49 protein-coding genes, 2 tRNA genes and 1 pseudogene (1 of these 52 only partly in view) are annotated in these 57117 nt (G+C 63.3%); 29 read left to right on the forward strand and 23 right to left on the reverse strand.

Features of this window, described 5'->3' with window-relative positions; genetic code table 11:
- The 3 genes from ABC383_RS11320 to ABC383_RS11330 all read left to right on the forward strand — a co-directional run.
- Positions 1-490: the 3' portion of a multidrug effflux MFS transporter gene (locus tag ABC383_RS11320; protein ID WP_413014009.1), read on the forward strand. It extends 761 nt beyond the left edge of the window; only the last 490 of its 1251 coding nucleotides appear in the window; its start codon lies off the left edge, out of view; its stop codon occupies positions 488-490.
- Positions 491-647: 157 nt separating this feature from the next.
- On the forward strand, positions 648-1640 hold the full coding sequence (locus ABC383_RS11325; protein WP_413016311.1) for an SDR family oxidoreductase: 993 nt from the start codon (positions 648-650) through the stop codon (positions 1638-1640).
- Between the two features lie 32 nt (positions 1641-1672).
- Entirely contained in the window at positions 1673-1924 is a 252-nt protein-coding gene (locus ABC383_RS11330) for a DUF6582 domain-containing protein (RefSeq protein WP_413014010.1), read from the forward strand.
- Positions 1925-1930: 6 nt separating this feature from the next.
- Here the strand turns inward: ABC383_RS11330 and ABC383_RS11335 are convergent, their stop codons facing one another.
- Positions 1931-2791 carry a ThiF family adenylyltransferase gene (locus tag ABC383_RS11335; protein ID WP_413014012.1) on the reverse strand — a complete coding sequence of 287 codons (861 nt, stop codon included), beginning with the start codon at positions 2789-2791 and terminating at the stop codon, positions 1931-1933.
- Positions 2792-3032: 241 nt separating this feature from the next.
- On the opposite strand from ABC383_RS11335, the gene ABC383_RS11340 reads away from it, so the two are divergent.
- Positions 3033-3707, forward strand: coding sequence for a class I SAM-dependent methyltransferase (locus ABC383_RS11340; RefSeq protein WP_413014014.1), 675 nt, complete (start codon positions 3033-3035; stop codon positions 3705-3707).
- Between the two features lie 39 nt (positions 3708-3746).
- Here the strand turns inward: ABC383_RS11340 and ABC383_RS11345 are convergent, their stop codons facing one another.
- Positions 3747-4511 carry an N-acyl amino acid synthase FeeM domain-containing protein gene (locus tag ABC383_RS11345; protein ID WP_413014016.1) on the reverse strand — a complete coding sequence of 255 codons (765 nt, stop codon included), beginning with the start codon at positions 4509-4511 and terminating at the stop codon, positions 3747-3749.
- Positions 4512-4555: 44 nt separating this feature from the next.
- Positions 4556-5434 carry a GNAT family N-acetyltransferase gene (locus ABC383_RS11350; protein WP_413014018.1) on the reverse strand — a complete coding sequence of 293 codons (879 nt, stop codon included), beginning with the start codon at positions 5432-5434 and terminating at the stop codon, positions 4556-4558.
- A 1065-nt stretch (positions 5435-6499) separates the two neighbouring features.
- Between ABC383_RS11350 and pepA the strand changes: the two genes are divergently transcribed.
- The 3 genes from pepA (at position 6500) to trmB (ending at position 8547) form a co-directional block, all read left to right on the forward strand.
- On the forward strand, positions 6500-7327 hold the full coding sequence (pepA, locus tag ABC383_RS11355) for a flocculation-associated PEP-CTERM protein PepA (protein WP_413014019.1): 828 nt from the start codon (positions 6500-6502) through the stop codon (positions 7325-7327).
- 152 nt (positions 7328-7479) lie between these two features.
- Positions 7480-7553: transfer RNA gene (locus ABC383_RS11360), tRNA-Gly, on the forward strand.
- Positions 7554-7824: 271 nt separating this feature from the next.
- On the forward strand, positions 7825-8547 hold the full coding sequence (gene trmB / locus ABC383_RS11365; RefSeq protein ID WP_413014021.1) for a tRNA (guanosine(46)-N7)-methyltransferase TrmB: 723 nt from the start codon (positions 7825-7827) through the stop codon (positions 8545-8547).
- Between the two features lie 22 nt (positions 8548-8569).
- Here the strand turns inward: trmB and pncB are convergent, their stop codons facing one another.
- A complete protein-coding gene (pncB, locus tag ABC383_RS11370) occupies positions 8570-9760 on the reverse strand; it encodes a nicotinate phosphoribosyltransferase (RefSeq protein ID WP_413014023.1) in 1191 nt (396 codons plus the stop codon).
- A gap of 327 nt (positions 9761-10087) precedes the next feature.
- Between pncB and ABC383_RS11375 the strand changes: the two genes are divergently transcribed.
- A complete protein-coding gene (locus ABC383_RS11375; protein ID WP_413014025.1) occupies positions 10088-10426 on the forward strand; it encodes a hypothetical protein in 339 nt (112 codons plus the stop codon).
- 195 nt (positions 10427-10621) lie between these two features.
- A complete protein-coding gene (gene rpoD / locus ABC383_RS11380; protein WP_413014027.1) occupies positions 10622-13075 on the forward strand; it encodes an RNA polymerase sigma factor RpoD in 2454 nt (817 codons plus the stop codon).
- 159 nt (positions 13076-13234) lie between these two features.
- On the opposite strand, the gene ABC383_RS11385 is transcribed toward rpoD, so the two are convergent.
- The 4 genes from ABC383_RS11385 to ABC383_RS11400 all read right to left on the reverse strand — a co-directional run bounded on the left by ABC383_RS11385 (position 13235) and on the right by ABC383_RS11400 (position 16070).
- Positions 13235-14041 (reverse strand): type II secretion system F family protein, encoded by an 807-nt coding sequence (locus tag ABC383_RS11385; RefSeq protein WP_413014029.1) that lies wholly within the window; start codon positions 14039-14041, stop codon positions 13235-13237.
- Entirely contained in the window at positions 14038-14220 is a 183-nt protein-coding gene (locus tag ABC383_RS11390; RefSeq protein ID WP_413014030.1) for a P-loop NTPase family protein, read from the reverse strand. The genes ABC383_RS11385 and ABC383_RS11390 overlap by 4 nt, the downstream gene beginning before the upstream one ends.
- Positions 14221-14614: 394 nt before the next feature.
- Complete coding sequence (locus tag ABC383_RS11395) at positions 14615-15166, reverse strand: AAA family ATPase (protein WP_413014031.1); 552 nt, start codon at positions 15164-15166, stop codon at positions 14615-14617.
- A 13-nt stretch (positions 15167-15179) separates the two neighbouring features.
- Positions 15180-16070 carry an aminoglycoside phosphotransferase family protein gene (locus ABC383_RS11400; RefSeq protein ID WP_413014033.1) on the reverse strand — a complete coding sequence of 297 codons (891 nt, stop codon included), beginning with the start codon at positions 16068-16070 and terminating at the stop codon, positions 15180-15182.
- A gap of 255 nt (positions 16071-16325) precedes the next feature.
- Here ABC383_RS11400 and ABC383_RS11405 point away from each other — a divergent pair.
- Positions 16326-16430, forward strand: a pseudogene (locus ABC383_RS11405) (hypothetical protein); the annotation flags it as partial.
- Between the two features lie 474 nt (positions 16431-16904).
- Positions 16905-17738 carry an ATP-binding cassette domain-containing protein gene (locus ABC383_RS11410; protein ID WP_413016313.1) on the forward strand — a complete coding sequence of 278 codons (834 nt, stop codon included), beginning with the start codon at positions 16905-16907 and terminating at the stop codon, positions 17736-17738.
- 37 nt (positions 17739-17775) lie between these two features.
- On the opposite strand, the gene dnaE is transcribed toward ABC383_RS11410, so the two are convergent.
- Entirely contained in the window at positions 17776-21234 is a 3459-nt protein-coding gene (gene dnaE / locus ABC383_RS11415) for a DNA polymerase III subunit alpha (RefSeq protein ID WP_413014035.1), read from the reverse strand.
- 105 nt (positions 21235-21339) lie between these two features.
- Between dnaE and ABC383_RS11420 the strand changes: the two genes are divergently transcribed.
- A complete protein-coding gene (locus tag ABC383_RS11420) occupies positions 21340-22224 on the forward strand; it encodes a sulfurtransferase (protein WP_413014036.1) in 885 nt (294 codons plus the stop codon).
- A 64-nt stretch (positions 22225-22288) separates the two neighbouring features.
- On the opposite strand, the gene ABC383_RS11425 is transcribed toward ABC383_RS11420, so the two are convergent.
- From ABC383_RS11425 to ABC383_RS11435, 3 genes are read right to left on the reverse strand one after another with little or no spacing between them, the layout of a single operon-like run.
- On the reverse strand, positions 22289-24835 hold the full coding sequence (locus tag ABC383_RS11425; RefSeq protein ID WP_413014038.1) for a branched-chain amino acid ABC transporter ATP-binding protein/permease: 2547 nt from the start codon (positions 24833-24835) through the stop codon (positions 22289-22291).
- On the reverse strand, positions 24832-25707 hold the full coding sequence (locus ABC383_RS11430) for a branched-chain amino acid ABC transporter permease (protein ID WP_413014040.1): 876 nt from the start codon (positions 25705-25707) through the stop codon (positions 24832-24834). The genes ABC383_RS11425 and ABC383_RS11430 overlap by 4 nt, the downstream gene beginning before the upstream one ends.
- A 50-nt stretch (positions 25708-25757) precedes the next feature.
- A complete protein-coding gene (locus tag ABC383_RS11435) occupies positions 25758-26942 on the reverse strand; it encodes an ABC transporter substrate-binding protein (protein ID WP_413014042.1) in 1185 nt (394 codons plus the stop codon).
- Between the two features lie 194 nt (positions 26943-27136).
- On the opposite strand from ABC383_RS11435, the gene ABC383_RS11440 reads away from it, so the two are divergent.
- Genes ABC383_RS11440 through ABC383_RS11455 form a run of 4 tightly spaced genes read left to right on the forward strand, consistent with a single transcriptional unit; the run spans position 27137 to position 30490 of the window.
- Positions 27137-27574 (forward strand): nuclear transport factor 2-like protein, encoded by a 438-nt coding sequence (locus ABC383_RS11440; protein ID WP_413014044.1) that lies wholly within the window; start codon positions 27137-27139, stop codon positions 27572-27574.
- A 14-nt stretch (positions 27575-27588) separates the two neighbouring features.
- A complete protein-coding gene (locus tag ABC383_RS11445) occupies positions 27589-28536 on the forward strand; it encodes a polysaccharide deacetylase family protein (RefSeq protein WP_413014046.1) in 948 nt (315 codons plus the stop codon).
- A gap of 17 nt (positions 28537-28553) precedes the next feature.
- Positions 28554-29762, forward strand: a complete 1209-nt coding sequence (locus ABC383_RS11450; protein ID WP_413014047.1) for an amidase — start codon at positions 28554-28556, stop codon at positions 29760-29762.
- On the forward strand, positions 29759-30490 hold the full coding sequence (locus ABC383_RS11455) for a GntR family transcriptional regulator (RefSeq protein WP_413014049.1): 732 nt from the start codon (positions 29759-29761) through the stop codon (positions 30488-30490). The genes ABC383_RS11450 and ABC383_RS11455 overlap by 4 nt, the downstream gene beginning before the upstream one ends.
- A 143-nt stretch (positions 30491-30633) precedes the next feature.
- On the opposite strand, the gene ABC383_RS11460 is transcribed toward ABC383_RS11455, so the two are convergent.
- From ABC383_RS11460 to ABC383_RS11485, 6 genes are all read right to left on the reverse strand, one after another.
- Positions 30634-30870, reverse strand: coding sequence for a hypothetical protein (locus ABC383_RS11460; protein WP_413014051.1), 237 nt, complete (start codon positions 30868-30870; stop codon positions 30634-30636).
- 392 nt (positions 30871-31262) lie between these two features.
- Entirely contained in the window at positions 31263-32411 is a 1149-nt protein-coding gene (locus tag ABC383_RS11465; RefSeq protein ID WP_413012297.1) for an IS481 family transposase, read from the reverse strand.
- A gap of 380 nt (positions 32412-32791) precedes the next feature.
- Complete coding sequence (locus ABC383_RS11470) at positions 32792-33235, reverse strand: gamma-butyrobetaine hydroxylase family protein (RefSeq protein ID WP_413014052.1); 444 nt, start codon at positions 33233-33235, stop codon at positions 32792-32794.
- A gap of 16 nt (positions 33236-33251) precedes the next feature.
- The gene (locus ABC383_RS11475) at positions 33252-33677 is read right to left on the reverse strand and encodes an HIT family protein (RefSeq protein ID WP_413014054.1); all 426 of its coding nucleotides are present in this window, start codon (positions 33675-33677) and stop codon (positions 33252-33254) included.
- Entirely contained in the window at positions 33674-37675 is a 4002-nt protein-coding gene (locus tag ABC383_RS11480; RefSeq protein ID WP_413014056.1) for a DUF3683 domain-containing protein, read from the reverse strand. Before ABC383_RS11480 ends, ABC383_RS11475 begins: the two co-directional genes overlap by 4 nt.
- A 135-nt stretch (positions 37676-37810) precedes the next feature.
- On the reverse strand, positions 37811-38299 hold the full coding sequence (locus tag ABC383_RS11485) for a YqaA family protein (protein ID WP_194711461.1): 489 nt from the start codon (positions 38297-38299) through the stop codon (positions 37811-37813).
- Positions 38300-38483: 184 nt separating this feature from the next.
- Here ABC383_RS11485 and ilvA point away from each other — a divergent pair, with 184 nt between their 5' ends.
- From ilvA to ABC383_RS11515, 6 genes are all read left to right on the forward strand, one after another.
- Positions 38484-40022, forward strand: a complete 1539-nt coding sequence (gene ilvA, locus ABC383_RS11490; RefSeq protein ID WP_413016315.1) for a threonine ammonia-lyase, biosynthetic — start codon at positions 38484-38486, stop codon at positions 40020-40022.
- Positions 40023-40086: 64 nt separating this feature from the next.
- On the forward strand, positions 40087-40929 hold the full coding sequence (queF, locus tag ABC383_RS11495) for an NADPH-dependent 7-cyano-7-deazaguanine reductase QueF (RefSeq protein WP_413014059.1): 843 nt from the start codon (positions 40087-40089) through the stop codon (positions 40927-40929).
- A 210-nt stretch (positions 40930-41139) separates the two neighbouring features.
- Positions 41140-41613: a PTS sugar transporter subunit IIA gene (locus ABC383_RS11500; protein ID WP_194711458.1), complete on the forward strand. Its 474-nt coding sequence runs from the start codon at positions 41140-41142 to the stop codon at positions 41611-41613.
- Positions 41614-41662: 49 nt separating this feature from the next.
- Positions 41663-42604, forward strand: coding sequence for an HPr(Ser) kinase/phosphatase (gene hprK / locus ABC383_RS11505; protein ID WP_194711457.1), 942 nt, complete (start codon positions 41663-41665; stop codon positions 42602-42604).
- Between the two features lie 62 nt (positions 42605-42666).
- The gene (gene rapZ, locus ABC383_RS11510) at positions 42667-43539 is read left to right on the forward strand and encodes an RNase adapter RapZ (protein ID WP_413014061.1); all 873 of its coding nucleotides are present in this window, start codon (positions 42667-42669) and stop codon (positions 43537-43539) included.
- 25 nt (positions 43540-43564) lie between these two features.
- The gene (locus ABC383_RS11515; protein ID WP_413014063.1) at positions 43565-44203 is read left to right on the forward strand and encodes an LON peptidase substrate-binding domain-containing protein; all 639 of its coding nucleotides are present in this window, start codon (positions 43565-43567) and stop codon (positions 44201-44203) included.
- A gap of 88 nt (positions 44204-44291) precedes the next feature.
- Here the strand turns inward: ABC383_RS11515 and ABC383_RS11520 are convergent, their stop codons facing one another.
- From ABC383_RS11520 to mutM, 4 genes are all read right to left on the reverse strand, one after another.
- The gene (locus ABC383_RS11520) at positions 44292-44894 is read right to left on the reverse strand and encodes a hypothetical protein (protein ID WP_413014065.1); all 603 of its coding nucleotides are present in this window, start codon (positions 44892-44894) and stop codon (positions 44292-44294) included.
- A gap of 116 nt (positions 44895-45010) precedes the next feature.
- Positions 45011-46108: an A/G-specific adenine glycosylase gene (mutY, locus tag ABC383_RS11525; protein WP_413014067.1), complete on the reverse strand. Its 1098-nt coding sequence runs from the start codon at positions 46106-46108 to the stop codon at positions 45011-45013.
- The gene (locus ABC383_RS11530; protein ID WP_413014068.1) at positions 46105-48051 is read right to left on the reverse strand and encodes a dynamin family protein; all 1947 of its coding nucleotides are present in this window, start codon (positions 48049-48051) and stop codon (positions 46105-46107) included. Before ABC383_RS11530 ends, mutY begins: the two co-directional genes overlap by 4 nt.
- 48 nt (positions 48052-48099) lie before the next feature.
- Positions 48100-48921: a bifunctional DNA-formamidopyrimidine glycosylase/DNA-(apurinic or apyrimidinic site) lyase gene (mutM, locus tag ABC383_RS11535; protein WP_413014070.1), complete on the reverse strand. Its 822-nt coding sequence runs from the start codon at positions 48919-48921 to the stop codon at positions 48100-48102.
- Between the two features lie 204 nt (positions 48922-49125).
- On the opposite strand from mutM, the gene ABC383_RS11540 reads away from it, so the two are divergent.
- The 7 genes from ABC383_RS11540 to pth all read left to right on the forward strand — a co-directional run bounded on the left by ABC383_RS11540 (position 49126) and on the right by pth (position 55149).
- Complete coding sequence (locus tag ABC383_RS11540; RefSeq protein WP_413014071.1) at positions 49126-50946, forward strand: tetratricopeptide repeat protein; 1821 nt, start codon at positions 49126-49128, stop codon at positions 50944-50946.
- Positions 50947-51011: 65 nt separating this feature from the next.
- Positions 51012-51620: a lipoprotein insertase outer membrane protein LolB gene (locus ABC383_RS11545; RefSeq protein ID WP_413014072.1), complete on the forward strand. Its 609-nt coding sequence runs from the start codon at positions 51012-51014 to the stop codon at positions 51618-51620.
- Between the two features lie 8 nt (positions 51621-51628).
- On the forward strand, positions 51629-52489 hold the full coding sequence (gene ispE / locus ABC383_RS11550; protein WP_413014074.1) for a 4-(cytidine 5'-diphospho)-2-C-methyl-D-erythritol kinase: 861 nt from the start codon (positions 51629-51631) through the stop codon (positions 52487-52489).
- A 71-nt stretch (positions 52490-52560) separates the two neighbouring features.
- A tRNA-Gln gene (locus ABC383_RS11555) sits at positions 52561-52637 on the forward strand.
- A 98-nt stretch (positions 52638-52735) separates the two neighbouring features.
- A complete protein-coding gene (locus ABC383_RS11560) occupies positions 52736-53686 on the forward strand; it encodes a ribose-phosphate pyrophosphokinase (RefSeq protein WP_413014075.1) in 951 nt (316 codons plus the stop codon).
- A gap of 116 nt (positions 53687-53802) precedes the next feature.
- Positions 53803-54414 (forward strand): 50S ribosomal protein L25/general stress protein Ctc, encoded by a 612-nt coding sequence (locus ABC383_RS11565; RefSeq protein WP_413014077.1) that lies wholly within the window; start codon positions 53803-53805, stop codon positions 54412-54414.
- A gap of 150 nt (positions 54415-54564) precedes the next feature.
- The gene (pth, locus tag ABC383_RS11570) at positions 54565-55149 is read left to right on the forward strand and encodes an aminoacyl-tRNA hydrolase (RefSeq protein WP_413014078.1); all 585 of its coding nucleotides are present in this window, start codon (positions 54565-54567) and stop codon (positions 55147-55149) included.
- A 55-nt stretch (positions 55150-55204) separates the two neighbouring features.
- Here pth and ABC383_RS11575 read toward each other — a convergent pair whose 3' ends face one another.
- A complete protein-coding gene (locus ABC383_RS11575; protein WP_413014080.1) occupies positions 55205-56911 on the reverse strand; it encodes a methyl-accepting chemotaxis protein in 1707 nt (568 codons plus the stop codon).
- Positions 56912-57117: the final 206 nt, after the last annotated feature.

The following is a 57117-nucleotide window of genomic DNA, read 5'->3' on the forward strand; positions in this document are numbered from 1 at the left end:
GGTATTCATTACCCAGCATCTGAAGCTGGGCGCGGACCAGTTCGCCTGGCAGTTCGTGCCGTCGGTGGCCGGCATCTTCTTCGGGGCGCTGGCGGTCAACCGCCTGGCCGGGCGCTACTCGATCCAGCGTCAGGCGCGCATCGGCTTCACGCTGCTGCTGGGCGCGGCCGGCGCCAACCTGCTCTATCACCTGCTGCTGCCGCCGGCGCTGCCATGGTCGGTGCTGCCGCTGTTCTTCTACACCTTCGGCATGTCGATGGTGGCGCCCGGCGCCACCCTGCTGGTGCTCGACCTGTTCCCCAATATCCGCGGCATCGTCGCTTCCTGCCAGTCCTGCGCGATGACGGTGCTTGCATCGGCGGTGTCGGGCCTGGTGGCGCCGCTGCTGTGGGACTCGGTGCCCAAGCTGGCCGCCGGCCAGCTGGCGCTGACCGGGATTGCGCTGGCATTGTGGCTGCGCGCCGGACGGGTGCGGCAGCGCATCGCATAAGCGGCTTTCCGATCTTTCCTTGGCGCCAGGCAGGAAGCGGCGCAGGCATTGCGCCGCGCTGCCGTTTTTGATGGCACGCAACCGGCCGCGGCGGCTCGCCGGTCATGCCTGCCGCTCCTGCCTACACTGTCTGTTTTGACATGCACCGGAGCAGATGATGGCCAAAGGCAAGGACAGCGACGTTGAACGGGTAGCGGCGCAGCAGCGCAAGATCCAGCAGGAAACCGACCGGCGCGATGCCAGCAAGCCAGCCGAGCCGGAGCAGGAAGGCGCGGTGCAGGCGGGCGACCGCAAGCAGCCCGAGCCGCCGCTGCCGCAGCAGCATCTGGTCAAGCCCGGCCTGGAATCGGACCTGAAGCCCCGGCCTCAGTTCGAGGCGCCCGGCTACAAGGGCAGCGGCAAGCTCGCCGACATGGCCGCCATCATCACCGGCGGCGATTCCGGCATCGGCCGCGCAGTGGCCGTGCTGTTCGCGCGGGAAGGCGCGGACGTGGCCATCGTCTACCTGAATGAGCACAGCGATGCCGAGGAAACCCGCCGGCATATTGAAAAGGAGGGCCGTCGCTGCCTGCTGATCCCGGGCGACGTGAAGGATGCGGCCTTCTGCCGCGACGCGGTGGAACGCACGGTGCGTGAATTCGGCAAGCTCGACGTGCTGGTCAACAACGCCGCCTTCCAGGAACATGCGGACGGCCTGGCCGACCTGACCGAGGAGCATTTCGACCAGACCCTGCGCACCAACGTCTATGGCTACTTCCACATGGCCAAGGCGGCCCTGCCGCATCTGAACAATGGCGCATCCATCATCAACACCGGTTCCGAGACCGGCCTGTTCGGCAGCGCCAAGCTGCTCGACTATTCCGCGACTAAGGGCGCGATCCATGCCTTCACCAAGGCGCTGGCGAGCAATCTGGTGTCGCGCGGCATCCGGGTCAATGCGGTCGCCCCGGGGCCGGTATGGACGCCGCTGAATCCGGCCGACCGTCCGGCTGATGAAGTAGCCCAGTTCGGCGCCAGCACCGACATGAAACGTCCGGCGCAGCCCGAGGAGATATCGCCGGCCTATGTGTTCCTTGCTTCGCCCGTCTGCTCGAGCTTTATCACCGGCGTGGTGCTGCCCGTGATGGGCGGCGTGACCGGCGGACAATAGGCAATAGCCAACACGGAAAGGAAAAGCCCGTCATGAGCAAACTGGACCAGGAAGACCGCGATGACCTGCCGAAGCGGGAATTCGCCTTTGCCAAACAGCGCAAGGAGCCGCTGGAAGATGCGGCCCACGTGCGCAATGCGATTGCCCGCTTCAACCAGGTAAAGGATGTCAGCGACGACGAGCGCGACGAGGCATGGCAACGCATTACTGCCGCGGCCCGCAAGTTCGGCGTCGAGGTCGCCGAAGGCAGCTGGCGCGAACTCAAGGGCGGCAACGGCAAGTAAGCCCGGTCAATCCTTGAACTGGGCGCGGATGATCTTCAGCAGCAGCTTCTGCATCGGGTTGGCATTGCCGCCCGGCCGCCAGGTAAAGCGCAGCTTCTGCTCGTAGGCGTCGAACTGCATGCTCCATGGCGCGGGCCTGACCTTGCCGCGGCCAAGCAATATCTTCAGCACCTGGGTGCCGGTAAACCCCGCGCACAGCTCGCATGACATGATGGTGGACGGCCCGCGCTCCTCGGCGAAATGCACTGCCTCGGGCGCCACCAGGTAGTGCCGGTGCAGCGCCTTGGGCGCAAGGCCCGCCATGAAGCGCAGCAACTGCTCGCGGCGGGTCTGGCCTTCCAGCAGGAAGTAATCCTCGAAGCTCATCCTGCCCGGCTTGAAGTACAGGAATCCCACGCCCATGCCGAGCGGCGCCGCGGTCACCGCCGGGATATTGCGCTTGTAGCATTCGGCAAACAGCAGGCGGCGCGACTCCACCGAGAAATAATCGATGCTGTCGATGTAGATGTCGACGTCCTTCAGGAAGGCGTCCACGTTCTCCGGAGTGACGCCCTCATTGAAGACCCGGATGTCGGCCGTGGGATTGATATCCCTTGCCATGCGCGCCAGCGTGTCCGACTTGGGCTGGCCCACCGTGGACATCATCGCGCCTGCCTGGCGATTGAAGTTGTGCACCTCGAAATGGTCGAAGTCGGCGATCGTGAAGTTGCCCACGCCCAGCCGGGCCAGCGTGAGCAGATGCCCGCCGCCTACGCCGCCCAGCCCTGCGATGGCGGCACGCGCGTTGCGCAGCCGGTTCTGCTCATCGACAGTGACCCAACCGATATTGCGTGAGAAGGCCTGCGAATAATTGAATTCAGTTTGCATGATGAACGACAGCGGAACTGGGAAACGATGAATGGTCTGAACGACCTTTCCGCATGCGTCGAAAACGTGAAAGGAGGAAACTGTACCAGAAAAAAAGCGTCTATCAGTCGAGGCTTTGACTTAGTCCCACACTGACCCGGCGGTTCTCGGCGAAGATTCTTGATAGTTGTCAACTGTCGTCTTATAGTCGGACACCCAGTCCCGGCATCCAACCCTGCAACAGCAAGAACAGGAAGGCTTAATGAGCACAGGCAAAACCCGCGACGAAATCGCAGAAGCATATTCATCCGAGCCATGGTGGTACGACCTGCGCGGCTTCTTCATTCTGACATTCGCCTATAACAGCACCATCAATACCCAGCTGCGCTTCTTTGGTCCGCATTTCGGGCCGAATCATCTGGAAGTCGCCTGCGGCACTGGTACGCTGCTGGAGCTGGTGCTGAAATGGCGGCGCTGGAAAAAGATGAAGCCGGTCAAGGTCACCGGCATCGACTATGCACCCTCGATGCTGGCCGGCGCGAAGAAGCGTTTCGCCAAGGACCCGAACGTGAAGATCCAGCATGCCGACGCCGCGGACCTGCCCTTTCCCGATGCGTCCTTCGACACGGCCAATATCGCCAATTCCATCCACTGCTTCCCGACCGTGGACGGCGCGCTACGCGACATCCACCGGGTATTGAAGCCGGGCGGCACGCTGGCGGCCAACGTGCTGCTCTACCCAGACGGCCTGCCGCCGCTGCGCTGGGCGGCGCAGCGCATCAACGACTGGGGCATCAAGAAGGGCATCCTGTACAGCCCTTTCCAGGAACATGACATCCGCCAGCGCCTGATCGCGGCCGGCTATGAAATCTCGCGGGAATTCAAGTCTGGCAACACCTGGAATGTGGTGGCCCGCAAGCCGGCGAAGCCGGCCTAGGAGGGGATGATCCGGGGAGGGGGCATCCCCCTCCGGACACTAGCCCAGGGACACGAGGCGGCCGTGGATACCGGCCTCTTCGCGGGGCGAGAAGAAATAGGGATAGAGCGAGCGGGTGGTGTCCGGATTGTCGCTGGTGCCGCCGTACTTGTGGATCTGCTCTTCCACATAGCCGATGTCCACCCACAGCAGCACCGCTGGCGCATTCACGCGCGGATTGGTGCGTATCTCGCATTGCCGCTTGAAGCCCAGCATGGTCTCGTAGAAGCGGCGGTGGCGCGGATTGACTTCGATGAAGACGTCGGTGCAGTTATGCATGCGCCGTCCGTAGATGAAGACGATATGAAACAGGGAGGCCAGCGCGAATTTGGAGCGGATGTCCGGATCGAATGCCAGCTTGGTCAGCTCGCATACCTTGCCGCCGGCATTGCGGCGCGCATCGATTTCCGGCTTGAAGATCTCGTCGGCCAGCAGGCCTTCCTCGGAATCGATGCCCAGCGTGACGGTCCCGATCACCTTTTCCTTATCGGAGGCGGTCAGCGTGATGCGGGACGGGCTGGCCTTGACCTGGTGCGCGCTGCCATAGCCGCGCCACGCATACATCTTGTTGATCAGCATCGAGGCTGAATTGCGGCCGCTCTCGGTGTCTGCCAGGCGGATACGGAAGTTCTTCTGCTCGATGACGAGATCGTCGGCGTCATTGGACAACGCGACGCTGTCCAGGCCAAGCGCATGACCATCGCCGATCAGTCCATGGCTGTCGGGAGCATCCAGCGATTTGTTCGGTCCGATCTTGCCGGACATCAGATGGGGAATCTATTAAATGATCGCTGGAGTTTCATGTTTCCCTAATGCGATAGTGTCAAACTTTCCACCGAAGTGGCGCCTCTGCTTGCCTGGTAAATTGCAGCCAGCGCATTGACTGCGTTGGCATTGCCCTGGTCAGTATGCAGCACTGCCAGTTGTCTATCAATCGCTGCCTTGTTCTGTTTCTCGCTGATCGGGCAGAAGAAATAAGGATAAAGCGATTTTTCAGCGTTGTCGTGGCCGCTGGTGCCACCCATTTTCTGAATCTGCTCCTCGACATAATCGGTCTCGACGCACAGCAGGTAAGCCGGTGCGTTCACTCGGGGATTCATCTTCTTCGGGCCATGCTTCTTGAAACCCAGCATGCGTTCATAAAAACGGCGATGCCTCGGATTGACTTCGATGAAGATGTCGGTGCATTTCTGCACACGCCGCAAATAAATGAAAATGATATGGAACAAAGATGCTAATGCAGTTTTCGAACGCGTTGTAGGATCAAACGCAAGCTTCGTTAATTCACATACCCTGCGGCCGCGCGCACGGTAGGCGTCGACTTCATCCTTGAAGATCTCATCGGCCAGCAGGCCGGAAGGGGAATCGATGCCAAGGGTAATCGTGCCGATGACCTTGTCCTCTTCCGAGATGGTCATGGTGACGCGATGGGGATTTTCCTGCAGGGGATTGTTTACCGTGTAACCGCGCGATGCATACATCCTGTGTATCAGGGAGCTGGCGTGGCTGCGTACCGTTTCGGTGTTGGCAAGACGGATCTGGAAAGTTCTTTCGTCAACATCAAGTTCATGAGCATCTGTTTCGTCGGGCTGCTCGACGCGTACTTGCCTGATCGCTACTTCCGGCTGCGCATCCTGGCCATTCAGCTCCGGCTCCAGATAGGTCTTGCTTTCTTGATAGTCAAACACTGTACAGGCTCCTCGTCACAAATATTACTCAATAGAAAATAGTTGCTCAATTAAAAAATTACCCTGCGAACAAGGTTTTGACTAAATGCAACACGCGAGATTAGAAGGGGGTGTCGCCAATAGGTTCGCGAAGTGCAAAATTAGGCGACGAACGGCAGGTTTTCCCTTGAATAAACTATTCAAATGACATCAAACGTGGGGAAAAAGGTCGTTTAGACATGGTCAGGCTGATATGCACGACGAGATGAAATGCATGTCAAATCCGCATATCCGGCAGATTAACAATGTTATCCCGACGAGATATTATTAACGACCTGCTAACGTCCATTAGCAAAAAGACTACGCGCCTAGCCAGCCATCCAGAATAAACCGTGCATTTTTGTCATGCACGTTCAAACGGCAATGATCAGACGCACACTGACCGCCGGCAGGACGACACTTCTCTCAGAGTCAAAAAAGCCGGCCTGCAAGGTTCATCTGGACTTCACAAGGCATGCGCTCTAATAGGAACGTGCTTTTCCCAGCCCTGCTCTGCCCATCTGCTCCCTTCTCTTTCAGGATGCTCCTGCCTACCCTGCGGCTCTCTTTCCTCTCCCGACAACACGCTACCGCCGCAATCGATCGCTTGTGCAATTGCCAGTCATTTGATGCCCTGGCGAAACCGGCGTTGAGAATAATCAATCCACAATTGATTTTCTTTGCGATCAAACAATATTTTCGTATGAAATCAATTTAGTGATCAAATTCAATTATTTTCATTTAAGAAAGTTTATTTTGGAGAAACAGTTTAATCCAAGAAATTATTGCAATAAAACATTTCTATTGAGAATATTAATCTTTGGAACTTTGTCGATTATTTTTACACAGCTCAATTTCATTTAGGAAAAATATTATCTAAGCCTTTGAATATTATTGTTTTTATTTAACTGGCATAGTTAATGCTAATTTCAAAACGTCGGACCATAAGTTAAAAATAAACAATGAAAACACCACGACTTTAGGAGCTAATCCAAAGCAGGGGAGGCTCGGAAAGTTGATTACATTTAACACTCTCGGAGAAACAAAATGAAAAAAATGGTTAGCAAGACTCTGGTCGCAGCTGCAGTCACCGCAGCTCTGGGCGTTTTCAGTTCCGGCGCAATGGCGCAAACAGCATTCCCTGATTTCGTTGTCAATGAAACCATTGCCGGCGGCACCTTCAGCGGCATCACCGCCGACAAGATCACTGGCAACTACACCGAAGTGATCACCTTCTCCGGCAACACCTTCCAGGCTTCGCTGCTCTGGAATGCCGGTCAGTTCGTTGCCAACAACGGCACCTCGCCTGTTGCATCGAACCTGAGCCCAACCGGCGGCACCGCTACCCAGTATGGCCTGTATGCGCTGTACCAGGCTTCGGGCACCTTTAGCCAGTCCGGCGGCGTTACCACGTTCAACTTCCTGCCCAGCGCCAGCAGCAGCCTGCGCCTGTTCCTGGATCCGAACTCCAACACCACCTTCACCGCGCCTGGCACCGGCACAGCCGCATGGGCTACCGTCAGCTCTGGCGACGATATCCTGATCGCAAATGGTGTCCCGACCACTGGTCAGGGCACGCTGGATCCGACCCTGAGCACCTGCACCAACGGCATCAACTGCGGCAGCTTCGGCGCCACCTCCAGCTTCGGCCTGACCGCCGCTGGCAGCCAGTTCTTCACCGCACCGAACCCGTTCTACAACGTGTCGTTCCAGTCCGGTCAGCTGAACAACTTCACGCCAGCCGGCACGCAGACGATCAACGGTTCCCTGGACGTAGTGTTCAGCAATGCCGTGCCTGAGCCAGCCAGCGTTGCACTGATCGGTCTGGGCCTGATGGGTCTGGGTCTGAGCCGTCGTCGCAGCAAGAAGGCTTAAGACATAAGGAAAGATCGCTTCCCGCGCAGTACGGCGGCAAGCCGGTAACAGGAATCCATGACTGGCAACAGTCATGGATTTTTTTTGGGATCGCCATGGATGGCGAGGCGGTTTGCCCGGCGTTCCGGAAGTTGCGTAAAATGCAGGTTCCCGCGGGTGTAGTTCAATGGTAGAACGAAAGCTTCCCAAGCTCTAGACGAGGGTTCGATCCCCTTCACCCGCTCCAACTGCCTGCTCCCGGACTTGCCTTTCATGCCACGACCCGGTCCGCACAGACCAAAGACGCAAGGTCCGATCAGCACAACCGCAGGGAGACGGACGCAAGCCGCCCTACCGGCAATGCTTTTCCGCGCTTTGCTCCTGTGACATAATCGCGCCGCCCGCCGGCCTTTGTGCATGCCGGGGCGCCAGCCGCCCTTCCCGGCGGCCTGTTATACCGCCCTCTTCCCTGACGCGCCATGGCCTGGCGCACGTTCCCTTATCCACACGATTCCCGCATGTCCGATCATCTACCCGCCAACGAAGCCGGCAAGCCCCTGTTCTACGACCCGACCGAGCGACGTATCCGAAGCTTCGTGACCCGCGCCGGCCGCCTTTCCCCGGCGCAGGCGCGCGCGCTCGACACGCTGGGGCCGCGCTTTTGCCTGCCCTATCAGAAAACTCCGCTGGACCTCGATGCCGCCTTCGGCCGGGCCGCCCCCACCGTGCTGGAAATCGGCTTTGGCATGGGCGGCACGACGGCGACCATTGCCGCCGGCCTGCCGGAAAAGAATTTTCTGGGGGTGGAAGTCCACACGCCAGGTGTGGGCAGCCTGCTCAAGCTGATCGGCGAACAGCAACTGGAGAATCTGCGGCTGATCCAGCATGACGCCGTCGAGGTGGTCAATCACATGCTGGCGCCGGAATCGCTGGCCGGCGTGCATATATTCTTCCCCGATCCCTGGCACAAGGCGCGCCATAACAAGCGCCGCCTGGTGCAGCCGGAGTTCGTCGCACTGCTGGCGTCCCGGCTGGCGCCGGGCGCCTACCTGCATTGCGCAACCGACTGGGAAGACTATGCGCACCAGATGCTGGAGGTGCTGGGCGGCGAGCCGTCGCTGGAGAACACGGCATCCGGCTTTGCGCCGCGGCCGGACTACCGGCCTGTCACCAAGTTCGAGAACCGCGGGCTGAATCTGGGCCACGGCGTCTGGGACCTGGTGTTCGTCAAGCGCGGCTAGGCGAGCGCCAGCCGTCCCAGCCTCAGCCGGGATGGTGGAATACCTGGCGCAGATAGGCCAGGAAGGTCTCGTCGGTGCACATCGTGCCCTTGCCCGGCGAGTCCGACAGCTTGGCCACCGGCTGGCCATTGCACGAGGTGAGCTTCATCACGATGTTCAGCGGCTGTATGCCGAGGTCGTTGGTCAGGTTGGTGCCGATGCCGAAGCCGGTCTGGGTGCGCCCGGCGAAATGGCGGTAGAGCTGAAACGCCCTTGGAATGTCCAGACCGTCGGAAAAGACCAGGCGCTTGGTATTGGCGTCGACCCGCAGCTTCGCATAATGGGCCAGCGCCTTTTCGCCCCAGACGATGGGATCGCCGGAATCATGCCGCAGGCCATCGAACAGCTTCGAGAAGTACAGGTCGAAGTCGTTCAGGAAGGCATCCATGCCGACCACGTCGGTCAGCGCGGTGCCGAGGTCGCCGCGGAACTCCTGCACCCAGCCTTCCAGCGCCGCCTTCTGGAAATCGCGCAGGCGCACGCCGAATGACTGATACGACTGCAGGTATTCATGGGCCATGGTGCCGATCGGCACCAGGTTGTGCTTGCGCGCCAGGTAGACGTTGGACGTGCCCTTGAAATACATCGGCACCTCGCGCGCCAGGGTAGCCAGCACTTCGTCATGCCAATCGCCCGAAAAGCGGCGGCGGGTACCGAAATCGAAAAAGGAAAAGCTGTGCTTTTCCGGCAATTCCCTGCTGAAGCGGCGCAGCAGCTCGATCTTCCCCGCCAGGCGCCGCCGTCCTTCCTCGATGGCCGGCTCCCTGGCGAAACGCCGGAAATACAACTCATTGACGATATACAGCACGAAAATTTCAAAGCCCATCACATGCACCTGGGGGCCAACGGCGCGGATGCGCAAGGCATCGCCCTCGGTAGTGACCTCGATGAACTTGCGCTGGAAGCGGAATACGGTCAGGAAGTCGACGAAGTCGCTTTTCATGAAGCGCAGCCCGCGCAGGTAGGCCAGTTCCTCGTCACGGAAGGTGAGCCGGCACAGATGGTCCAGTTCGCGGTCGACTTCTTCCTTCAGTTCAGCCAGCGGGAAGGCGGGCGTGTTGCGCAGCGCAAAGGTGTATTCGGTCTGGGCGCCAGGATGGCTGTGCAGCAGTGCCTGCCACATCGTGAATTTATAGAGATCGGTCTCCAGGAGACTGCGTACTACTGCCGTCATTGCTTGTCCTTGGCTGTGATGGATGCGCGTTGCGAAACAGGATATTAAAGGAACAATCAAATTGACACCGTGCTTTTGCGCGCGTCGCATTTCATCAGCCGTGAAACAACATCAAAAAAGCTGCCATTCATGAATCACATGTCTGATATGCGCACAATCAATTGGCCATATTTTCCGTTAGCCAACATAATCCGTCCTGTCTCCTCTATCTCCTTCAGGAAATAGATTCAAGCCCGCTTTTTACAGCGGGCTTTTTTTCCATTCCGGCACGCTTTGCAATACTCTGCGACGTGCCGTCAAGCATGTTTGACAACCGGACCGTTGACCTTGAACCTGCCGACTTGCCACGTCCATTCCTTTACCCATGACAGCAAGGCGCTCATTCATGGCCAGTGCATGGTCTTTCGCACCGTTGCCGGTTATGCACGCGGCAACGATGAGGCAATGAAGGCATTGATGGAGTTTTTCCGCTGCTCCGCCTCGCATGCCTTCCTGCTGCCGGCCTCGAGCGTCTACGGCGAGGAAGCCATCGATCTGAAGGCGTGGCGCCAGGCGCCGGTGCTGGAAATCGGCGATCAGGTCTGCGACGAGCTCGGCCGACTGTATGAAATCGCGCTGTCGTCCGAGCGCAACCTCAGCCTGAGGCAAATCACATACTTACACTGAATATGGACGCATTTGCTGACGCAGCATGCTTGAAGGTCTATCATGCGGGTCGACTACGGAACCTGCCGGTTGAATTCCTACCTAACGACCTTACCTGCTACCCCTTACCGCATGACCCGCATGTGTTCAAGCGCAATGCCGGGCGCTGATGCAATTACGTAAAACGCAAGTCTTGTCCGACCTGATATCGACGCAATGAAAAATACCCCGAAAACACTTACCCTGTCCGCCAAAACCGTCAAGCCGGCCGCGACCGCCGCGGCGCAACCCAAAGCCACGCTGGTAGAACCGCTCGATCCCGCGCAGACCGCGGCGCCGGTGACGGTGGTCAGGAAGCGTTCGCGCCTGGTGTCCCAGCCGGAAGCCGCGGCACCCGCGCCGGTGGCGCAGGGTAATGAAGCGCCGGAGGCTGTGGCCGACGCTGGCACTGCACGTCCGGCCACCGTGAAGAAGGTGTCGGCCAAGACGGTGTCGAAGGTGGAAGCGGCCAAGCCGCAGCAGCCGGCCGCCGAGCCGCGCAGCACCGCGCCAGTGGTCAGCCAGACCACTGACGCCGCCACGCTGGCCGCGATCGACACTTCCGGCTACGTGCTGCCATCGGTGAAGGTGCCGGGCCGCCGCGGCCGCAAGCCGTCCGAGTTCACGCCGGAAAACGATGAAGTCGCGGCGCTGAACGCCGTCGAGCGCGCCGAACTGAAAGCGGCCAGCAAGGCCAAGGACCGCAAGAAGGCGGGCAAGGACGACGACGGCGCGACCGAAGAGGAAATCCAGCACCGCCTGCAGCAGATCCGCACCCTGATCAATCTGGGCAAGGAACGCGGCTTTTTGACCTACGCCGAGATCAACGACCATCTGCCGACCAACGTCGGCGACGCTGAAGCGATCGAAACCATGATCGGCACCTTCAACGACATGGGCATCGCGATCTACGAGCAGGCGCCGGACGCCGAAACCCTGCTGCTGTCGGATAACGTGGCTACCGTCGCCAGCGACGATGAAGCCGAGGCCGCCGCCGCCACCGCGCTGTCGACCGTCGATTCCGACTTCGGCCGCACCACCGACCCGGTGCGCATGTACATGCGCGAGATGGGCGCGGTGCCGCTGCTCACGCGCGACGGCGAGATCGAGATCGCCAAGCGTATCGAAGGCGGCCTGCGCGACATGATCCAGGCCATCTCCGCCTGCCCGACCACGATTTCGGAAATCATCGCCGCCGCCGAGCGCCTGGAAAAGGATGAGATCAAGGTCGACGACATCGTCGACGACATGGTCGACCTGTCCACCGGCGAAGATGCCGCGCCGGCCGCCGCTGTGGCAGCCGCCGGCGATGAGGAGTCGGACGACGAGGACGACGAGCTGGAAGACGAGGAAGAAGAGGAAAGCGGCGCCGCCGCCAGCGCCGGTGGCGCCTCGACCTTCTCCGGCGAACAGCTGGTCCAGCTGCGCAAGAGCGTGCTGGAGAAATTCGCCACGATCCGTACCCAGTTCGACAAGTTGAACCGCGCCGCCGCCAAAGAAGGCTACGGCTCGCCGGCCTATGCCAAGGCACAGGAAGTGATCTCGCATGAACTGCTGGGCATGCGCTTCACCGCCAAGACCGTGGAAGCGCTGTGCGACACGCTGCGCGCCCAGGTCGATGAAGTGCGCCATATCGAGAAGCAGATCCTGGCGCTGGCCGTGGACCGCTGCAACATGCCGCGCACCCATTTCATCAAGGTCTTCCCGGGCAATGAGACCAACCTGGAATGGGTGGACGGCGAAGTCGCCGGCAACCATCCGTACAGCGTGGTCCTGGCCCGCAACGTGCCGGCCATCAAGGAACTGCAGACCAAGCTGGTGGCGCTGCAGGAGCGCGTTGCGCTGCCGCTGCCGGAACTGCGCCGCATCAACAAGCAGATGGCGGCCGGCGAAATGCGCACCCGCCAGGCCAAGCGTGAAATGACGGTGGCCAACCTGCGCCTGGTGATCTCGATCGCGAAGAAGTATGTGAACCGCGGCCTGCAGTTCCTGGACCTGATCCAGGAAGGCAATATCGGCCTGCTGAAGGCGGTGGACAAGTTTGAATACCGTCGCGGCTTCAAGTTCTCGACCTACGCGACCTGGTGGATCCGCCAGGCCATCACCCGTGCCATCGCCGACCAGGCGCGCACGATCCGGGTGCCTGTGCACATGATCGAGACCATCAACAAGATGAACCGCATCTCGCGCCAGATCATGCAGGAAACCGGCAGCGAGCCGGACCTGGCAACGCTGGCCGAGAAGATGGACATGCCCGAGCACAAGATCCGCGAAGTGATGAAGATCGCCAAGGAGCCGATCTCGATGGAAACCCCGATGGGCGAGGATGGCGACACCCAGCTGGGCGACTTCATCGAGGACAACAACACGCTGGCCCCGGTGGACGCGGCGCTGCATGCCTCGATGCGCAATGCGGTCAAGGAAGTGCTGGACTCGCTCACGCCGCGCGAAGCCAAGGTGCTGCGCATGCGCTATGGCGTGGAAATGTCGACCGACTACACGCTCGAAGAAGTGGGCAAGCAGTTCGACGTGACCCGCGAGCGCATTCGCCAGATCGAGGCCAAGGCGATGAACAAGCTGCGCCATCCGTCGCGTTCGGACACGCTGAAGACCTTCCTGGAAAACATCTGACCGGGTTCGGGCACAAGCACCAAAGCCGCCGCAGGGCGGCTTTTTTCATTCTGCTTCCTGGCGTGGCAGGCAAGCGTAACGGGCCTGCGCCGGGGCTAGTTCGTCAGCCGCAAACCTGCTCGCCGGCAATGGCTAAACAGGGCTTCGCGTTCGGCCGCGTCACGCGCATGGCAATGCGCGCCAGACGATGTCGCCGGTCCAGAGCAGGCTGATGAACTGCGGATGCGCCAGGTGCAGCCCGGCCGCCAGCACGAGAAGCAGCAGCCCCAGTATCCATGCCGGCAAACTGGCATCGGCCGTATGCATCCGGATCTGGCCATGCGGCTTCCGGCGCTCCCGCATCAGGGCGGCGATGCGGGCCAGCAGTTCGGCGAGATTGCCGCCGGTGTCGCGCTGGATCAGCACCGCCACCACGAAGCAGCCAATATCGCCGCCGGGATTGCGCAGCGCCATGCGGCGCAGCGAGTCGGCCAGCGATGCGCCGCATTCCACCTCGCCGACCAGGATGCGAAACTCGTCCGCCAGCGGCGACACGCTGTCGTCGGCTACCAGCCGCAGGGCCGATGGCAGCGCATGGCCGGCGCGCAGCGCACGGCACAGCAAGTCCAGCGCAGCGGGCAACTGCGCTTCCATCCGCGCCAGGCGCTTGCGCCGACGGTGCAGCGCAAGCAGCGAGGGCAGCGCGGCCGGGCCCAACTCCGGCAGCAGGAAAGGCGCAAACCTGATGCACGCGCCAACCTGCGCCAACAGCGTTTCGACCGCGCCGGCAAAGGCAAGGCGCGACGGCCACTGCCACAGCACCGGCCCGCTCTGCGTGGCGATGAGGCCCGACCGGCCGACATCGCGCAAACGCTCCGATGGCCGCAAGGCGTCGTCCAGCATCGCCAGGCTGATGCGCAGTCCTTCAATGAGCATCAGCACCACGATGAAGACCGTCAGTGCCAGAACCAGATCGTTATTGCTCATGCATTCTCCCGCGGCGCAGCGGCGATCGGCCCGGCCCGCAAGGCCAGGCGCCGCATGCCTTCCAGGCGCCTTGATGCACAGTCCGGACTGTCGGCATGGACGGCAACCATGGAGCCGCCATGTCCTGTGCGCGTCGCCCGCGGCATGGCCGACGCCTCGCCGCCTGCCCTATCGCCCATGCTTGTTCCGCAATCGCCGCTCGTGAGCGCCCATTCTTTCGACCGGACAGCAAAAGCGTGGCACGCGGCGCGCGGGCGGAAAGACCAGAACAGGCAGGCGACAAGATGGCGATCGACGTTGCATCAATATCCTTTCATCGGGCTGGCAGACAAGGCAGTTGCAGGACAGAAGGCGCCAGTGTGTGCATCCGCTCCAACGCGGACTTGAGAAAGGACAAGGTGTTTCGCACAGTTGATGTACCGCTAGGTCTACTGATCGATAAGCAGCAAGGCGAGCCTGCCAAGGGCGAAGGACGCGAAGGACGGCGGCTTCGATACAACAAGCGCAAGGTTGGCATCACAGGCATCGCTGGCATGCCTTGCCCACGAAGCACCGCCTGGAAGCACGCCGTATCTATGCAACGGACTTTCCCTGGTCCAGCATCTTCAGCACGAAATCGCACCGCTCATCGGGGCTCGCCAGCGGCATCTCCACCACCTCATATCCGCACCGCCGATACCAGGCGCACAGCATCCTGAAAACCTCGATGGCGTCGGCAAAGGTCTGGTCGCGTTCGGCATCGGTGCAATAGATAGCCTCCCATGGCGGGAACATGAAGACCTGGGGATGATAGGCAAAGCGCCCCGCGAGCGCCTCGATCCTGCGACGCTCCAACGGCGCGGCCTGGTCAAGCATGCACATGGCATCCGGCATGGCGCGATCGAAGAAAACCGGACCGGGCGCGGTCAACGCCTTCCGGAAATTGTCGATATCCCGCCGCATCACCTCTGCCGCGAACTCGCGTGGCGCAGGCCGCGGCGGCAACTTGCGGGCAAGACGCTCCCTGATGATCGCCCGCGCGCTTTCCTCCAGCACGCAATGGCCGCGCGCCGCCAGGATGTCCAGCAAGGTCGTCTTGCCGGCGCCCGGCGCGCCGGAGAAGATGATGCGCCGCGCCTGCGTCATTGCAGCGCACCGCTCACTGGGCTGCGAGCAATTCCCGAATCACCTTCCATGGCTTGCTCCATTCCTCTGCGTTGGTCTTCACGAACCCGGCGGCGACGATCATGGCTTTCCACAAGGCCCATGCACGCGCACGCAACCATGTGGCAGCGTCCAATGCGAGTTCTTCCTGAAATACTTTCCGGCTGCTCCCCTCGAACAGCGTCCATGCGATGACTGCGTCGCATGCCGGGTCTCCCGTCGTCATTTGGCCAAAATCGATGACGGCATGCAGTTGGCCTTGACGCACCAGCAAATTCCCGACGCTGATATCGCCATGTACCCACACTGGCTCCGCGTTCCAGGCGCTGGCAAGTCCTGCCTGCCAGATCCGGGTCGCGGCATCATTGTCAATGTGTCTCCCCAAAGCGGCGATGGCCTGTCTGGTCTCCCTATCGTAGACAACAAGTCTGCCTCCGCGGTGGAAACTGTGCAATCCCGGCGCGGGTCCCCCGGAAGCGTCGATACGCCGCAAGGCAAGGAGAAACCGGGCAAGACTTGCCGCAAATTCATCCATATCCGCAATGCTGCCTCGACCAGCGGTATCGCCTTCTATCCAGCCATACACGGACCAATGCCATGGATAAGCCCGCCCGGGGCTTCCCATGGCCAGGGGCCTGGGTATGGCAAGAGGCAACAAGGGCGCCAGCTGCGGCAGCCATCGATGCTCCTTTTTCACCTGCTGCGCATAGGCGGCGCCACTGGGCATCCGGACCAGCATGTGTCGCCCGAGACGGAAGGTGCGATTATCCCAGCCGCTGCGGGGGCCAAGCTCAAGCGGCAGTCCGGCCCAGTGCGGAAACTGGTCAGCGACCAGGCTGCGCGCCAGCGCAGCGTCGATCATTGGAGGTGGATTTTTTTCTTGCATGGCGTGGATTTGCAGTTGGAAATCAATGAGTCACTGCGCATGCTCCCACGTCGCTTTTTTCCTTGTTCATCCAAGGATCCGCGATCGAAAAGCGGTTACGAAGAATGACGTTACCCTCGGATCAACCCTTCTTCCGCCCATCCTGTCGAATCATGAAGCTCTTCCTCTGAAACCAATCCACATCAAGTCCGCCATGCGCGCGCGATCCACGCCGGCGTGTATTTTCTCTGGTTCCAGGAGGTTTGCATGATTCACATGCCTGTTCATATTCAGGGGCTCGGCTTGTCCTTCCATGACAAGGTGTGCTTCGATGACTTCAGTTGCACGATCCACTATGGCGACCGCATTGCCATCGTCGGCAGGAATGGCAGCGGAAAGTCGAGTTTGCTGCACCGCCTGAAGCAAGGCCTTGCCGGCGCCGATCCCGATATCCGGCACGCTGCGGATATCGCCTGCGCCCACGTGCCGCAGGTCATTGCCGATTTCGACACCCAAAGCGGCGGCGAGAGATTGAATGCCTGCCTGAGCCAGGCGCTTGCCGCCAAACCCAACATGCTGCTGCTGGACGAACCCAGCAACCATCTCGATCAACGCCATCGTCGCTCCCTGATGCGATGCCTGCAGAACTGGCGCGGCACCCTGCTTCTGGCTTCCCATGATCCCGAACTGATAGGGCAATGCACCGATATCGTGTGGCACATCGAGGATGCAAAAATGCAGGTTTTTCGTGGCGACTATCTGCATTACCTGCAGGAGCGGCGCGATAGGCAAGAAGCCATCGCGCATGCATTACGGCTTGTCGACCGCGAGAGAGATGCTGCGCATGAGGCACTGATGCGTGAACAGCAACGGGCGGCAAAGAGCAAGCGGCGCGGAGAAAAAAGCATAGACCAGCGCAAATGGCCTACCGTGGTCAGCAAGAGCAAGACGGCGCGCGCCGTGGAGACGCCGGGCCGCAAGCAGGCTGCCATTCAGGACAGGCGCAATGCGCTCGCGGAAGAGCGCCGCGCACTGCGCCTGCCCGAAGCAATCAGGCCAAGCTTTTCCTTTGGCGCAGCAGCGCAAGGCGAAAAAACCCTGGTGGCCATCCGGCGGGGAAGCGCCGGCTACGAGGAGCACGCGCCCATCGTGCGGGAACTTGCGCTGACGCTGGGATCACGCGACCGCCTGGCATTGAAGGGAGACAATGGCAGCGGCAAGACAACCCTGTTGCGCGCCATGCTGGACGATCCCAAGTTGTGGCGTACAGGCGACTGGATGCTGCCACGGCCAGAGGACATGGCAGTTCTTGATCAGCATTACGCCATGCTGGCGCCGCGACAAACAGCGCTGGAAACGATCTCTTCCCTGCGGCCGGCATGGCCGGAGGCACAGGTGCGGCGCCATCTCGCGGATTATCTGTTTCGCACCAATGCGCAAGTGCGCACGCCGGTTGCGCTCCTGTCTGGCGGTGAAAAGGCCCGTCTCTGCATGGCCCGCATTGGCGCCTCGACACCACGGCTCATCATTCTCGATGAGCCAGGCAACAATCTCGATCTGGAAACCCGCAATCACCTGATACAGGTGCTGCAGGCCTTTCCGGGTGCGATGATCCTGATCTCGCATGACGAAGCGTTTCTTCAGGAAGTCGGCATCACCGACACCCTCGAGCTCGCCAAAGCCAGGTAAGAAGGCAGGCCGTTTTGGTCCGCCCAGGCGGCGCGGCTCAGTACTCCACTGCCGCGCTGCGCGCCCCCAGCCTGTCAAACAACGACTGCTTCAGCGCATCGGCCGGCGCCACGCGCCATTCATCCGGCCACTGCACCTCGCAATCGATGCCGTGCCGGGTATAGCGCATTGCCAGCGGCAGGCCCTGCTCCGAGCGGAACTGCGACAGGATGGCCTTGATCTGCGCGGGGTCGGTGCTGTCGGTCATCGAGAACGCAAACTTCTTGCCGAACTGGATGCGCGCAGTGGCGATGTCCATCGCCTTTTCCGCGGTGATGCGCAGGCCGCCGGAAAAACGGTCTTCCGACACCTTGCCCTGCACCGCCAGGAACTCGTCTTCCTTGAACAGGTGCCGGTTGGCGTCGAACACTTCGTTGTAGACCGTGACTTCCACCGCCGCGCTGCCATCGTCGAGCAGCACGATGACCATCTTGCCGCGCTGTGTCATCTGCACCCGCAGGCCGGCGATGATGCCGGCCATCAGCCGCGGCTCACGCGATGGCGACAGGTCGGACAGCCGGGTGCGGGCAAACTTGCGCGCTTCCTCGGCATAGGCATTGAACAGATGGCCAGACAGGTAAAAGCCGAGCGCGGTCTTTTCCTCGGTCAGCTTCTGCTTCTCGGTCCAGGGCGGCGCCTTCACATACTCGGGTGGCGCCACCATGTCGCTGTGGTCGCCGCCAAACAGGCTGACCTGGTTGGCCGAGGCTTCCGCCTGTTCCGCGCATTCCATGGCAAAGCCGACCGAGGCCAGCAGGATGCCGCGGTCAACCTCGAAGCTGTCGAAGGCGCCGGCACGGATCAGCGACTCGATGGTGCGGCGGTTGATCTGCTTCTTGTCCACCCGCTTGCAGAAGTCGAACAGGTCGGTGAAGGGGCCGTCGCGGCGGGCCGCGAGAATGGCCTCGATCGCGCCCTGGCCCGAGCCCTTGACCGCGCCCAGGCCATAGCGAATCTCCTTGACCTTCTTCTTGCTAACGCTGGGCGGCTCGCCGACCGGCATGAAGCGGTAGTCCGACTGGTTGATGTCGGGCGGCAGCAGCGTCAGGCCGCAGATGTCCACCGCGTCCTCCACCAGGATCTTGATCTTGTCGGTGTCATCCATGGCCAACGACAAGTTGGCGGCCATGAAGGCGGCCGGATGATGGGCTTTCAGGTAGGCGGTGTAATACGACAGCAGCGCATAGGCCGCCGCATGCGACTTGTTGAAGCCGTAGCCGGCGAACTTCTCCATCAGGTCGAAAATCTCGTCGGCCTTTTCCTGGGACAGGCCGTTCTTGGCCGCGCCCTCGCGGAAGATCTGGCGATGCTGCGCCATTTCCTCGGCCTTCTTCTTGCCCATTGCTCGCCGCAGCAGGTCGGCGCCGCCGAGCGAATAGCCGCCGATCACCTGGGCCATCTGCATCACCTGCTCCTGATACACCATGATGCCGTAGGTCTCGGACAGGATGCCCTCGGTGCGCGGGTCGGGATAGTCGAAACGCTCGCCGTGCTTCCTCTTGCAGAAGTCGGGGATCAGGTCCATCGGGCCGGGCCGGTACAGCGCCACCAGCGCGATGATGTCCTCGAAGCGGTCGGGCCTTGCATCCTTCAGCATGCCCTGCATGCCGCGGCTTTCAAGCTGGAACACGGCCACCGTCTTGGCCTTGGTCAGCAGCTCGTAGGAAGCGCGGTCGTTCAGGGGCAGCTTGTCCAGGCTGAACTCGGCCATCGCCGGATCGAGCTGGCGAATGTAGCGCACCGCGCGGTCGAGGATGGTCAGCGTGGTCAGGCCCAGGAAGTCGAACTTCACCAGCCCCACGGCTTCGACGTCGTCCTTGTCGTACTGAGACACCACGCCGGCGTCGCCGCCCTGGGTGTAGAGCGGGCAGAAGTCGGTGAGCTTGCCGGGCGCGATCAGCACGCCGCCTGCGTGCATGCCGATGTTGCGGGCGATGCCTTCGACCTGCTGCGCCAGGTCCAGCAGCTGCTTGACCTCCTCTTCCTTCTCCATCCGCTCCTTCAGCAGCGGCTCTTCCTCGATCGCGTCGGCGATGGTGACGAGCTTGCCGGGCTTGAACGGAATCAGCTTGGAGATGCCGTCGCAGAAGTTGTAGCCCATGTCGAGCACGCGGCCGACGTCACGCACCGCGCCCTTGGCGGCCATGGTGCCGAAGGTGGCGATCTGCGACACCGCTTCGCGGCCGTAGCGATCCTTCACGTATTGAATAACGCGGTCGCGACCTTCCTGGCAGAAGTCGATATCGAAGTCGGGCATCGATACCCGTTCTGGATTCAGGAAGCGCTCGAACAGCAGGTTGTAGGCCAGCGGGTCGAGGTCTGTGATGGACAGCGCATAGGCCACCAGCGAACCGGCGCCCGAACCGCGGCCCGGTCCGACGGGCACGCCGTTGTTCTTGGCCCACTGGATGAAGTCGGCCACGATCAGGAAGTAGCCGGGGAAGCCCATCTTGATGATGGTGTCGGTCTCGAACTTCAGCCGCTCCTCATAGCGCGGCCGCTTCTGCTCGCGCACCGCCTCGTCGGGAAACAGGTGCAGCAGGCGCTCTTCCAGGCCGCGCTTGGCCTCGGCCACCAGGAAGTCGTCGATGGTCATGCCGTCCGGCGTCGGGAAGTTGGGCAGCTTGGGCTTGCCCAATTCGAGCACCAGGTTGCAGCGGCGCGCGATCTCGATGCTGTTGGCGAGCGCGCCCGGCAGGTCGGCGAACAGCTCGGCCATCTCGGCCTGGGTCTTGAACGCCTGCTGCTCGTTGAAACGCTTGGCGCGGCGCGGATTGGCCAGGATCTCGCCTTCGGCGATGCAGGTGCGCGCCTCGTGCGCGACGAATTCCTCGGCCGACAGGAATTGCACCGGATGCGTCGCCACCACCGGCAATTGCAGCCTGGCCGCCAAGGCCACCGACTGCCGCACCTGCTGCTCCATGTTGGGCTGGCCGGCGCGCTGTATCTCGATATAGAAATGACCCGGGAACGCGGCTGCCCAGCGCTGCGCGCAGCGCTCGGCCAGCTGCGGATTGCCGCGCTCGAAGGCGCAGCCGATGTCGCCGAAATGGGCGCCCGACAGCGCGATCAGGCCGCCCGGCGCCAGCGCCTCCAGCCATTCGCCGCGGATCTCGGCGCGGCCGCGGTAGAGGTTGGTCAGCCAGGCCTTGGACAGCAGCTCGCACAGCTGCAGATAGCCTTCCCGGTTCTTGACCAGGAGCAGCAGGCGCGACGGCTTTTCGCGGTCGTCATTGTTGGTGATCCACACATCGCAGCCGGCAATGGGCTTGATGCCCTTGCCGCGCGCGGCCTTGTAGAACTTGACCATGCCGAACAGGTTGGCAAGGTCGGTGATAGCGAGCGCGGGCTGCGCGTCTTTCGCAGCCGCCTTCACCGCGTCGTCGATGCGGACCAGGCCGTCGGCGATGGAGAATTCGGAATGGAGGCGAAGGTGGATAAATTGCGGGGAGGTCATCCGGCTATTTTACCCGCAGCCCTGTCCGCGCCAAACCGGGTTTTTGGCGTGGACGCCACACCGCGGTTTATAATGCCGACGAATCAATGACTTACCTTATCTGGCATGCAACCCTCCTCACCATTCGTCAACATTGCCGCCTACAAATTCGTCACCTTCGACGACACCGTTGAAAAGCGTCCCGCGTTCCAGGCCATTTGCGCCGAACTGGGCCTGATGGGCACCATCCTGCTGAGCCCGGAAGGCATCAACCTGTTCCTGGCCGGCAGCCGCGCCGGCATCGACCGCTTCCTGCAATGGCTGCGCGCCGATGCCCGCTTCGCCGACCTCGAAGTCAAGGAAAGCTATTCCGACGAGCAGCCGTTCAAGCGCATGCTGGTCAAGTTGAAGCGCGAGATCATCACGATGAATCACCCGCTGATCAAGCCCGAGCTGGGCCGCGCGCCCGCAGTGGCGGCGCCGGACCTGAAGCGCTGGCTGGACCAGGGCCACGACGACGAAGGCCGGCCGGTGGTGATGATGGACACCCGCAATGCCTTCGAAGTCGATGTCGGCACCTTCAACGACACACTGGATTACCGCATCGAGAAGTTCAGCGAATTTCCGGAGGTGGTGGCGCAACATCGCGACGAGCTGGCCGGCAAGACCGTGGTGACCTTCTGCACCGGCGGCATACGCTGCGAGAAGGCCGCCATCCACATGCAGAACATCGGCTACGACCATGTCTACCAGCTTGAAGGCGGCATCCTGAAGTACTTCGAGGAAGTCGGCGGCCACCACTACACCGGCGACTGCTTCGTTTTCGACCGCCGCACCGCATTGAACCCGAAGCTGGAAGCCACGCCCACCGTGCAGTGCTATGCCTGCCGCGCGGTGGTCACGCCGCGCGAGCAGCTCTCGCCGCTGTATGTGTATGGCGAATCGTGCCCGCATTGCGCCAGGGCCAAGGGCAAGGCCGACACCGCCGAGGCGGGCGGCCTGACCGCCTGAGCCGGCAAGGCGGGCAACATCGGAATCGCGCCCGCCTTGCTGCACTCCTTTCGCCGCAGCCCTTTCAGTGCTCGCCGAGATAGGCTTGCGTCAGCGCCACGTCCGCTGCGATCTCGGCCGCGCTGCCCTGCGCCACCACGCGACCGCCCTCGATCACATAGGCGCGGTCGGCCAGCGACAGGGCCAGCGCAGCCATCTGGTCCACCAGCAGGATGGTCATGTCTTCCTGCCGCAGGCGGTCCAGCGCATCGAACAGTTCGGCAATCACCTTGGGCGCCAGGCCCAGCGACGGCTCGTCCAGCAGCAGGATGCGCGGCCGCGACATCAGGCCGCGCGCCACCGCCAGCATCTGCTGCTCGCCGCCGGACAGCAGGCCGGCGCGCTGATGCAGCCGCTCGCGCAGGCGCGGAAAGCGTTGCAGCATCTGCTCGACCCTGGCCTCCATGTCGCGTGGATCGAGAAAGGCGCCAAGGCGGATATTGTCCAGCACCGACAGTTCGCCGAAGACCTGGCGGCCTTCGGGCACCAGCACCAGGCCGCGCGCGACGATGGCCTCGGCCGGCAGCCGCGTCAGGTCGGCGCCTTCGAAATGGATGCCGCCCTGCACCGGACGCTGCAGGCCGGCCAGCGCGCGCATCAGCGTGGACTTGCCGGCGCCGTTGGCGCCCAGCAGCGCCACCATCTCGCCGCGCCTGACCTGCAGGTCGATGCCATGCAGCACCGGCTCGGCGCCGTAGCCCGTCACCAGCCGGCCCACGCCCAGCACCTCGGGTGCATCCGGCAAGCCGCGCCCCCGCGCCGCACCGCCGTCGAGCAGGGCGGCCTCGCCCAGATAAGCCTGGCGCACCGCGGCGTTGTCCTGGATTTCCGCGGGCGTGCCGACCGCCAGCCGCTGGCCCGCATCCAGCACCACCAGCCGGTCCGAGATGCCCATCACCAGCGCCATGTCGTGTTCGACCAGCACCACGCTGATGCCGGCATCGGCGATGCGGCGCAGGAGCCGCCCCAGCTTGTGCTTGTCGTCGCTGGAGAGGCCGGCGGCCGGTTCGTCCAGCAGCAGCACGTCCGGGTCCGCCGCCAGCGCGCGGGCGATCTCGACCAGGCGCCGGTCGACGTGGGCGAGGCCCGAAGCCGGCAGGTCGAGCGCGCCAAGATAGCCGCAGTAGGCCAGCAGCTGGCGCGTGAACGCGCGCACCTGCGGCGCTGCGTAGCGCTTTGCGCCCAGGAGCGGCCCCAGGCGGCCGCGGCATACCGCCAGCGCCACATTCTCTTCCACACTCAGGCTGCCGAACAATTGCGAAGTCTGATAGGTGCGGGCGATGCCGCTGCGCGCCACCCGATACGAGGCCAGTCCCTCCAGCGCGCGGCCGCCGAGCGTGAAGCCGCCCGTGCTCGGCTTGTAAAAGCCGCTCAGCATGTTGAGCGCTGTGGTCTTGCCGGCGCCATTCGGGCCGATCAGGCTCGTCACCGCCGCCGGCGGCACATCGAAGCTGAGGCCGGACACCGCGCGCACGCCGCCGAACACCATGCCCAGGTCGCGCGCCGCCAGCGCCTGCCGCTGGCGCGCTGGCAGGGCCAGATCCGCGCTCACCGGCTGATAGGCGGGCGCCGCCGTTGCCGGCCGCAGACGCCGCAGCAGGTCGCGCAGCGCGCCGACCATGCCGTCCGGCGCCAGCCACAGCACCAGCAACAGCAGCCCGCCGAAGAACAGCAGCCGGTATTGAGCCAGCGCCGACAGCATTTCCGGCAGCAGGCCAACCACCAGCGCGCCCACCAGCGGCCCGGCCACCGAGCCGGCGCCGCCGACCACCACTACGAGCATGAACAGGATGGATTGCATGAAGCCGAAACTGTCCGGCGTGACAAAGCCCGACAACGGCGCAAACAAACCACCGGCCAGTCCGGCCAGCAGTGCCGAGAGTGCAAAGGCGACGGTCTTGATCACCAGCGGATTGACGCCGATCGATTCGGATGCGGTCTCGCTGTCCTTGACTGCGCGCATCGCCGCGCCCCAGGTGCCGCGCGCCAGCCAGGCATAGCCTGCAAGCAGCAGCGCGGCGGTGGCGAGCGCCAGCAGGGCCACGGTCTGCTCGCCGCCCAGGCCAAGGCCCAGCGACGGCGCGGCCACGCCCATGATGCCATTCTGGCCGCCGGTGACGTCACGCATTTCGACGATCGCATGCTGAACGATGAAGGAGAAGGCGATCGTTATCATCGCCAGGTACGGCCCCTTCACCCGCAGCGCCGGCAATGCCAGCAGCACGCCAAAGGCGCCGGCGATCAGCGCGGCCGCCGGCCAGGCCAGCCAGAAGCTCCAGCCCAGCTTCGTCGTGAGTATCGCAACCGCATAGGCGCCGATCGCATAGAAGCCGACATGCCCGAACGATACCTGCCCCGTCAACCCCAGCAGCACATTGAGGCCGATGCCGACGATGGCGGTCAGCGCAATGCTGGCGATGACGAAGACGTAGTAGCTGTTGAGGTTCAGCGCCAGGCTGCAGGCCAGCGCCAGCGCCAGCAGCGCGCAGGCCAGCTGCCATGGGCGGCCCAGGCCTAGCACCAGTGGCGTGGCCGGCCTGGCGGCGGCGACCGCAATCGAGGGATTCTTCATACTTTCCTTACCTCCGCCCGTCCGAACAGGCCATTGGGCCGCAGCGACAGCACCGCGATGACCAGCGCGAACGTGATGATCTGTGTATAGCCCGAGCCCATGGTGGCCGTTATCAGCGCCTCGGCGACGCCGAACAGCAGCCCCGCCAGCATCACGCCCCATGCACTGGTGATGCCGCCCAGGATGGCCACCGCGAAGGCCTTGATGCCGAACAGCGTGCCCATGTCGGCATTCACATTGAACAGCGGCGCGATCAGCACGCCGGCAATGCCGGCCAGCAGCGCAGACAGGCCGAAGGCAACCGACACCACCCGCCTGATCGGAATACCCATCAGTTGCGCCGCGCCGCGGTTCTGCACCACCGCCAGCATGGCCGTGCCCCAGCGGGTGCGGCGCGACACCGTATGCAGCAGCGCCGCCAGCGTCAGGCCCAGCACCGGGATCAGCAGGTGCAGCGGATAGATGCCCAGGCTGGCGCCGCCGATTTCCACAGGCGTCACCGCCAGGGGCGAAGGCAGGCTGCGCGGCTCTTTGCCGAAAGTGTGCATTACCAGGTTGTCCAGCACGATGCCCAGTGCCACGGTCGACATCAGCCAGGCGTTCGAGCCGCGGCTGGCAAACGGCCGCACCGCGATGTATTCCACCAGCAGGCCATAGGCCGCGCAAAGCAGCAGCGCCAGCAGGACCGCCAGCGCCATCGGCAGGCCCAGCGTCTGGGCAAAGGCGAAGCACAGCACCGCGCCCAGCATCATGGAACTGCCCTGCGCGAAGTTGACCGTGGCCGACACCGCGTAGGTGATATAGAAACCCAGCGCCATCAGGCCGTACATGCTACCCAGCCCAATGCCGCTGATCAGCGCCGATACCAGCATGGTCAGCTCCTTTCAATAACGATGCGATGGCCGGCATGCGGCCAGGCGAACTAGTTGGAAACGCCTACCGGCAGGATGCGGTTGTCGATGAACTGCGCCCATACGTAGTCGTTCTCGCTGAGCGCGTCATGCACCGTCGGGCTGAACGGCTGGACATAGGTCTTGATCAGGCCCTCATAGCGATCGATCTTGTAAAAGCCCTCGCGCACCGCCGGGCCATTGGTCGAGCCGGCCTTGGCGATGGCCAGCGCCGCCAGGTGCATGCCGTCGTAGGCATTGGCCACGCCCACCGCCGGCGTGATGTCGTCCGGACCCTTGATGGCCGGATACTTGGCCTTCAGCGCCGCGATCACCTTCTCCCCCACCGGCGACTGCTTGCCGAAGAAGCTGTAGGTCTGCACGAAATGCACATGCTTGGCATTCGGACCGGCCAGTTCGGTGAAGCGGCCGCCCGCCGGCCCCCAGTGCGACACCACCGGCACCCGCCAGCCCATGCGGTCGAGTGACTTCACGACCTGGGACGACGGTCCGACATTGCCCACCATGAACAGCGCGTCGGCGCCGGCCGCCTTGAGGCGGTTCAGTTGCGGCACCACGTCCACGTCGCTGCCCTCGAACTTCTCGATGCCGGCCGGCTTCATGCCTTTTTCGTTCAGCGCTGCGACCAGTCCTTTCTCATTCGACTCGCCCCAGGCATTGTTGACCAGGATCATTCCCGGCTTGGCCGACTTGAAGGTCTTCTGCGCATAGACCAGCATGCCCTTGTCCACGATCTCGTCGACGGCCGAGACGCGGAACGCGAAATTCGGGTTGGCGCCATTCTTGGTGATGCCGGTGCCCGCCGCCCACGGCCCCATGAACGGCACTTTCTCCTGGTTGGCGATCGGCACGATGGCCATCGACACCGGTGTATCCAGCCCGCCGAACAGCACCGCCACCTTTTCCTTGAAGATCAGTTCACGCGCGGCCACCACGCCCTTGGCTGGATTGCCTTCATCGTCGCGGCTGACCAGTTCCACCTTGCGCCCGCCCAGCAGGCCGCCCTTGGCATTGATCTCGTCGATTGCCACCGACAAGCCGCGGGTGATGGCCTCGCCGGCCTGCGCCGACTGGCCCGACAAGGCAGTCACCAGGCCGATCTTGATGGTGTCGGCAGCCTGCGCGCCTGCCATGGATACGGCGCCCAATGCCGCGATGCATGCGGCGATGACGGTTCGACGCTTGAATGAAATCATGGTGCCACCCTTTATGAAAGTGAAGGAAACGATGTCGGCATGACTTATGCAAGGGCTATGCCATAGCAGCAAGATTGCAGGCATTTTGCCGACAATCCGGGCCTTCCATCAGCGGCAATCCTTTTTTGGCCATGATGGACGGGGTGAAAACAGGAAGGGAAAGCACAACGAGAGTGCAGAATATGGAGAAAACGATGCAGCACGCACCAGCAGTGAACACGAAAGCGAACCAGGCATCGCCGCCTGCGGCAGTGGTGGACGAATACCTGCGCCGCCTGATGATCCCCGACCCCGACGCGGCGCGCGAACTGGTCTCTCCCGCTCTCCGGATCCGGTTCACCGGCGGGCGCGAAATGCGCGACCCGGCACAGTGCGCCGCATTCAATGCCACCCGCTATGCCTGGGTGAAGAAGCGCATCGAAGCAACCGAAGTCGTCGATGGCGCAAGCGACGATCATGCGGTGGTCTACAGTCGCGGCACCCTGTATGGCGCCTGGCCGGACGGCACGGAGTTCGAGGGCAACCGCTATGTCGACCGGTACGTGGTCAGCCGCGGCCTGATCACACAGATGGATGTCTGGAACGACAGCGCGGAATGGCTGCTGGAACGCGCCGGCCTGGCGCTGTCGTGAATGGGGACGGCACGATGAAACCGAGCGACTTCCCCGCCCTGCCCTGCCACGGCCGCTTTCCCTATTCCGGCATCCGCGACCGGCCGCGCTACCGCTGGCCCAACGGCGCCGGGCTGGCGGTTTACCTGGGCTTCAACATCGAGCACTTCGCATTCGGCGAAGGGCTGGGGGCGCGGCTGGGGCCGGTCTGCCCCGAACCCGACGTGCTCAACTATGCCTGGCGCGAATACGGCAACCGTGTCGGCGCCTGGCGCTGCCTGGACCTGTTCGATACGCTGGGCATGCCTGCCGGCGCACTGATCAACACCGCGCTATATGACCATTGCCCGGAACTGGTGGCGGCATTGGCCGCGCGGGGCGACGAACTGATCGGCCACGGCCACACCAATGCGCGCCAGCAGGGAACGCTGGCCGAAGCCGACGAACTGGCGCTGCTTGTGCATTGCCGCGAGCGCATGCAGGCCGGCAGTGGCCATGCGCCGGCGGGCTGGCTCTCGCCATGGATATCGGAGAGCCGCCTCACGCCTGACCTGCTGGCAGAAAGCGGCTACCGCTATACCCTGAACTGGTGCCATGACGACCAGCCGGTGCGCATGGCGACCCGTAGCGGCAAGCCGTTGTGGTCCATACCCTATCCGCAGGAAGTCAACGACATCCCGATGCTGGTGGCGCGCCAGATGGACGCCAAGGACTTCGCCCAGCTCATCGTCGACAACTTCGACGAGATGCTTGAGCAGTCGCGCAAGGAGCCCCTGGTGATGGGCATCGCGCTGCATCCCTACCTGGTGGGGCAGCCATATCGCCTGCGCCATCTGCGTCGCGCGCTGGAGCACATCGCCCAGGCGCGCGACCAGGGCCGAATCTGGTTCGCCACCCCGGGCGCGATCTGCGAATACGTCGACCAGCTCGATCTGCCGCACGCGGCGTCCCTCCCCACCTCTTACAGCGAAAGGCTTGCATGAGCGCGCAACACGACAGCATGTTTCCGATTCAAGACCACGTTGGCGCATGGGTGCCGCATGGCCGTTTCCGCATCGACGGCGCGGCTTGCGGCCCGCTGAAGGGCTTGCGGTTCGCGGTCAAGGACTTGTTCGACGTCGCTGGCCATCCGACTGGCGCCGGCAACCCGGCCTGGCTGGAAAGCCATGACCATCCCGTGCGCAGCAGCCCGCTGGTCGAGCAGTTGCTGGCCGCCGGCGCAACGCTAGTCGGCAAGACCCTGACCGACGAGCTGGCCTACAGCATCAATGGCGACAACGCGCATTACGGCACGCCCGTCAACAGCGCCGCGCCGGATCGGGTGCCGGGCGGATCGTCTTCCGGTTCGGCGGCGGCGGTGGCGGCGCACCTGTGCGACTTCGCGCTCGGCACCGACACCGGCGGCTCCACGCGGGTGCCGGCCAGCTATTGCGGCGTCTGGGGCTTGCGCACGACGCATGGCCTGCTGTCGCGCGACGGCCTGGTGCCGCTGGCGCCCGGCTTCGACACGCCGACCTGGCTGGCGCACGACGCCGCCACCTTCCTCGAGGTGGCCCGGGTGCTGCTGCCGGCCGACTCCACGCAGTTCAGGCGCGTATTGCTGCTGGAAGATGCGCTGGCCCAGGCGGATGAAGCGTTCCAGGCGCCGGCGTTGCGGGTAGTCGACGCGCTGTCGCGTGGCCGTGCTGCGCTGCGCACCCTGGCCACCAGCGGCGGCGGCGCCGACCAGCTCGAAAACTGGCGCCAGACCTATATCACCGCGTCGGCATGGGAAGCGTGGCAAACCCACGGCGACTGGATCGCCGCGCATGAACCGCGTTTCAGCCCTGCCGTGGCGTCGCGTTTCGCCGCTGCCAGCGACATCAGCGCAGACACCGGGGCGCAGGCGTCAGCGCGCCAGGCCGCGATCCGCGCTTCGGTGCGTGCCCTGCTGGGCAACGATGGCGTCGCGGTGCTGCCGTCGGCGGCCAGCGTGGCGCCACGGCTGGATGCTTCCGGCGCCGAAGTCGACGCGGTGCGCGCCCGCACCTTCCGCATCACCTGCGTGGCTGGACTGGCAGGATTGCCGCAGGTAAGCTTGCCCTTCGTTTCCGCCGCCGGCCTGCCAGCCGGGATCTCGCTGCTCGGACCGGCCGGCAGCGACCTGGCGCTGGTGGAACTGGCGGTGTCGATATGGCAGCAGCTACAGGAGCCCGGCAGGCCATCATGAGCAAATCCCCACCCGAGATCGCCTCTCCGCTTCCGCGCCCGGACGAGCCTTCCGGCGCGTCCGATGCCATGGTGCGGCACATCTACCAGACCGTGTTCGAGCGCGTGATGAGCCAGCAGCTGGCGCCCGGCACCAAGCTGCCGGAGGCGGCCCTGTGCCAGCTGTTCAATGTCGGCCGCACCACGGTGCAGAAGGCGCTGCAGAAGCTGGCCCACGATCACATCGTCGAACTGCGGCCCAACCGTGGCGCGATCGTCGCCATGCCCACGCCGCAGGAGATGCACGAGATCTTCGAAGCGCGCCGCACGCTGGAGGCATCGATGCTGGTGCTGGCGGTCAGGCGCGCGACGAAGAAGGACATCGCGGCGCTGCGCCGGCACCTGAAGGAAGAGCATGCAGTGATGCATACCTGGAAGCAGACCGACTGGGCCAGGCTGGCCAGCAGCTTTCACCTGCGGGTGGCGGAACTGGCGCGCAATCCCATCCTGCATCGTTATCTGGCAGAGCTGCTGTCGCGCTGTTCGCTGATTGTGGCCCTGCATGAACCGGGCGGCCATGCCAGCTGCGAGCACGAAGAGCATGCGCGCGTCGTCGAATGCATCGCCAACGGCGACGAAGCCGGCGCGGTGCAGGCCATGGAAGAACACCTGCAGGAACTGGAGCAACGCATCCGGCTGGTGGCGCAGCAGCCTGGCAACAGCCTGGCGCGGATGTTGGGAGTGGAATAACGATGGAATAGCTTGAGTCGCATGCGCATACGGCAGGGACGTTTCGTTGCAATGGCCGTTCGAATTTGCCGCAGCGTGGCATCAGGACAGAATGGTGCTTCACCATGGGTCGATGGGACAGTGGCCGGGGATGCGATCCGGGTTTACGTTGTGTGATGTGGCGGGGGCGAGGAGCCGTTGCCGTTGCCGTTGCCGTTGCCGTTGCCGTTGCCGTTTCCGTTGCCGTTGCCGTTGCCGTTGCCGTTGCTTCTGCTTTTGAAGTTGCCGTTGCTTTTTAATCCCGTTGAGCGCGCCGTGACGTCGGTGCGTGGAGCGGGAAAAGGTGCGGCGTCTGTCTGAGTCAAGCGCAGCTTGGCGAGTTTAGCCGCGCCCCGCTCCATGCATCGACGGCACGGGGACCCTCGCGCAGCGAGGGCGCGATCACCGGGTCGCCTTTTCTTGCCTACTTCTTTTGGCGAAGCAAAAGAAGTAGGTCGCCTGCCGGGGCGAACTCCCGGCCTGGTCATGACGATAGTGTGATCGTGTTGCTTCACCCGGCGTAAAGACGTCACTGCGAAGCAGCAGTTGCTTTTGAAGTTTGAAGTTGAAGTTTCAATACGAACATCAACAACAACACCGACAGTGCTGCCCGTGCCTTGCTGGGTGACGCAAAGCGGCTGCACTGCCGTGGAGACAAGCCGGGAATCCGTCCCGGCGGCCGGGTCACTTTTTTTGCTTCGCTGTATAGACCGGGGACATAGGTTACACATGTGCCGGGACATGGGTAACAGATTTAATCGTGCTTTTCGGCATTGCGCAAGTCGATTTGGCCAAATCGCTGATGCGCAAAGTACAGGTCATAAATGCCGTCCTGGCCTGACAGGGCGCGGGCCGCAATACGATGCCTGTGCAAGGCGCTGGAGACGCGAAAGCTGCGCTTGTGGAACTTCACATGCCCGTTCCACCCGACGGTCTCCACCAGGTCTTCCTGCGGATAAACAATCTCTGGCAATCGCTCGGGATAGGCCAGACGGCTTTGCCGGAACCGGGTTACCGGCGTGGCCATGCCGATGGCTTCATGCGGCCGCTCGTTGTTGTAGATCATTCGCCAGCGGTCGAATGCGTTCTGGACCTCCTCAAGGTCAACGAAGTGACGCCCGTGCAGCACATCTGCCTTGAGCGTGCGATGGAAACGTTCGTCCTTGCCATTGGTCTGTGGATGAGCCGGACGACTGTGACTGATGCGAATGCCCAGCTGAATCAACCAGATGGTGAGCTTGGTGATGCCATGCTCGTGCTGCGACGGACTGCCCCATGGAGAACCGTTGTCAGCGTTGATCCGTACTGGCATGCCGTGATGGCGAAAGGCAGTTTCCAGAGCTGCCTGCACAGTGGCAGTGTCCGGGTTCAGGCAAGCCTGCAGGACGATGTTGTAGCGTGAATGATCATCCAGCACGGTCAGTGGATGACACGTGGCCTGGCCGGTCTGGAAATGGCCCTTGAAGTCGATCTGCCAGAGATCATTGGGCTGGGCATGCTCGAAGCGCTGCCAGGCGGTGCTGTTTGCGCTTGCCTTTTCTGAGATCAAGCCATGTCGATGCAGAATCCGGGTAATGGTGCTGGGGGTTGGCACCTGGATGTGACCCTGATTGAGCAGGCTGCGATGAATCTTGCGGCCGCCCCAGGTGGGGTGTTTCAGACGCACCTTCACTACCAGCTCTTCGTTTGCCTGGCTGGTACGCAGTGGCGTATTGCAGGGTCTGCGCGAGCAGTCCTGCAGGCCAGCAGGGCCCTGCGTCATGCTGCGTTCACGCCATTTGTATCCTGTCTTGCGACTGATTCCAAAACGCGTGCATAGGGCACTGAAGTTCACGCCATCCTGCTGCGCTAGCGCCGTAAATTCTTGTCGAAGGGTCATCATGTCAACGTCTTTCCAGGGCATGGTTAGAGAATCCTTTGGCTTGATATGGAATACGCCAAAGTGTTACCCATGTCCCCGGTCTATACACTTCGCCAAAAAAAGTAACCAAAAAAAGGCGACCCGGTGATCGCGCCCCGCTAGCGCGGGGTGCCCGTGCCAGCGGTACCCGGAGCGGGGCGCGGCTAAACTCGCCAAGCTGCGCTTGACTCAGACAGACGCCGCACCTTTTCCCGCTCCGGGCACCGCTGACACGGCGCGCTCAACGGGACTTCACGGCAACTGCAAAAACAACGGCCACTTCAACGTCAACGTCAACGTCAACGTCAACGTCAAAAGCAACCGCAACTGTCGCTGCGCGTACGTCAAAAGCAACTGCAGCTGCAAGTTTGCTTCACCGTGCCTCAATGCCCGCCGCACCCATGTCCATGCCCGCCCGCCTTGGCCGGCGCCATCGCCAAGTCACGCCCCGCCTCGCGCCCATGCCCGGCCGCATCCAGCCGCGCCAGGTAGTCTTCCCACAGTTCGGCCTGGTTATTGCCCAGCCAGTACAGGTATTCCCAGGAATACATGCCGGTGTTGTGGCCATCGTCGAAATGCGGCTGCACCGCGTAATTGCCGACCGGCTCCAGCGCGGTCAGGTCCACGTTGCGCTTGCCGGTCTGCAGGGTTTCCTGGCCGGGGCCGTGGCCGCGCACTTCGGCCGAGGGCGAATACACCCGCAGCAGTTCAAAGGGCAGCGAAAATTTCGCGCCATCGTCAAAGGCAATATCGAGCAGGCGCGACTGCCTGCGCACCGCGAGTTCGGTCGGCGTTGGCGCCGGTGGTGTCTGTTTCGAGCCAGCCATGTTGTCAGTCTCCAGATTATTGTGCGGTCTGCCGCGCCAGCGCATCGCGCAGCGCGGCCAATTGCGCGGTGCGCGCTGCCAGCGTGGCGGCGTCGGTGGCGCGCTGCGCACTGGCCCACACCGGCGAAGGGAAATGCGCATCGTCGGCAAAGCGCGGTATCACATGCCAGTGCAGGTGCGGCGTCATGTTGCCCAGGCTGGCCAGGTTGATCTTGTCCGGATTCATTACCTCGCGCAGCGCGGTCTCGACCTTCATCACCATCTGCATCATTGCGCTGCGCTCGGTCGGCGCGAGATCGGTCATTTCCTTTACATGCGTCTGCCAGATCACCCGGCAAAAGCCGGGATACTGCGCATCGTCGACCAGCACCACACGCAACTGGTGATCGCGGTACAGCTCCTCGCCGCCGCTGCCCTCGCACAGCTCGCAGGCCGCCGTCATACCAGCACCCGCTCGATGCCGCCGCTGTTGGCGCGGCCGACATAGTCTTCCAGCCAGGACGGTCCCAGCAGGTGGCGCGCCATCTCGACCACGATGTAGTCGGCGGTGGTGCCGGAGTCTTCGTTGTAGCGCGACAGGCCCTGCAGGCAGGACGGGCAGGACGTCAGCACCTTGACGTCGCCGGCGAAACCATCGGCCCGTACCTTGGCCACGCCCTTCTCCATCTCGGTTTCCTTCCTGAAGCGGATCTGGGTCGAGATGTCCGGCCGCGACACGGCCAGCGTGCCGGACTCGCCGCAGCAGCGATCGTTCTTCTCGATCTTCTGCGCGTCGACCGTCGTGATCAGGGAATTGACGGTTTTGAGCGGGTCCTGCAGCTTCATCGGCGTATGGCAGGGGTCGTGGTACATGTAGCGCACGCCATTGACGCCTTCGAGCTTGACGCCCTTCTCCATCAGGTATTCATGAATGTCGACGATGCGGCAGCCGGGGAAGATCTTCTCGAATTCATAACCCTGCAACTGGTCGTAGCAGGTGCCGCAGGACACGATCACGGTCTTGATGTCGAGATAGTTCAGCGTGTTGGCCATGCGGTGGAACAGCACCCGGTTGTCGGTGATGATCTTTTCCGCCTTGTCGTAATTGCCCGAGCCGCGCTGCGGATAGCCGCAGCACAGATAGCCCGGCGGCAGCACGGTCTGCACGCCGACGTTCCACAGCATCGCCTGCGTTGCCAGCCCCACCTGCGAGAACAGCCGCTCCGAGCCGCAGCCGGGGAAGTAGAACACGGCCTCGGTATCGGCGCTAGTGGTCTTGGGGTCGCGGATGATGGGGACGATCTTGTCGTCCTCGATATCGAGCAGCGCCCGCGCGGTCTTCTTGGGCAGGTTGCCCGGCATCTTCTTGTTGATGAAGTGGATCACCTGCTCGCGCACCGGCGGCTTGCCGTGGGTGGCCGGCGGCGCCTTGGTCTGCTTCTTCGCCAGCTTCTTCAGCACCTCGTTGCCCATGCGCTGGGCCTTGTAGCCCCAGCCCATCATCACCTGCCGGGTGGCGTTGATGGTGGCCGGGTCGGTGGCGTTCAGGAAGAACATCGAGGCCGCGGTGCCGGGGTTGAAGGATTTCTTGTCCATCTTGCGCAGCAGGTTGCGCATGTTCATCGACACGTCGCCAAAGTCGATGTTGACCGGGCAAGGCGTGACGCACTTGTGGCATACCGTGCAGTGGTCGGCCACGTCCTCGAATTCTTCCCAGTGCTTGATCGACACGCCGCGCCGGGTCTGCTCCTCGTACAGGAAGGCTTCCACCAGCAGCGAGGTGGCGAGGATCTTGTTGCGCGGCGAGTACAGCAGGTTGGCGCGCGGCACATGGGTGGCGCACACCGGTTTGCACTTGCCGCAGCGCAGGCAGTCCTTCACGCTGTTGGCGATGGCGCCGATGTCGCTCTGCTGCATGATCAGCGACTCATGGCCCATCAGGCCAAACGACGGCGTGTAGGCATTGCGCAGGTCCGAATGCATGTTCGGGTCGTTCAGCAGCTTGCCCTTGTTGAAGCGGCCTTCCGGATCGACCCGGTGCTTGTACTCGCGGAATTCGACGATCTCGTCCTCGGTCAGGAATTCCAGCTTGGTGATGCCGATGCCATGCTCGCCGGAGATCACGCCGTTGAGCGAGCGCGCCAGCGTCATGATGCGCGCCACCGCCGCATGGGCGTCCTGCAGCATCTCGTAGTGGTCGGAGTTGACCGGCAGGTTGGTATGCACGTTGCCGTCGCCGGCATGCATGTGCAGCGCGACGAACACGCGGCCGCGCAGCACCTTCTTGTGGATCGCGGTGGATTCTTCCAGGATGGGCTTGAAGGCGCCGCCATTGAATATCTGGCGCAGGCCGGCGCGCACTTCACTCTTCCACGACACCCGCACCGTGCGGTCCTGGGTGACGTCGAAGACGGTCGCCTCCGGCTGCTGCGCCAGGCGCTCGTCGAAGGCGGCAGACAGCTTGTCCAGGCCCAGCACCGCGAGGTCGGCCCTGGCCGCGGCCAGCGGCTTGTCCATATTGGCCAGCAGGTAGGTCCAGCGCGCATGCACGCCGGCCAGCAACTGCTCGGCCTGGCTGACCCGGTCTTCCAGCAGCTCGGCCGGCGGAATGCCGCTGCCTTCGGCATCGTCGCTCTTGCCCAGCGGCAGGTTGCCCCTGGCGAAGAAGGCGCGCAGTTCATCGACCAGCTGCAGCTTGTTCTTGATCGACAGCTCGATGTTGATGCGCTCGATGCCGTCGGTGTACTCGCCCATGCGGTTCAGCGGGATCACCACGTCCTCGTTGATCTTGAAGGCGTTGGTGTGCTTGGCAATGGCCGCGGTGCGGGCGCGGTCGAGCCAGAATTTCTTGCGGGTTTCCGGGCTCACCGCGACAAAGCCCTCGCCGACGCGGGTATTGGCGATGCGGACCACTTCCGAGGCGGCGCGCGCCACCGCGTCTTCGTCGTCGCCGACGATGTCGCCGAACAGCGCCATCTTGGGCAGCACGCCGCGCTTGGACTTGGTGGCATAGCCGACCGCACGCAGATAGCGCTCGTCCAGGTGCTCCAGGCCAGCCAGGATGGCGCCGCCCTTGGCGGTCTCGCCGTCGAGGTAGTTCTTGATCTCGACGATCGATGGGATCGCGTCGCGCGCCTGCCCGAAGAATTCCAGGCAGACGGTGCGGGCATGTTTCGGCATGCGATGCAGAATCCAGCGCGCCGACGTGATCAGGCCGTCGCAGCCTTCCTTCTGGATGCCGGGCAGGCCGGAGAGGAACTTGTCGGTCACGTCCTTGCCCAGGCCTTCCTTGCGGAACACCTTGCCCGCCACTTCGATCACTTCCGAGCGGAACGGCTGGTTGCTGCGGCCGCGCGCCGCCGGCTTGGTCCATTCCAGCCGGAACTTGACCACCGGCGCGTCGTGGATCTTGCCGAGGTTGTGCTCCAGGCGGGTCACTTCCAGCCAGTCGCCGTTCGGGTCCACCATGCGCCAGCTCGCCAAGTTGTCCAGCGCGGTGCCCCACAGCACGGCCTTCTTGCCGCCGGCGTTCATCGCGATGTTGCCGCCGATGCAGGACGCCTCGGCCGAGGTCGGGTCGACCGCGAACACCAGGCCGGCCTTGTCGGCCGCGTCGGACACCCGCTTGGTGACCACGCCGGCGCCGGTGTAGATGGTGGCGTACTCGCGGTCCACGCCGGGCAAGGTCATCATTTCGACTTCGCCCAGCTGCTCCAGCTTCTCGGTGTTGATCACCGCCGACATTGGCGTCAGCGGAATCGCGCCGCCGGTGTAGCCGGTGCCGCCTCCGCGCGGGATGATGGTCAGTCCCAGTTCGATGCAGCCCTTGACCAGGCCGGCCATTTCCTCTTCGCTGTCGGGCGTCAACACCAGGAACGGGTATTCCACGCGCCAGTCGGTGGCGTCGGTGACATGCGACACCCGCGACAAACCGTCGAACTTGATGTTGTCCTTTTCGGTGTAGCGGCCCAGCACCTTCACCGCGCGCTTGCGCAGGTCGTAGGTCTGGCGGAATTCCTCGCCGAAGTCGGCCACGGCCTTGCGCGCCGCTTTCAGCAGGATTTCGACGCTGTCGCTGCGCTGCTGCGCATCCATCTCGGCGCCGTCGCTGCCGTCGCTGCCGTCGGCAGCGAGGCGGCGCTTGTCGACTTCGCCCAGCCTGTGATTCAAGGCGTCGATCAGGGCCTGGCGCCGTTTCGGATTGTCCAGCAGGTCGTCCTGGAGGTAGGGATTGCGCCGCACCACCCAGATGTCGCCCAGCACTTCGTAGAGCATGCGCGCCGAACGGCCGGTCTGGCGCGCGCCGCGCAGCGCGTCCAGCAGGCGCCAGGACTCTTCCCCCAGCAGCCGGATCACGATTTCGCGGTCGGAAAACGAGGTGTAGTTATAGGGAATTTCGCGCAGCCGGGTCGGAGCCGGCACGTCGGACAATAAAGCCTGGATTTGAGCTGGAGCGTTCATCAGAGGGGAATTGAGGAGGGACTGACGCCAAACGCGCATTCTAGCGTATTGCGTCGCATCAGGCTGAGGGCATCGCCATTCGGAAACCGCCCCGATTCGCCCCTTCCGCCGGTCAGCGTGACAGTGCGAAAACGATCAGAACAATTCCGCGATGCGCCGCCAGAAACCGTCGGGCACATACAGCAGCGCGGCCGTCATCATGAAATAACGCAGGAACTTGCCGATGGCCATGTAGCCCACGCTGGGCCAGAACGGCAGGCGCAGCCAGCCGGCCACGGTGCAGATCGGGTCGCCCACGCCGGGCAGCCAGGACAGGAGCAGGGTCTTGGCGCCATAGCGCTCCAGCCAGTGAAACCAGCGGGTCTTGCGCTCATGGGCAAATACCTGCTTGGCGCCATAGCCCAGCGCGTAGTTGAGCATGCCGCCCAGCGTGTTGCCGACTGTGCCGACCAGGATCGCCGGCCAGAACATGGCGGCATTGGCCTTGACCACCGCGAACACCGCTGGTTCCGAGCCCAGCGGCACCAGGGTGGCCGACACGAGGCTGATGAAAAACACCGAGGTCAGGCCCACGGCCGGCGCGGCCAGGACGTTGAGCAGCCATTCGATTGCGGAAAGTATCATGCGAAGTCGGACCCGCCTTTTTGGTTGAACTGGTGATCCATGCGGCTCCGGCCTGTGCCGGGGAACGGGTTCCGCCGAGGGGCGTCCATTATAATGTGTTGCCAAGCCGCATGCGCAGAGCCTGCCATGGATCTACGCATGCCTGCCCCGCCCGCGCGCCGCCACGGCGCACAGCAATTGCCTCATCAGCCAGGAAGCCATGACCATCGATTACCTGAAGAAAGTGTTGACCGCCCGCGTCTATGACGTTGCCATCGAATCGCCGCTGGAATTTGCGCCCGGCCTGTCCGAGCGCACCGGCAACCGCATTTACTACAAGCGCGAGGACATGCAGAGCGTGTTCAGCTTCAAGCTGCGCGGCGCCTACAACAAGATGGCCAACCTGACCCCGGCGCAACTGAAGCGCGGCGTGATCTGCGCCTCGGCCGGCAATCACGCCCAGGGCGTAGCGCTGTCGGCCTCGCGCCTGGGCTGCAAGGCGCTGATCGTGATGCCCACCACCACGCCGCAGGTGAAGATCGACGCGGTGCGCGCGCGCGGCGGCGAGGTGGTGCTGTACGGCGACTCCTACAGCGATGCCTACGGCCATGCGCTGACGCTGGAAAAGAAGCAGAAGCTGACCTTCGTCCACCCCTTCGACGACCCGGACGTGATCGCCGGCCAGGGCACCATCGCGATGGAAATCCTGCACCAGCATTCCGGCCCGATCCACGCAATCTTCGTGGCCATCGGCGGCGGCGGCCTGATTGCCGGCATCGCCGCCTACGTCAAGGCGGTGCGGCCCGACATCAAGGTGATCGGCGTGCAGACCACCGATTCCGACGCAATGGCGCAAAGCCTGGCCGCCGGTCGCCGCATCGCGCTGCCGGATGTCGGCCTGTTCTCCGACGGCACCGCGGTCAAGCTGGTCGGCGAGGAAACCTTCCGGCTGGCGAAGATGTATGTCGACGACATCATCGTGGTCGACACCGACGCCGTCTGCGCGGCGATCAAGGATGTGTTCCAGGACACCCGCAGCATCCTGGAGCCGGCCGGCGCGCTGTCGGTCGCCGGCGCCAAGGCCTACATCGAACGCGAGCGCCTGGCCAAACGGCCGCTGAAGAACGAAACCCTGGTAACGATTGCCTGTGGCGCCAACATGAACTTCGACCGCCTGCGCCTGGTGGCGGAACGGGCCGAGGTGGGCGAATCGCGCGAAGCGGTGTTCGCCGTCACCATACCCGAGGAGCGCGGCAGCTTCCGGCGCTTCTGCGAACTGGTCGGCGGGCGCAGCGTCACCGAATTCAACTACCGCATCAGCGACGAACGCGAGGCCCATGTGTTCGTCGGCCTGCAGATCGCCAACCGGGACGAGCCCGGCAAGATCGCCAGGAGTTTCGAAAAACATGGCTACCGTACGCTCGACCTGACGCACGACGAGCTGGCCAAGATGCATATCCGCCACCTGGTCGGCGGCAAGAGCACGCTGGCGCAGGACGAGCTGCTGTACCGCTTCGAATTCCCGGAACGCCCCGGTGCGCTGCTGCGCTTCCTGGCCAGCATGGCGCCGAACTGGAATATCAGCCTGTTCCACTACCGCAACCAGGGCGGCGACGTCGGCCGCATCCTGGTCGGCCTGCAGGTGCCGAAAAAGGAAATGAAGGCATTCCGCGCCTCGCTCTCCAGCCTGGGCTACCGCTACTGGGACGAGAACGACAATCCGGCCTACAAGCTCTTCCTCTGAAACCCTGCGGAACCCCGCCCGGCGGAATCTGGCAAAATGCCGGTTTCCGCCGGATTCCGTCACCATGACCACGCCTGACACGCCGCAAGATTCCCCGCTCGGCAAGCCCGCCACCTACAAGAGCGAATACGATGCTTCCCTGCTGTTTCCGATTGCCCGCCAGGGCAAGCGCAGTGAACTGGGGCTGTCGTCGGGCACGCTGCCGTTCTTCGGCATCGACATCTGGAATGCCTACGAGGTGTCGTGGCTGAACCTGCGCGGCAAGCCGCAGATCGCGGTGGTGAGCTTCATGATCCCGGCCGACTCGCCCAACATCGTCGAGTCGAAGTCCTTCAAGCTCTATCTCAATTCCTTCAACCAGACCCGGCTGGCCGGCGCCGACGCGCTGCTGGAACTGCTGCGCGCCGACCTGTCCGCGGCCACCGGCGCGCCGGTGCAGGTGGCGCTGACCGCGCCCGAGGATTTCGGCAAGCTGAAGATGGGCGAACTCGACGGCCTGCTGCTGGACAGGCTCGATATCGAGGTCGACAACTACAGCCCCGATACCGCGCTGCTCAGGAGCGCCCGCGAGGAAGCGCCGGTCGAGGAAGTGCTGGTGTCGCATCTGCTCAAGTCCAACTGCCTGGTTACCGGGCAGCCCGACTGGGGCAGCGTGCAGATCCGCTATGTCGGCCCCGCCATCGACCAGGAAGGCCTGCTGAAGTACCTGATCGGCTACCGCAATCACAATGAATTCCATGAGCAATGCGTGGAACGCATCTTCATGGACCTGTTGCGCCATTGCCAGCCACAGAAGCTGGCGGTCTATGCCCGCTTTACACGCCGCGGCGGGCTGGACATCAATCCTTGGCGGAGCAATTTCACGACTAGCCAGCGTCCTTCGAACCTGCGATTGCCACGTCAATAATTGTCATTCCTTTTTTACCGGAATGTTTCTCAAATACATTGCCCCGCTGGGATATCGCGTATAAAGTGCGACTGGAAACAGGGACAGCCGCACCCATATACTGCATCAGCGGCCCCAACACGGCCGCCACGGCATAGGCGTTCAGGAGCTTCCTCCTTGCAATGCGCCTATAATCCGCAGCGACAAGCCACTTTTATTGTGCATCGCATCATGACCCACTTCAGCCAGATCCTCCCGATAGAGAATGTCGTGCTCGACCTTGACGTATCCAGCAAGAAGCGCGCATTCGAACAGGCGGGACTGATCTTCGAGAATAATTTTGGCATCGCCCGCTCAACGGTCTCGGACAACCTGTTTGCCCGCGAGCGCCTCGGCTCCACCGGCCTGGGCCATGCCGTTGCGGTGCCGCATGGCCGCATCAAGGGCCTGAAGGCGCCGATCGCCGCCTTCGTGCGCCTTGCCGCGCCGATTCCATTCGAGTCGCCGGACGGCCAACCAGTCAGTCTGCTGATTTTCCTGCTGATTCCCGACAACGTCACCCAGCAGCACCTGGAAATCCTTTCTGAAATCGCCGAGATGTTTTCCGACGACGCATTCCGCACCGGCCTGGCCCAGGATCCCGATGCCAAGGCAGTGCATGACCGCATCATAGGCTGGCAGTCCAGCATGCAGAATGTCGCCTGAATTTTCATCCCGGCCGACCCTGTTTTCCCTTTTTCAGGTGTGAACACCGATGCCGCTTTCCACTCCGCTGTCGATACAGCAGCTCTACGACGATAACCGCGAGGCGCTGCAACTGGGCTGGTTCGCCGGCTTTCCCGGCGGCGAGCGCCTGATTTCCGGCGATGCCGCGTCGGCGGCGGACCAGGTCGGCCACCTGAACCTGATCCATCCGGGGCGCATCCAGGTATTCGGGCACCAGGAAACCGAGTACTACAAGCGGCTCTCGCCGCTGTCGCGCCAGCACCAGACCGAAGAACTGGTGGCCGGCGCGCCGCCGGCATTCATCATTGCCCAGGGCCTGGAAACGCCGGCCTACATCCTGGCGATCTGCGACGAAAAGAATATCCCGCTGTTCTCCACGCCATTGCCCGCGGCCCAGGTGATCGACTACCTGCGGGTTTATCTGTCCAAGAAGCTGGCGCAGCGCATCACCATGCATGGCGTGTTCATGGACGTGCTGGGCGTGGGTGTGCTCATTACTGGCGAGTCGGGCCTGGGCAAGAGCGAGCTGGGCCTCGAACTGATTTCCCGCAATCATGGCCTGGTGGCCGACGACGTGGTGGAATTCGCCCGCATCGCGCCGCACATGATCGAGGGCCGCTGCCCGACGCTGCTGCAAAATTTGCTGGAAGTGCGCGGCCTGGGCCTGCTCGACATCCGCACCATCTTCGGCGAAACCGCGGTGCGGCGGAAGATGCGCCTGAAGCTGATCGTGCACCTTGTCAGGCGCAGCACGCTGGAAGAAAACTACGAGCGCCTGCCGCTGCATTCGCAAAGCGAGGAAGTGCTTGGGCTGCCGATCCGCAAGGTGGTGATCCCGGTCGAGGCCGGCCGCAACCTGGCGGTGCTGCTGGAAGCCGCGGTGCGCAATACCATTCTTCAACTGCGCGGCATCGACACCCTGAAGGACTTCATGGAGCGCCAGCAAAAGGCGATGGACGACGAAGCCTGAGGAAAGGCGCCCGCAGGCCGGCCCCGCCTTTAAATCCGGGCGGTTTGCGGTATCATCGGGCGATGCGCATCATACTCATTACCGGTATATCCGGCTCCGGCAAATCGATCGGCCTCGCGGCTCTTGAAGATGCCGGCTACTTCTGTGTAGACAACCTTCCGCCCACGCTGCTGCGCGCGCTGGTCGAAACCCGGCAAAACGAGGGCGCCACTGCGCTGGCGGTTGCGGTGGATGCCCGAAGCGCGCTGTCACTCGCTGAATTGCCCGCTGACATACGCTGGCTCAAGCAGCAGGGACATGACGTCAAGGTGCTGTTCCTCACCGCCAAGACCGAATCGCTGATCACCCGTTTTTCCGAAACCCGACGCAGCCATCCGCTGTCGCATCGCGAAGCCATCGGCGATGGCGACAAGAGCCCGACCCATCGCCCCACCCTGGTCGAATGCATTCGTCGCGAACGTGAAATGCTGGCCGACGTGGAAGGCCTGGGACAGGTGATCGACACCTCCGGCCTGTCGGCCAACAAGCTGCGCGCCTGGATCAAGGACCTGGTCGGAAGCGACCACTCGCCGCTGACGCTGCTGTTCGAATCGTTTGCCTTCAAGTACGGCGTGCCGCTCGACGCCGACCTGGTGTTCGACGTGCGCATTCTGCCCAATCCGTATTACGACCTGGCGCTGCGGCCACTGACCGGGCGCGATCAGCCGGTGATCAATTTTCTCGATGCGCTGCCGGAAGTGGAAGACCTGATGAGCGACATCCGCCATTTCGTCGAGAAGTGGCTGCCGTCATTCAAGAACGACAACCGCAGCTATCTGACCGTGGCCATAGGGTGCACCGGCGGCCAGCATCGTTCGGTGTATTTCGTCGAGCATCTGGCAGCCCATTTTCAGAACGCCGCGCGGGTGCTGAAACGCCACCGCGAACTGGACTGATTCTTCCTTCTTTTCAGGCTTTCCCATGTCCGACGACACCTGGCTACCGCTGTTTCCGCTCAATACCGTGCTGTTTCCCGGCGGCGCGCTGCCGCTGAGAGTGTTCGAGACGCGCTATATCGACATGGTGCGCGACTGCATGAAGCGCGATGCGCCGTTTGGCGTGGTGCGCATCAAGTCAGGCAAGGAAGTCGGCGTTGCGGCCCAGCCCGACAGCGTGGGATGCCTGGCGCATATCGTCGAGTGGGACATGCCCGAACTGGGTTTGCTGATGCTGCAGACCAGCGGCGGCCAGCGCTTCCGTATCCTGGAAACCCGCACACTGCCTGATCAGCGCATCGAAGCCAGGACGGAACTGATCGCCGACGACGCCGACGCGCCACCGAGCGCCGAACTGGTAGCCTGCGCCACCGCGCTGAAGACCGTCATCAAGGATATCAATGAAGCGGCCCGCGCCAGCGGCGAAGGCGGCTTCAGTCCTTTTCCGGCGGAACTGAAACTGGACAGCACCTGCTGGGTCGCCAATCGCTGGTGCGAGATCCTGCCGATCTCCACGCTGGCGCGGCAGAAGCTGCTGGAACTGACGGATGCGCAAAGCCGTCTGGCCATCGTGCATCAGTATCTGGTGCAGCATGGGATCGTGGCGGGTGACAAGTCGCATTGAAGCGTTGACCAGCGCGATGACCAATCAGCCATAGCCGTGGCTTGCAAAGCCCAATGCGGCATTCCACGGCCGGCAATGGAAAAGCTCATCACATTTTGGGTTCTGCAATAACGGTATGTAGGCCTTTTATTTTGTCATTCCGCACTTCATATTCCACCTTGGCTTGGCTTTCCAAAGCTGGCAGCGCGTCTTTGATTTTGGTGTGACTGACCTTACCGAGTCCGAGGTTTTCGCTTTCCACAAGCAACTTCAGCACCCCTACCATAAGCCGCGTCGTCTGGAATTCCTTCGATCCGTTGCTTCCCATCACGGATGCCTTGCGTGTATAACTCTCTACTCGTGCCGTTAATATTCCCAACAGGGTATCAGCTGCATTTTCCTGTTCGCTTTCCTGCATGTGCAGCAAGCTGATGACGGCGCGCTTGAAGGACTCTAGAGTTACGGTTTCATTGTTCCGTTCTCCAGCACGTGAGTTGTATAACACGCCGTGTAACACCAATTCACCGAAGTTTTCTTTATACGCAATTTGCTCTGCAGTCGGCTCCAACAGCCGTTCAGCGTTTATTTCCCTTTTAGAAAGAACAGGCACCTTCTGATTGGACGGCATGGAACCGCTTACCGTTTCGCCATTGCGCGAATCAAGCTCGTTTACATAATTTGATGATTTGCCCAATCTGGAAGAGGGATCCATTTATCGCTCCGCATCAGGATTAAAAAATTTGAGTACGCTGCGCTAAACAAAAGATCCGAACGGACGGACACTTTTAAACGGAATGCCATTAAGCACGCCTTTACCGGCCCGGCAAATCAACTTCCAAACAGATCCCGCGTCCCCAGCAATTCCACCAGCATCTTCTTCACCGGCGCCGGCAGCGGCGCCTGCGCCAGCTTGTCCACCGGATACCAGACATGGCCGGCCTCGGCCGCCATCGCGTGCCGCTGCGACAAATGGACGCGGTACGGCGCCACATGCAGCTTGAAATGCGTGAAAGCATGGCTGAAGGGCTGCAGTTTTTCGTGCGCCTGCATCACGCCGAAGGGGGCGACCGCGGCCGCCATGCGCTTGTCCCAGTCGTCCAGCGCGACCTCGGGCAAGGACAGCAGACCGCCCCAGATGCCGCTGCCCGGCCGCTGCTCGAGCAACACCTGCCGATCGTCGACGATGACCAGCATGCCGACATGCCGCTCGGGCACCGTCTTCTTCGGCTTCCTGACCGGCAGTTCGGCGGTGCGGCCGGTTTCATAAGCCACGCAGCGATGCGCCAGCGGGCAGCGCTGGCAGTCTGGCCGGCTGCGGGTGCACAGCGTGGCGCCCAGGTCCATCAGACCCTGGGTATAGGCCTGCATGTCCTCATGCGGCAGCAATGCTTCGGCCCGTTGCCACAGCTTGTCCTCGACCGGCTTGGCGCCGGGGAAGCCCTCGATGCCGAACACCCGGCAGAACACCCGCTTCACATTGCCGTCCAGGATGGCGGCGCGGGTGCCGTAGGCAAAGGCGGAAATCGCCGCGGCGGTGGAGCGGCCTATGCCGGGCAGGTCGGCCAGCAGCGCCGGGTCGGCCGGAAAGACGCCGCCGTATTCCGCCACCACCCGCTGCGCGCAGCGATGCAGGTTGCGGGCGCGCGAGTAGTAGCCCAGGCCGCTCCAGTGCGCCATCACCTCCTCGGCCGGCGCCCCGGCCAGCGACCTCACATCGGGAAAGCGCTCCAGGAAGCGCTGATAATACGGAATGACCGCGGCGACCTGGGTCTGCTGCAGCATGATTTCGGAGAGCCAGATGCGATAGGCGTCGCGCGTGTTCTGCCACGGCAGGGCATGCCGGCCGTGCTGCTTCTGCCAGCGCACCACGTCGGCGGAAAAGGACGGGTCCTGCAGCGGGGTATCGTGACCGACGATGCGTTTCATCCGGCAACCATGGATGGCGCCGGCGACGGCGCATCGGCGGCCAGCGCCGCCTTCAGGCCGGACTCGCCCTCGGCCAGCGCCTGCCTGTGGTTTTCCAGGTCGGCCTGCATCCGTTCCAGCGCGGTGACGCGCACGTCCAGGTCGTCGGCCGCGAGATGGATGCGCTCGATCGAATTGCGGCGCTGCTTCAGCTGGTTCTTGTGCTCGCGGATCTGAGCTTCCAGCGGCGCCATCACCACCTTCAGCCAGGCTTCGACGTCGCGGTTGGCCAGCAGCAGGCTTTGCCTGACCCGTGATGCGATCGAGTCGAAGAACTTCTGCATCAATGCCAGCTGCGGCGTGGTCAGCAGCGCGCCCGCGCCGAACTGCTTGTGATACGCAGCCTCGACCGCCGCGATCTCGTCGGCATAGCGCTTGAGTGAAAACGGCATCGGCGTGGAAAGCGCAAAGCCGTGCTCGGCGGAGAAACGGCGGTACATCACCGCCATCATTTCGCTGATCTCGCCGATCTTGCGGCCCGACAGGATCAGGTTGCCCTCGACCTCGGTGAAGAAGCGCTTGACCGCATCGCGCATGCCGACCGAGAACAGGCTGGACTGCATCGCTTCCCGGGTATCGCGGATATTGTTCTTCAGCACGTCGGTGCCGAGATGGGCGAACAGCTCTTCCGACAGGTTGCCGAACACCGTGCGGGTGCCCTGCAGCTTGACCAGGCTGGCATCGAAATCGGCCTTCTCCATGTCGATGCGCTTCATCATGTGCGCCACGATATTCTGGTTCTTGCCGCGCAGGCTCTTCAGCTCGACCAGCTGCTCGACCACATTACGCAGGCGCGACGACAGCAGCGACTGGCGCGAGGCAATCAGCTCCGCCGCCTCGGCATGCAGCTGCGCCTGCATCAGCTCGCGCCGCGCCGGTATCAGCTTTTGCGACAGCGCCGATTCCAGCGCCGGCAACCGGCTCTTTTCCAGCAGCGCGGCGTCGCCGTTGATCTTGGCGACCAGGCCTTTCTGGGCCGACACCGGGTAGACCTGCGAAGCATCCAGTTCCAGCGTCTGGGCAGCGCCGGCGACCTGTCGCGCGATCTGCGCCTCGACCTCGGCGGGGCCGCGCAGCTCGTCCCACATGCTGTCGATCTTGTTCAGCACCACCATGCGGCCGGCGCTGGCGCCGATATGCTCGCGCCAGACATCAATATCGGAGCGGGTCACGCCGGTGTCGGCAGCCAGGATGTAGAGCACCGCGTGCGCGTTCGGAATCAGGTTCAAGGTCAGTTCGGGCTCGGTGCCGATCGCGTTCAGGCCGGGCGTGTCGATGATCACCAGGCCCTGCTGCAGAAGCGGATGCGGAAAATTCACGATCGCATGCCGCCAGCGCGATATTTCCACCAGGCCGTCGGCGCCCACCGCCATGCCACTGTCGGCGTCGTCAGGGTCGTAGAGGCCATAGGCCTGGGCCTGTTCGACCGGCACCCGGCGCGACAGGCTGACCTGGCGGAAGGCTTCCAGCATGCCATCGGTCGACGCCACATCCAGCGGCATCACGGTCCAGGCATCCGGCTGGGCGCGCAGGTCGCTGGTGGAGTGGCTGGTGGCGCGGGTCTCGATCGGCAGCAGGCGGATCGAGGGCGGCAGGCTGGCGTCATACATCAGCTCGGTCGGGCACATGGTAGTGCGGCCCACCGAGGAAGGCAGGATGCGCTGGCCATAGCCGGCAAAGAAGATCGCATTGATCAGCTCCGACTTGCCCCGCGAGAATTCGGCAACGAAGGCCACCGTCATCCTGTCCTCGGCCAGGCGGGCCAGGGTGCGCGCGATGCGCTGCTGGCTGCCTTCATCGGCCAGGCCGGCAGCCTGGATCGCGTCGCGATAGCGTTCGAGCGCGCGCACCACGCCACTGCGCCAGTGGCTGTACTCACCGAATTTTTCAACCAGATTGCTCACGATATGCCTTATTGCTCTACGGAACTATTAACAGCCTAGCATCGGGCGTCATTTTTGACAATTTACACAGTAGAAGGTGGAACGCTGGCCCTGGCGGATCTGGCGCACCGCGCTGCCGCATTGTCGGCACGGCTCGCCGCCGCGATCATAGACGAAATAGCTCTGTTGGAAATAGCCTGACTGGCCGTCGGCGCCGACGAAATCGCGCAGCGTGCTGCCGCCCCGCTCTATGGAAGCCGCCAGAATCCGGCGTATGGCCTGCGCCAGCTTTTCGTAGCGGGCCAGGCTGATCCGGTGCGCCGGGGTCTTTGGATTGATGCCGGCTTCGAACAGGCTTTCCGACGCATAAATGTTACCGACCCCGACCACAATGTCGCCGGCAAGCAACACCTGCTTGATCGGCGCGCTGCGGTTGCGGGTGGCCTTGTACAGCGTCTGCCCGGAAAACAGGCTTTCCAGCGGCTCCACGCCCAGGCCGCGCAGCAGCAGATGGTTGTCCACGCCACCCTCCTCATGCGGATGCCACAGCACGGCGCCGAAGCGGCGCGGGTCGGTCAGGCGCATCACCTGGTCTTCCAGCACCAGGTCGAAGTGGTCATGCTTCTGCGGCGGCGTCGCCAGCGGCAGTATCCGCAGGTGGCCGGACATGCCGAGGTGGATGATCAGCGTGCCATGGTCGAAAGCGATCAGCAGATATTTGCCGCGCCGGTTGGTCGCGCGCACGGTGCGGTTGAGCAGGCGCTGCTCCAGGTCGGTCGGAAACGGCCAGCGCAGGCCGGTATGGCGCAACTGGACGCCACGCACCGTGCGCCCCTCGATGTGCGGCGCAATGCCGCGCCGCGTCACTTCCACTTCAGGTAGTTCAGGCATGAGAACGTGCTTGGTAATGTGAACGAACCCGGTAGGTGGGGATGAATTGCGCAATTTCCCCGCTTATTTTTGCGCGGCGCATCTTGTGGCTACAATGGCAATCCGGAGTCGATTTGACCACGCCCCACTCCCGTGGGCGCCTGCCGCACGCAGGCAACATGTTGGGCGTAGAATCGAAATTTGCCTATCAGCCAGGATAAGCTCTTGAAAAACCTTCCAGCTATCGCCTTCCTCTGTGCGGCCCTGTCGGCCTGTTCGGGATTGCCTGCGCGGTCGCCCGCCGAGTCAGCTTCTGCGGCCGCAACGCTCGCACAGAATGCGCCGGAGCAGCAAGCTGCCGCCTCCGCGCCACGCCGGCCGCGCCTGCGCAGCACCAGCACCACCGCCGCGCCGGGCGAGCGTCTGCCGGCGGCCGAGTTGAGCGAGGAAGTGCTGTACCGCTATCTGAGCGCGGAAATCGCCGATCAGCGCGGCGACTGGGAATATGCCTTCGTCAACATGCTGCAGGTTGCGCAGTTGACGCGCGACCCGCGCCTGGCCCGGCGCGCCGCCGAGATCGCCATCAATGCCAAGCAAACCGATGAAGCGCTGGCCGCGGTGCGGCTGTGGCGCGAGATTTCACCTGAATCGGAAGAAGCCGCCCAGTTCTACCTGAGCTTCGCCCTGATCGGCGACAACCTGGAAGACGCCCGCCCCATTCTGCAACAGCGCCTGCAAGCCGCCAGCAAGCCGACGCTGGGCGCAACCATCCTGCAGACACAGCGGCTACTGTCCAGGGCGCGCGACAAGGCCGCCGCATTCAGGCTGCTGGAAGAAGTACTGGCAGAGTACAAGGCGCTTCCGGAAATGCACCTGGCGCTGTCGCAGGCGGCGCATGCCGCCGGCGACGCGCCGCGCGCCGCCCAGGAAGCGCGGGAAGCGCTGGCGATTTCCCCGTCGTCCGACCTGGCCGCGCTGACTCTGGCGCAGGTGCTGCCGGACAAGACCGCGGCGCTGAAGTCGCTGGCGGACTATTTGAAAAGCAATCCCAAATCACGCGACGTGCGCCTGGCCTATGCCCGCTTTCTGGTCGAGCAGAAGCAGTACGATGCGGCGCGCGGCGAATTCAATATCCTGCTCAAGGAGCAGCCCAAAGACCTGACCGTGCTGTACGCGCTGGGCCTCTTGAGCGCGCAGCGCAACGACCTGCAGGGCGCGGAAAAATACCTCTCCACCTACCTCGAAGAACTGGCCGCCAAGCCGGACGACGAGCGCGACCCCACGCAGGCGCTGCTGATCCTGGCGCAGATCGCCGAGCAGCGCAATGACATTCCGGCCGCGCTCAAATGGCTGGACCAGGTGCCGGAAGGCACGCCCCAGGCCTATGTCAGCGCGCAGATCAAGCGCGCCCAGCTGGTCGGCAGGAACGGCGATCTCGACAGCGCCCGCAAGGTGCTGCATGACACCAAGGCCAGCGGCCAGGAAGAGGAACTGCAGCTGGTCGTGGCCGAAGCGCAGATGCTGCGCACGGCCGAGCGCGGCGAGGAGGGCCTGGCGGTGCTGGAAGAGGCGTTGAAGCGCTATCCGGACAATACCGACCTGCTGTACGACCACGCGATGCTGGCTGAAAAGCTGAACCGGCTGGAACTGATGGAAGCCTCGCTGCGCAAGATCATCGCGATCGCACCCAGAAACCAGAACGCCTACAACGCGCTCGGCTATTCGCTGGCTGAACGCAACATCCGGCTGGAGGAAGCCTACCAGCTCATTTCCAAGGCACTGGAACTGGCGCCGCAAGACCCGTTCATCATGGATAGCATGGGCTGGGTGCAATTCCGGCTGGGCCGCCTGAAGGAGGCCGAGGAACTGCTGCGGCGCGCCTACAGCCTGCGGCCGGACCCGGAAATCGCGGTCCATCTGGGCGAAGTGCTGTGGGCGCTCGGCCAGCGCGACGACGCCCGCAAGCTGTGGCGCGAAGCCAGCGTCAAGGACCCCAAGAACGACACCCTGAAAAACACGCTGGGCCGGCTGCGCGTGCGGCTCTAGCCTTCTGCCCTTCCAGCGTGCGCCGCGCGATGCGGCGCCGCTTCATTTACTTTTTTCCTTGATCGATGACCTTTCCCTACCGCGCCGCCCTGCTGGCGCTGCCTATTTTTCTCGCCGCCTGCGCCGGCATCCCGCCCGCCGCGCCAACGATGCCGGAGGCCGGCGTCACCCGCGCCTATGAGCAATCGGTCGATATCAACGGCCGCATGTCGGTGCGTTACAACCTCAATGGACGCGACGAAGCGCTGCACGGCAGCTTCGAATGGAAGCAGCGCCCGGACAACACCCGACTGACCTTGCTCTCGCCGCTGGGCCAGACCCTGGCGCAGATCATGGTCACGCCGGACGGCGCTACGCTCACCCAGGCCGGGCAGCCGCCGCTGTCGGCCGCCGATGCCGACGCCCTGGCCAGCCAGGCGCTGGGCTGGCCGCTGCCGGTGGCCGGCCTGCGCGACTGGCTGCAGGGCATGGTCACTGTGCCCGGCGGCAAGCGTGTGGCCCTCGCGCCAGGCAATGACGGCGACATCGTCAGCGCCGACGGCTGGCGCCTGCGCTTCCCGGCCTGGGAAGACGGCGCCCCGGCGCGGCCGCGCCGCATCGACCTGGCGCGCAGCACCGAGCAGGCCGGCGACGTTGCGCTGCGGCTGGTGATCGACACCTTCCAGCCGCGCTGAAGGCCGCCATGCGATCACTGCACGACTGCCCCGCCCCGGCCAAGCTCAACCTGTTCCTGCATGTCACCGGCAGGCGCGCCGATGGCTACCACCTGCTGCAAACGGTTTTCCAGTTGCTGGACCACGGCGACCTGCTGCACTTCGACCTGCGCGACGACGGCCGCATCCGCCGCGTCAACGACGTGCCGGGCGTGCCGGAAGACAGCGACCTGATCGTGCGCGCTGCCCGGCTGCTGCAATCCACCATCGCCGGCGAGCCGGCGCCAGGCGCCGATATCCGCATCGACAAGCGACTGCCGATGGGCGGCGGCCTGGGTGGCGGCTCGTCCGATGCGGCCACCACGCTGATGGCGCTGAACCGCCTCTGGGGGCTGGGCAAGAGCCGCGAGGAACTGATGGCGCTGGGGCTGCAACTGGGCGCGGACGTGCCGTTTTTCCTGTTCGGCCGCAATGCGTTTGCCGAGGGCGTCGGCGAGCACCTGACGGCGGTCGATGGCCTCGATTGCTGGTTCGTGGTGATAGAACCAGGCGTTGCCGTACCCACTCCTACAATTTTTTGCTCGCCGGAATTGACAAGAGATTCGAAGCCGGTCAGAATAGCGGACTTTTCAAGGGCACTTCAAAACGCCTTCGGAAAAAACGATTTGCAAGCAGTGGCAGTCCGGCTGTTTCCCGAAGTTGCAGAAGCCATTTCATGGCTGGGCAATTACGGCGCAGCAAGGATGACAGGATCGGGCGCATGTGTATTCATGCCCTGCACGTCCGAAGCTCAGGCGGATCAGGTGCTGCAAGCGGCATCGGGTCGATGGAAAGCCTGGAAAGCGAAAGGCGTGAAGCAGCATCCCTTAGCCAGTTTGCTCGATCGGTAGAAAAGAATTCGTTTGACGTTGCAATCATCGCCCAGTTCGGCGACAATGCCGCGGCAAACAGCAGGTTGTGTAGGGGAATCGCCAAGTCGGTTAAGGCACTGGATTTTGATTCCAGCATTCCAAGGTTCGAATCCTTGTTCCCCTGCCATTAAATATCGAAGCTAGAAGACAAGCCGCCAATGTTGAGACTCCCCGTCCACCACATTGCGGCTTTTTAAACTTTTAACGACTGCATTTAGGGATCCCATGGCGCTCGAGAACCTGATGGTTTTTACCGGCAACGCTAATCCGGAGCTGGCGTTGGGAGTGGCCAAACATTTGGGCATCCCTCTCGGCAAGGCTGTTGTCTCCAAATTCTCCGACGGCGAGATCGTCGTCGAGATCAATGAAAACGTCCGCGGCAAGGATGTATTCGTGCTCCAGTCGACCTGCGCGCCGACCAACGACCACCTGATGGAAATCATGCTGATGGTCGATGCATTGAAGCGCGCGTCGGCCGGCCGCATCACCGCCGCCATTCCCTACTACGGCTACGCCCGCCAGGACCGCCGCCCGCGCTCGGCGCGCGTTGCGATCTCGGCCAAGGTGGTTGCCAACATGCTGCAGGAAGCCGGCGTCGAGCGCGTGCTGATCATGGACCTGCATGCAGACCAGATCCAGGGCTTCTTCGACATTCCGGTCGACAACATCTACGCATCCCCCATTCTGCTCGGCGACCTGGTTGCCAAGAACTATGACGACCTGCTGGTCGTGTCGCCGGACGTCGGCGGCGTGGTGCGCGCCCGTGCGCTGGCCAAGCGCCTGAACTGCGACCTGGCCATCATCGACAAGCGTCGCCCGAAGGCGAACGTGTCGGAAGTCATGAACATCATCGGCGAGGTCGAAGGCCGCAACTGCGTGATCATGGACGACATGGTCGACACCGCCGGCACGCTGACCAAGGCGGCCGAAGTGCTGAAGGAACGCGGCGCCAAGAAGGTCATCGCTTACTGTACCCACCCGGTGCTGTCCGGCCCGGCGATCGAGCGCATTTCCAGCTCGCCGCTCGACGAACTGGTGGTGGTCGACACGATCCCGCTGTCCGAAGCCGCGCGCGCCTGCAGCAAGATCCGGCAACTGACTTGCGCCGAACTGCTGGCCGAGACCTTCAAGCGCATCAGCAAGGGCGACTCGGTGATGTCGCTGTTCATCGACTGATCCTGCGCCATACAGAATCCCGAATGCGGCCGTAAAGCCGCATTCTTTTTTGCAGTCCCTGGTCGCGGGGATTGCGCAACGCGGGGCACAGAGCCCCGCATATATTGGAGTTCATCATGAAAGTAGTCGCTTTTGTACGCACTGAGCAGGGGTCCGGAGCGAGCCGCCGCCTGCGCAATGCCGGTATGACGCCTGGCATCATCTACGGCGGTTCCGAGGCACCGGTCGCCATTTCGCTCGACCACAACGCGCTGTACCACGCGCTGAAGAAGGAAACCTTCCACTCGTCCATCCTGGACATGGAAATCGACGGCAAGGTGCAGCAGGTTCTGCTGCGCGACTTCCAGGTTCACGCTTACAAGCAACTGGTGATGCACGCCGACTTCCAGCGCGTGAGCTCCTCGGAAAAGATTCACGTGAAGGTGCCGCTGCACTTCATCAACGCCGAGACCTCGCCTGCAGTCAAGCTGTCGGCCGGCATCATCAGCCACGTGCTGACCGAGCTGGACGTGAGCTGCCTGCCGAAGGACCTGCCTGAGTTCATCGAGATCGACCTGGGCAACATGGAAGTCGGCGCCTCGCTGCACCTGTCCAACGTGACCCTGCCGGCTGGCGTGACCGCGATCGTCCATGGCGACGACCCGACCATCGCTACCGCATCGATCCCGGCAGGCAAGGTTGAAGCCGCTGGCGAAGCTGCTGCCGGCGAAGGCGAAGAGAAGAAGTAATGCGTTTCTGATGCCGGGCAACCGGCATCGACGCTGCAAACCCGCCGCGCCCGGCGGGTTTTTTTTCGCCTGCACATCCCGGCCCGCCGATTGGACGGCATCCCATGCTTCCCGGATAATCCCGGTTTCCCTCTTTCCAGCACAAGCACCATGTCCATCCGCCTCATCGTTGGCCTCGGCAATCCTGGCGCCGAGTATGAACAAACCCGTCACAATGCCGGCTTCTGGCTGGTGGACAACCTGGCGCAGGCAGAAGGCTGCAGTCTGTCCCGCGAGACCCGCTTCCAGGCACTGGCGGGCAGGACCCGCATCGCCGGCCAGGAAGTCTGGCTGCTGGAGCCGCAGACCTTCATGAACCGTTCCGGCCAGTCGGTCGGCGCGCTGGCGCGCTTCTACAAGATCGCAGCCGATGAAGTGCTGGTGGTGCATGATGAACTGGACCTGGCGCCCGGCGTGGCCAGGCTGAAGAAAGGCGGCTCGTCCGGCGGGCACAATGGCTTGAAGGACATCACCGCCGCGCTCGGCACGCCGGACTACTGGCGGCTGCGCATCGGCATCGGTCACCCGCGCCAGCTCAATCTGCAGCAGGCGGTAGTGGACTTCGTGCTGCATCGTCCGCGGCGCGAGGAGCAGTTGCTGATCGACGAGGCCATCGCCCACAGCCTGGACGTGGTGCCCACGCTATGCGAAGGCAAGTTCGAAGCGGCAATGCTGAAGCTGCATACCACCAAATAAAAAGCGGGCATGCATGCCCGCTTCTTCAACGCCGATCAGGCCTCACAGGCACGACTCAGAATTCCTCCCAGTCGCCATCGCGCGACGCGGGCCGCGGCAGCGCTGCGCCGACCGGCTCGCGCCTGGCCGCAACCGGCGCCTGCAGCCGGCCCCGTGCGGCGGCCGCCGTGCCGGATGCCACCGATGCCACGCCTCCAACTGCGGCAGGCGCGTCCTGCGTGCCTTCCAGCCTGAATACGCTGACTTCCTGCGCCAATGTGCGCGCCTGGTCCTGCAGGCTGCCGGCGGCCGCCGCGGCCTGTTCCACCAGCGCTGCATTCTGCTGGGTCACCTGGTCCATCTGGATGATGGCCTGGTTCACATTGCCGATGCCGGCACTCTGTTCGTTGCTGGCCGCGCTGATGTCGGCAACGATGTCCGCCACCCGCTGCACGCTGGCCACCACCTGGTCCATCGTGCTGCCGGCCTGCGCCACCAGACGGCCGCCGGCCTCGACCTTTTCCACCGAGTCGTCGATCAGGCCCTTGATCTCGCGCGCCGCAGCCGCCGAGCGTTGCGCCAGGCCGCGCACTTCGGTTGCCACCACCGCAAAGCCCCTGCCCTGCTCGCCGGCGCGCGCCGCTTCCACCGCCGCATTCAGCGCCAGGATATTGGTCTGAAAGGCGATGCCGTCGATGACGCCAATGATGTCGACGATCTTCCTCGACGAGATGTCGATCGCGCTCATGGTCTCGACCACCTGTCCCACCACCTGGCCGCCCTGGGCCGCGACGCCGGAAGCGGCCATGGCGAGCTGCTTGGCCTGCTGCGCATTGTCGGCGTTCTGGCGCACCGTCGCGGTCAGCTGGTCCATGGCCGACGCGGTTTCTTCCAGCGAGCCCGCCTGCTGCTCGGTGCGCGCCGACAGGTCCATGTTGCCGGTGGCGATCTCGCCGGACGCAGTGGCAATGGTGTCGCTGGAGCGGCGTATGTTGCCGACCGTTCTGGCCAGCATCTGCTGCATCGCCTGCATCGCGTGCAGCAGGCTGCCCTTGTCGCCGGGCCGGGTGGCGACCGTCACGCCGAGGTCGCCAGCCGCGATCGCTGCCACTACCTGCGCAGCATAGGCCGGCTCGCCGCCCAGCTGGCGGTACACCGCGCGCACCAGCAGCGCACCGGCCGCCGCCGCTGCCGCCAGGCCAAGCAGGATGGCCGCGATCATCACGTTGCGCAGGGTGGCAAAACGCTGCATGGCTTCCTCGTACTCCCTGCGCGCATTGTCCACCTGCAGCTTGCGCAGCGCGGCCACCGACTGGGTCACGGTCGGCGCCAGCGTGGCGATCTCGCCGGCTACCAGCTGCCGGACTGCGTCCAGCCGACCCTCGCGCAGCGCCTCGATCGCCGGGCGCATGCCCTGCGCATACAGCCGGCGCTGGGCCTCGACGAACTGGCCGGCGAGCCGGCTTTCCTCAGGGTCCAGATTGCCGGCCTGGTACTGCTCCATGGTGTCGGCAATGAGCTTGTCATTGCGGGCGATCAGGTCGAGTTCGGTCTGCACCTTGTCGGGCGACGGGTTGGCGTAGGCATCGGCCAGCGCCAGGCGGCTGCGCACGATGTTGCGGTCGATGTTGGTGATGCGGTCCAGCGACACGGTGCGGGTCTCGTAGACGGTGCGCAATCCTTCATTGGACTTGCGCATGCCAAAGAGGCCCAGCACGCCGATGGCCACCAGCAGCAGGGACAGCAGGCCCAGAACCGAAATCAGGCGCAGTTTGAGTGACATGTTGTTCTTTCCAGGAGAAACAATTTGCAAAAGCCCGTTAACGTCCGGCCCTGCGGGCGTCTTGAGGAATTCTTGGTCACGATCATGGATACAGTTGGTTGTGACAAGGCGTCGTTCCACGGCAAGAGTTTTTGATGCCGGCAGCGGCCAGGGTTACAATTGAGCCCTTTTTACAGCGGCGCCCGCGGCATGGCGTGTTGCACCAG

Source organism: Noviherbaspirillum phoenicis (assembly GCF_047237965.1).
In the GTDB taxonomy this organism is placed as follows: domain Bacteria; phylum Pseudomonadota; class Gammaproteobacteria; order Burkholderiales; family Burkholderiaceae_D; genus Noviherbaspirillum_A.

What these genes read in the sequence shown, in the direction of transcription:
- ABC383_RS11325 (WP_413016311.1), top strand. Translation starts at nt 648, where the DNA reads ATGGCCAAAGGCAAGGACAGCGACGTTGAACGGGTAGCGGCGCAGCAG.
- ABC383_RS11330 (WP_413014010.1), top strand. Translation starts at nt 1,673, where the DNA reads ATGAGCAAACTGGACCAGGAAGACCGCGATGACCTGCCGAAGCGGGAA.
- ABC383_RS11335 (WP_413014012.1), bottom strand. Translation starts at nt 2,791, where the DNA reads ATGCAAACTGAATTCAATTATTCGCAGGCCTTCTCACGCAATATCGGT.
- ABC383_RS11340 (WP_413014014.1), top strand. Translation starts at nt 3,033, where the DNA reads ATGAGCACAGGCAAAACCCGCGACGAAATCGCAGAAGCATATTCATCC.
- ABC383_RS11345 (WP_413014016.1), bottom strand. Translation starts at nt 4,511, where the DNA reads ATGTCCGGCAAGATCGGACCGAACAAATCGCTGGATGCTCCCGACAGC.
- pepA (WP_413014019.1), top strand. Translation starts at nt 6,500, where the DNA reads ATGAAAAAAATGGTTAGCAAGACTCTGGTCGCAGCTGCAGTCACCGCA.
- trmB (WP_413014021.1), top strand. Translation starts at nt 7,825, where the DNA reads ATGTCCGATCATCTACCCGCCAACGAAGCCGGCAAGCCCCTGTTCTAC.
- pncB (WP_413014023.1), bottom strand. Translation starts at nt 9,760, where the DNA reads ATGACGGCAGTAGTACGCAGTCTCCTGGAGACCGATCTCTATAAATTC.
- rpoD (WP_413014027.1), top strand. Translation starts at nt 10,622, where the DNA reads ATGAAAAATACCCCGAAAACACTTACCCTGTCCGCCAAAACCGTCAAG.
- ABC383_RS11385 (WP_413014029.1), bottom strand. Translation starts at nt 14,041, where the DNA reads ATGAGCAATAACGATCTGGTTCTGGCACTGACGGTCTTCATCGTGGTG.
- ABC383_RS11390 (WP_413014030.1), bottom strand. Translation starts at nt 14,220, where the DNA reads ATGGGCGATAGGGCAGGCGGCGAGGCGTCGGCCATGCCGCGGGCGACG.
- ABC383_RS11395 (WP_413014031.1), bottom strand. Translation starts at nt 15,166, where the DNA reads ATGACGCAGGCGCGGCGCATCATCTTCTCCGGCGCGCCGGGCGCCGGC.
- ABC383_RS11400 (WP_413014033.1), bottom strand. Translation starts at nt 16,070, where the DNA reads ATGCAAGAAAAAAATCCACCTCCAATGATCGACGCTGCGCTGGCGCGC.
- ABC383_RS11410 (WP_413016313.1), top strand. Translation starts at nt 16,905, where the DNA reads ATGCGTGAACAGCAACGGGCGGCAAAGAGCAAGCGGCGCGGAGAAAAA.
- dnaE (WP_413014035.1), bottom strand. Translation starts at nt 21,234, where the DNA reads ATGACCTCCCCGCAATTTATCCACCTTCGCCTCCATTCCGAATTCTCC.
- ABC383_RS11420 (WP_413014036.1), top strand. Translation starts at nt 21,340, where the DNA reads ATGCAACCCTCCTCACCATTCGTCAACATTGCCGCCTACAAATTCGTC.
- ABC383_RS11425 (WP_413014038.1), bottom strand. Translation starts at nt 24,835, where the DNA reads ATGAAGAATCCCTCGATTGCGGTCGCCGCCGCCAGGCCGGCCACGCCA.
- ABC383_RS11430 (WP_413014040.1), bottom strand. Translation starts at nt 25,707, where the DNA reads ATGCTGGTATCGGCGCTGATCAGCGGCATTGGGCTGGGTAGCATGTAC.
- ABC383_RS11435 (WP_413014042.1), bottom strand. Translation starts at nt 26,942, where the DNA reads ATGATTTCATTCAAGCGTCGAACCGTCATCGCCGCATGCATCGCGGCA.
- ABC383_RS11440 (WP_413014044.1), top strand. Translation starts at nt 27,137, where the DNA reads ATGCAGCACGCACCAGCAGTGAACACGAAAGCGAACCAGGCATCGCCG.
- ABC383_RS11445 (WP_413014046.1), top strand. Translation starts at nt 27,589, where the DNA reads ATGAAACCGAGCGACTTCCCCGCCCTGCCCTGCCACGGCCGCTTTCCC.
- ABC383_RS11450 (WP_413014047.1), top strand. Translation starts at nt 28,554, where the DNA reads ATGTTTCCGATTCAAGACCACGTTGGCGCATGGGTGCCGCATGGCCGT.
- ABC383_RS11455 (WP_413014049.1), top strand. Translation starts at nt 29,759, where the DNA reads ATGAGCAAATCCCCACCCGAGATCGCCTCTCCGCTTCCGCGCCCGGAC.
- ABC383_RS11460 (WP_413014051.1), bottom strand. Translation starts at nt 30,870, where the DNA reads ATGGAGCGGGGCGCGGCTAAACTCGCCAAGCTGCGCTTGACTCAGACA.
- ABC383_RS11465 (WP_413012297.1), bottom strand. Translation starts at nt 32,411, where the DNA reads ATGCCCTGGAAAGACGTTGACATGATGACCCTTCGACAAGAATTTACG.
- ABC383_RS11470 (WP_413014052.1), bottom strand. Translation starts at nt 33,235, where the DNA reads ATGGCTGGCTCGAAACAGACACCACCGGCGCCAACGCCGACCGAACTC.
- ABC383_RS11475 (WP_413014054.1), bottom strand. Translation starts at nt 33,677, where the DNA reads ATGACGGCGGCCTGCGAGCTGTGCGAGGGCAGCGGCGGCGAGGAGCTG.
- ABC383_RS11480 (WP_413014056.1), bottom strand. Translation starts at nt 37,675, where the DNA reads ATGAACGCTCCAGCTCAAATCCAGGCTTTATTGTCCGACGTGCCGGCT.
- ABC383_RS11485 (WP_194711461.1), bottom strand. Translation starts at nt 38,299, where the DNA reads ATGATACTTTCCGCAATCGAATGGCTGCTCAACGTCCTGGCCGCGCCG.
- queF (WP_413014059.1), top strand. Translation starts at nt 40,087, where the DNA reads ATGACCACGCCTGACACGCCGCAAGATTCCCCGCTCGGCAAGCCCGCC.
- ABC383_RS11500 (WP_194711458.1), top strand. Translation starts at nt 41,140, where the DNA reads ATGACCCACTTCAGCCAGATCCTCCCGATAGAGAATGTCGTGCTCGAC.
- hprK (WP_194711457.1), top strand. Translation starts at nt 41,663, where the DNA reads ATGCCGCTTTCCACTCCGCTGTCGATACAGCAGCTCTACGACGATAAC.
- rapZ (WP_413014061.1), top strand. Translation starts at nt 42,667, where the DNA reads ATGCGCATCATACTCATTACCGGTATATCCGGCTCCGGCAAATCGATC.
- ABC383_RS11515 (WP_413014063.1), top strand. Translation starts at nt 43,565, where the DNA reads ATGTCCGACGACACCTGGCTACCGCTGTTTCCGCTCAATACCGTGCTG.
- ABC383_RS11520 (WP_413014065.1), bottom strand. Translation starts at nt 44,894, where the DNA reads ATGGATCCCTCTTCCAGATTGGGCAAATCATCAAATTATGTAAACGAG.
- mutY (WP_413014067.1), bottom strand. Translation starts at nt 46,108, where the DNA reads ATGAAACGCATCGTCGGTCACGATACCCCGCTGCAGGACCCGTCCTTT.
- mutM (WP_413014070.1), bottom strand. Translation starts at nt 48,921, where the DNA reads ATGCCTGAACTACCTGAAGTGGAAGTGACGCGGCGCGGCATTGCGCCG.
- ABC383_RS11545 (WP_413014072.1), top strand. Translation starts at nt 51,012, where the DNA reads ATGACCTTTCCCTACCGCGCCGCCCTGCTGGCGCTGCCTATTTTTCTC.
- ispE (WP_413014074.1), top strand. Translation starts at nt 51,629, where the DNA reads ATGCGATCACTGCACGACTGCCCCGCCCCGGCCAAGCTCAACCTGTTC.
- ABC383_RS11560 (WP_413014075.1), top strand. Translation starts at nt 52,736, where the DNA reads ATGGCGCTCGAGAACCTGATGGTTTTTACCGGCAACGCTAATCCGGAG.
- ABC383_RS11565 (WP_413014077.1), top strand. Translation starts at nt 53,803, where the DNA reads ATGAAAGTAGTCGCTTTTGTACGCACTGAGCAGGGGTCCGGAGCGAGC.
- pth (WP_413014078.1), top strand. Translation starts at nt 54,565, where the DNA reads ATGTCCATCCGCCTCATCGTTGGCCTCGGCAATCCTGGCGCCGAGTAT.
- ABC383_RS11575 (WP_413014080.1), bottom strand. Translation starts at nt 56,911, where the DNA reads ATGTCACTCAAACTGCGCCTGATTTCGGTTCTGGGCCTGCTGTCCCTG.